Source organism: Streptomyces sp. NPDC028331, assembly GCF_055565775.1.
In genome coordinates this window covers 1-53,964 of the sequence record NZ_JBVHTR010000002.1, presented here as the reverse complement: position 1 = coordinate 53,964, position 53,964 = coordinate 1, and the positions used below count along the sequence as shown (strand labels likewise).

Genomic DNA, 53,964 nt, shown 5'->3' with positions numbered 1-53,964 from the left:
GGCCACGGCAGGCGAACGAAAAAAAACAACCGACCACCAAACACCCCCTCCCCCCCCCCCCCCCCCCCCCCCCCCCCCCCCCCCCCCCCCCCCCCCCCCCCCCCCCCCCCCCCCCCCCCCACCGCCGTGCTCAGAGCTGGGTCGGCTGGCGCTCGGTCAGCCCGTACTTCTGCGCGATGACGTTCCACAGCCGCGCGGCCTTGGCCTTCTGGGCGCTGGCCGTGCCGCTGTCCCGGTTGCCCGCCTGGGCCTGGGGGGTGACGCGCGCCTGGCCCTTCTTGCAGCCCTTCTTGCCCGAGACCTGGTCGGCCCAGGCCGCGTAGTGGGTGTCGGCGGACGCGGACGCCTTCCAGGCGCTGGTGAGCGCGGTGGTCAGCGCGGCATGGTCGGGCAGCCTGTCGACCTGGAGTCCGGACAGCCGGGTGACCAGGTCGTTGCGCTGCCGGGCCGCGTCCCGCAGATCACCGGCCGACTGGTCGAGGTTCTGGCACGCCTTGACGTTGGCGACCGCCCTGATCACCGCGCCGCGGCTGTTTCCGCTGTCGGCCAGGAGCTTGTCCAGGGCGGCGGCCTGCGCCCGGGCCGGGTCGGCGGCACCCGACTGCGAGGCGTCCGGGGCGGGCCCGGTCGCGGCGACGGACTTGCTGTTGTCGGTCTTGCCGTCGCTGCCGCCGCCGCTCAGCATGGCGCCGGCCCCGATCCCGAGGGCGACGATGCAGACGCCGATGCCGGCGATGAGGGGGACGCGCGAGCGGGTACGGCCGCCGCCCTGGTCGGCGCCGACGCCCGCGGGTGCGCCGGGGGCGCCCGCGCCGTCGAACGGCGGCAGATGCCGGGTGGCCTCGGGGCCCCCGCCCGCGCCGTCACGGAAGAGGTTCTCGAACTCGGACGGCGGCGCCTGCCCGGGCGCCCCGGGCCGCACGGCGTACGGCTGCCCGGGCACGGGCGGAAGGTACTGCGTGGCCTGCGCGTCGGGGTCGGCGGCGGGCGGCAGCGGACCGGCTGCGGCCCGGCCGAGGACCTGGGTCGCCTGGTCCGCGGGCATCTCCGGGGGCAGCGCGCCCGGGCCCACCGGCGGGATGTACTGGGTGGCGCCCTCGTCGGGGGAGGCGGCCACCGGGGGTATGTACTGGGTCGCGGCCTCGTTCGGGGCGGCGGCGACGGGCGGCAGGTACTGCGTGGCGCCCTCGTCGGCGGAGCCGGCCGCCGGGGGCAGGGGTCCGGCACCGGCGCTCTGCTGCCCGGGCAGCGGCTGTCCCGTGCCGGACGGCGGCTGCTGACCCCAGGCCGAGCGCGGGTCCGCCCCGTCCCAGGACGGCTGCGCTCCCCACTGCTGGTGCTGGTCGTGGTGCGGGGTCTGGTGCTGGTTCTGGTTCTGGGCAGCCTGCCCCGGCCCCCACGGCTGCCCCCAGGCCTGCCCGCCGGCCGGGCCGGGCGCAGGTGCGGGAGCGGGGGATATGGAACCGTTCACTCCGCCCGACCGGCCCGGCAGCAGGGGCGCGCCGCCGTCGGAGGGCAGCACGATGCCTTCGCGCGCGGGCCGCGCCGAGGGCTCCTCGCCCTGTCCACTCTGCGTCACCGGGACTCCTACGAATGGGGGACCTTCGGAATCGTCGGCTCACGCTACCGGGTCCCCATGACGGGTGCTACGCCGGACAGGGCGGAGCACCCCGCAGGGACGCGGGGCCGTATCGACATGCGGCCCCACCACAAGGGCGCGACCAGCCACGAACCCGCACGAACGAGACATCCGTCACTCCTGCGGCACACTCCGGACCCGGCGTGGACCCCCGCCGCCGGCACCCCGACCCCGGCCACGTCCCACAACCACCGCGCACGCCAAGCCCCCAAGGGGCGCGGGGAACTGCGCGCCCAGCCACCCAACAACCCGCACCAAGCCACCGGCCACCCCAGCGGCGATCGCCCCCGGGGCCCGGGGCGAAGCCCCGCGACGGCGCCCGCAACCCCGGCTACGTCACACAACCGCCGGACAGCCCCCCAAGGGGCGCGGGGAACTGCGCGCCCAGCCACCCAACAACCCGCACCAACAAGCCACCGGCCACCCCAGCGACGATCGCCCCCGGGGCCCGGGGCGAAGCCCCGCGACGGCGCCCGCAACCCCGGGTACGTCAGACAACCGCCGCCGGGCAGGCTTCCGCAGCCGCCGGAGGCATCACGCCGCCGCCAGCTCCAACCGCGCCCCGAACTCCCGCACCACGGCCTCCTCCCGGTACGGCTCCAACCGCTGCTGCAGGTCGTCCAGATACTCCGCCCCCCGGCTGGACCGCAGCGTGCCGAGCAGTTCCACGGCCTTCAACCCGGTGTGGCACGCCTGCTCCACCTCCCGCTGCTGCACCTGCGCGGTGGCGAGCAGCACCAGGCCGATCGCCCGCCGCCGGGCCCGTGACTCGGGATGTCCCGCCAGCGACTCCTCCGCCCGCCGGGCCGCCGCCTCCGCCTGCCCCAGATCCCGGTGACAGTGCGCCAGTTCATCGGCCAGGTAGGCCTCGTCGAAGTGCGCGATCCACGCCGGGTCGTCCCCGGACGCCGCGTCGGCCGCCTCCAGCGCCGTCACCGCACGCCCGGACGCGATCTGTGTGGCCCGCACATCGCCCATCAGCGCATGCCCGCGCGCCTCCGCCGCGTAGAACATGGCCTCCGCGCGCGGGGTGACGCGCCCCCGCGCCCCCTCCTGCGCCGCCCGCGCCAACTGCGCGATCTCACGCGGGTTGCCGAGCTGCGCCGCGAGGTGGCTCATGGACGCGGCGAGCACATAGCCGCCGTACCCGCGGTCTCCGGCCGCCTGCGCGAGCCGCAGCGCCTGGATGTAGTACCGCTGCGCGAGCCCCGGCTGCCCGGTGTCGACCGCCATGTACCCCGCCAGTTCCGTCAACCGCGCGACGGACCCGAACAGTTCGCGTCCCACCGCGTCCCGGTACGACCCGGCCAGCAGCCCGGAGACGACGCTGTTGAGGTAGTGCACGACGACCGGCCGCACATGCCCGCTGCCGTACTGGTGGTCCAGGTCGACCAGGGCCTGCGTCATCGCCCGCACCGCGTCCACGTCCGACTGCCCCACCCGCGGCCCGGCCGACCGCGCGACCTGCGGGTCCGGCCCGGAGATCAGCCAGTCACGGCTCGGCTCGACGAGCGCCGAGGCGGCGACCGAGGACCCCGACAGGAAGTCCCGGCGCCCGACGTCGCTGCGCCACAGCTCGCAGACCTGCTCGATGGCGCCGAGCACCGTCGGCGAGAACTGCAGGCCCACGCCCGACGCCAGGTTCTTGCCGTTGGCCATGCCGATCTCGTCGATCGTGACCGTACGGCCCAGCTTGCGGCCGAGCGCCTCCGCGGTGATCGCCGGGGCGCGGCCCCGCGGCTGCTGTCCGCGCAGCCAGCGGGCCACGGACGTCTTGTCGTAGCGCAGATCGAGGCCGTGCTCCGCGCCGCACATGTTCACCCGGCGGGCGAGCCCCGCGTTCGAGCAGCCCGCTTCCTGAATGAGCGCCTGCAGTCGTTCGTTCGGCTGCCGTGCGACAAGAGGCCTGGCGGCCATGGCGTACCCCCTACTTCCTGGCTCGGTTCGCCGCGTGGCCGGTGCACCGAAAAGATCCGGCCCTGAAGATCGATGCCCAGCGGACATTCCCCTGATGCGAGACATGCGAGGATTGCCGGGGTAAAGGCTGATCCCGCACCCCCCACCTGGTTACCCAACCCCCGCTGCCGTTCCCCGTGCGCGCCCCCACCCGTGCATCCATGCGCCCCGCCCACGGGGACAGTGCTCCTCCCCGGCGCATGTCGGATAAAAAGGACGTGCTCAAAAAGCATTCCCGGAAGGGGGAACGGCACCCTGTCAGGGAGGCGTAACCCCGCGTGACCGCTAGAGTTGAGTTCATCGTGGAAGAGACCATCGCGGGCCCTGAAGCTGCCCACATCCCGAAGCAGCGCGGCGAATCACTCCTGGATGCCGCTGTCCGTTACGTCGAGGAGCGTCACTGGGACGTGTTCCCCGGCACCTGGCTGGAAGCCGTCGACGGGATGAACCGCTGCTCCTGCGGCCAGTCCGCGTGTCCCGTGCCCGGCGCGCACCCGGCACACGACGACTGGGCGACGCAGGCGACCGGCAGTGCGACCGTCGCGCGCGGACTGTGGTCCGAGCAGCCGACCGCGTCGATCCTGCTGCCCACCGGGCGCACGTTCGACGCGATCGACGTCCCGGAGACCGCCGGTTTCCTCGCGCTCGCGCGCATGGAACGCATGGAGCTGACGCTCGGTCCGGTGACGCTGACGCCGGGGGGGCGCATGCAGTTCTTCGTGCTGCCGGGCGCGTCCGCGAAGGTGCCGGACCTGCTGCGCAAACTGGGCTGGCAGCCGGCCTCGCTCGACCTGGCCACGCTCGGCGAGGGCGCGTACGTGGCCGCGCCGCCCACGCGGTTCGGGTCGCGGGGGGCCGTGCAGTGGGCCCGGCGGCCCACCGCCGAGAACCGGTGGCTGCCGGATGCCGAGGAGTTGGTGTCGCCGCTGGCGTATGCGTGCGGCAGGGATCGGTAACCGTCCGCCGTCCCGCCCGCCCGGCCTCCGGGGCCGCCGCCGACGACGGGTCCGTCGCGGTCGCCCGCTCGCCCGAGTTCTCGGCTTCGCTCGAACAGGGGCCCCCGCCGCGGCGGAGCCGCACACAGGCACTGTCCCGCGCCCCTCACGGGGCGCCCCGCGCCGTAGGGTTCTCGCATGAACGAGGGAACAGTGACCGCTCCCGCCGCCGTACGCGTGCATGACCTGTGGAAGCGGTTCGGGGAACACGTTGCCGTCGCCGGGGTGGATCTCGAGTTGCCCGCCGGGCGGTTCATCGGGCTGGTCGGGCCCAACGGAGCCGGGAAGACCACCACGCTGTCCATGGTCACCGGGCTGCTCAGGCCCGACCGCGGCACCGTCGAGGTCGTCGGGCACGACGTGTGGCGCGACCCCGTTCAGGTGAAGTCCCGCATCGGGGTGCTGCCCGAGGGCCTGCGGCTCTTCGAGCGGCTGTCCGGGCGCGAACTGCTCGCCTACATCGGCCGGTTGCGCGGACTGCCCGGCGCCGAGGTCGACAAGCGGGCCGCCCAGCTCCTGGACGTCCTCGACCTGGCCGGCGCCCAGCACAAGCTCGTCGTCGACTACTCCACCGGGATGCGCAAGAAGATCGGCCTCGCCGCCGCCCTCCTCCACAACCCCGAAGTCCTCTTCCTCGACGAGCCGTTCGAGGGCGTCGACCCGGTCTCCGCGCAGACCATCCGCGGCGTCCTGGAGCGGTACACCGCCTCCGGCGCCACCGTCGTCTTCTCCTCCCACGTCATGGAGCTGGTCGAGTCGCTGTGCGACTGGGTGGCGGTCATGGCCGCCGGCCGGATCCGCGCCCACGGCCCGCTGGCCGACGTGCGCGGCGACGCGCCCACCCTCCAGCAGGCGTTCCTCGAACTGGTCGGCGCCGGCGGCCGCACCGCCGGAACCGACCTCGACTGGCTCGGCGGCGGCGCCCGATGACCGGCCTGACGACCGTCCTGGTACGGCTGAAGCTGTCCCTGCTGCGGAACGGGCTGCGGCGGTCCGCCGGGCGGCGCGCCGCATACCTCGCCTCGCTCGTCCTCGCCCTGCTGTTCGCCGCCACCCAACTGCTCGGCCTGATCCTGCTGCGCGGCAACGCGCACGCCGCGTCCGTCGCCGTGCTGGGCATCGAAGTCGTCGCGCTCGGCTGGGCGGTGATGCCGCTGTTCTTCCCCAGCGGCGACGAGACGCTCGACCCGACCCGCCTGGTGATGCTGCCGCTGCGCCCGGGACCCCTCGTCCGGGCCCTGCTGGTGGCGTCCCTGGTCGGCATCGGACCGCTGCTCACCCTGTGCCTGGCCGCCGGAGGGGTGATCTCCGTGGCGCACGGGGCGGCCGCGTACGCCACCGCGGTCGTCGCCGTCGTCCTCGTCCTGCTGATCTGCGTGGCGCTCGCACGGGCCGTCGCCACCGCCAACACCCGGCTGCTGACCAGCCGCAAGGGCCGCGACCTCGCCGTACTGAGCGGGCTGGTCATCGCCGTCGGCGCCCAGGTCGTCAACTTCGGCGCGCGCGAGCTCGGTTCGGCCGGGCTGTCCCGGCTGGACCCGGCGGCCGACGTCCTGCGCTGGGTGCCGCCCGCCTCCGCCATCGGCGCGGTGGACTCCATGGGCAAGGGCTCCTACGGCGCCGGCGCCGCCCAACTGGCCCTGAGCGCCGCGGCGCTGGCGGGACTGCTGGCCGTGTGGTCGCGCAGCCTGACGAAGCTGATGACCGCGCCGGACTCCTCCACGCTCCAGGCCGCCGAACCCGGGCCCCGGGAGCGCACCTCCACGGGCCTGTCCCGGCTGCTGCCCGAGGGCCGCACCGGCACGGTGACGGAGCGCAGCCTGCGCTACGTCTGGCGCGACCCCAAGACCAAGGCGGCGTGGGTGACCTCGCTCGCCATCGGGCTGATCGTGCCCGTCTTCAACGCCCTGCAGGGCACCGGATCGGTCTACTTCGCCTGCTTCGCGGCCGGCATGCTCGGCATCCAGATGTACAACCAGTTCGGGCAGGACACCTCCGCGTTCTGGATGGTCGCGACGACGATCTCCTCCACCCGCGACGCCCACGCCGAACTGCGCGGCCGGGCACTGGCCCTGCTGCTGATCACCCTGCCGTACGCCGCCCTCGTCACCGTCGCCACGACCGCCCTGCTCGGCGCCTGGCAGAAGCTGCCCGAAGTGCTCGGACTGTCGTTCGCGCTGCTCGGCGCGATGCTGGCCACCGGCGCCTGGTCCTCGGCCCGCTTCCCGTACTCGATACCGCAGGAGGGCTACAAGAACGTCGTCCCGGGGCAGGCCGGGCTCGCCTGGATCTCCGTCGTGGGCGGCATGGTCTCGGCGGCCCTGCTGTCCGCGCCCGTGATCGCGGCGACGATCTGGCTGAACGTCACCGCGGGCGGCGACGACTGGACCTGGCTGCTGCTGCCGGCGGGCGCCGCCTACGGCGCCCTGATCACCCTCCTCGGCCTCCGCCTCGCGGCCCCCCGCACGGCCCGCCGGCTGCCGGAGATCCTGGCGGCGGTCAGCAAGGGCTAGCGGTGCGGGACGGAGGGACCGGCGCAAGGAATTCGCCCAATCTTCTGTGAAGGAGATGTGGGCTGGGTCACGGTCGAGTTGAATGTGGGCGAGAGAGCGGACGAGCGTGCCGTATGGGCGGACGCGCAGGCTGCAGGGGGGTTCGGGTGAGTGCTTCCCGGCGGAGGGGGACCACGGACGAGCTGGGGCCGGACGAGCCGGAGCGGGACGGTTCGGATCTTCTCGCCGCGCTGCTCGACGGAATGGACGCGGCCTTGTGCGCCTTCGACGCGGACGGGGTCGTGACGCACTGGAACCGGGAGGCCGAGCGGATCCTCGGCTGGTCGGCGGCCGAGGCGGTGGGACGGCACGGGTTCGCCGGGTGGGCCGTGCGCAGTGCCGACGCGGCCGAGGTCGAGGCGCGGCTGATGTCCGCGATGCAGGCCCCCGGGCGGCAGGTGCACGAGTTCGCGCTGCTGACGAAGGACGGCGGCCGGGTGCTGGTTCGGACCCAGTCCGCGGCGGTGCGCGGGCCCGACGGAAAACCCGCCGGGGTCTACTGCGCGTTCAGCGAGGTGCACACGCAGATCGACCTGGAGCGGTCGATCGCGCTCAGCGAGGCCCTGTTCGAGGACGCGAGCTGGGGCGTGGTGCTCGTGGACGCGGATCTGCGGCCCGCCGTCGTCAACGCGCACGCGGCCCGGGCACTCGGCATGGGGCGTACGGCCGTGCTGGGACGGCCCCTCGGCGAACTGCTCGCGCAGGGAGCGGAGGAGCTGGAGAGCGCACTGACCCATGTGCTCGCCGAGGGCGCACCGCCGGCGCCCGCCGAGATCTGGGTGAGCGTGCGGACCGCGGAGGGCGACAAGCGGCGCTGCTGGCGCAGCGGCTTCGTGCGGCTGGCCTCACCGCTGGCGGAGGAACCGGTTCCGCTGGGGGTCGGGTGGCTGTTCCAAGATGTCACCGAGGCCAGGCAGACCGAGCAGGAGGCCGCCCTGCTGCGCTTCCGCTCCAACCAGCTCCACCGTGCCGCACGAGCGGCCGCCGAGTGCGAGAACCCGGTCGAAGCGGCCACGATCCACCTGGACTTCGCGCTCGCCGGCTTCGCCGACCACGCCCTGATCGACCGGGTGGCGGACGGCCGGGCGGCCGACGCGCAGGGGCCGGTACGGCTGGTGCGGGCCGCCGAGACGCCCTCCGGGGCACCCGGGCCCAGCCTGCTCACCGGGAAGGCGGGACTGCCCGCGCGGTACGACGCGGGGCATCCCGCCCTGCAGTGCGTGGAGCGCGCCGGAACCGTACGGGCCGACGCGGGCGCCGCCGACCCGGCGCAGGCGCGGGCGTGGGCGCTGGCCCGGCAGTGGCCCGCGGACGCGGTGCACGCCCTGTGCGCGGTGCTGCGCAGCCGGGGGCGGACGCTGGGCGTGGTGACGTTTCTGCGGGGTGCGGGGCGCAGCCGGTTCGAGCGGGCGGACGCGGTGTACGCGGAGGACGTCGCGGTACGGATCGCCACCGCGCTGGACCTGGCCGACGTCGCCCAGGGGCGGCCCGGGGCGTGAGACGCGGGCGCGGCTAGCCGTGGTGGTAGAAGATCCGGTCGGCGTACTCCCGGAGCACCCGGGCGTTCCACTCGTGGCCGCCGTCCACGTTGCCCGACCTCAGAAGCGGCGGTTCGATGCCGCGGTCCGCGAGGTTCGCCGCGGCCGTCGCCATGACCGCCTGGAGCAGGGCCGTGGTGACGACCGTGGAGGCGGGGGCGAAGGGGGCCGGGATGCCGTCGAGGCGGAGTTCCGCGTCACCCACCGCGATCTTCGAGTCGAGCACGATGTCGCAGTGGTCCTTCAGGTACGTGCCGGACGCGTGCCGCGATGCCGTCTCCGCCGCGTACGCCACCGAGGTGACCCCGATGACCTTCACGCCCAGCGCGCGGGCGCTGATCGCCATCTCCACGGGCAGCGCGTTGCGGCCCGACAGGGAGATGATCAGGAGGAGGTCCCCGGAGCGGAGCGGGCTGGCGTCGACGACCGCGCGCGCCAGGCCGTCGACCCGCTCCAGCGCGGAGCCCAGAGTCGCCGGCATCACGTCCACGCCGACGGCCCCGGGCACCGGGAGCAGGTTCATCACGGCGAGGCCGCCGGCGCGGTAGACCAGGTCCTGCGCGGCGAGCGAGGAGTGCCCGGCGCCGAAGGCGAACAGCCGGCCGCCCGCGGCCACGGTGTCCGCGATCAGGGCGCCCGCCGCCGCGATCTCCTCCGCGTCCTCCTCCCGGACGCGCCGCAGCAACCCGATCGCCGCGTCGAAGAACCGCTCCGCCGGCGTGCCCCCGCCCTGCGGTTCCCCAGCGCTCGGCTCTGCGGTCATCGGCGACGCCCCTTCGAAGTCGGCCCGTGTCGCGGATCACGTTGCGGTCTGGACCAGTGGGATGTCAATACGGCCCGCCACGCTCCCGCAGCGCCACGGCCCGCAGCACCCACCGGGCCCGCTGGGCGCGCCCCGCTGCCGCGGCGGTGCCCGCCGCCGGATGCCCTCGCCGCGCCTCGCCAGGACGCGCCGGATGCCGTGGTGGCGCCCCGCGGCCCCCTGGTCCCCCGCCGTGGAATCCTCGCCGCACCCCGGTTGTCAGTGGGATGAGTCAGAATTGACTCCAGGGCCACGCACACGCCGGTGAGCAGTCGAGCCTCCGGCAGATCTCTTCGAGGGGCACGTATGTCCGGACTGATCGACACCACGGAGATGTATCTCCGCACCATCCTCGAGCTCGAGGAGGAAGGCGTGGTCCCCATGCGCGCCCGTATCGCCGAGCGGCTCGACCAGAGCGGCCCGACGGTCAGCCAGACGGTGGCGCGGATGGAGCGCGACGGCCTGGTCTCGGTCGCCGCCGACCGTCACCTGGAGCTCACCGACGAGGGCCGCCGCCTGGCCACCCGCGTGATGCGCAAGCACCGCCTCGCCGAGTGCCTGCTCGTCGACGTGATCGGGCTGGAGTGGGAGCAGGTGCACGCCGAGGCGTGTCGCTGGGAGCACGTGATGAGCGAGGCGGTGGAGCGCCGCGTCCTGGAGCTGCTGCGCCACCCCACCGAGTCGCCGTACGGAAACCCGATCCCGGGCCTCGAGGAGCTCGGCGAGAAGGAGATGGCGGACCCGTTCCTGGACGAGGGCATGGTGTCGCTGGCCGACCTGGATCCGGGCACGGACGGCAAGACGGTCGTCGTGCGCCGCATCGGCGAGCCCATCCAGACCGACGCGCAGCTCATGTACACGCTGCGGCGGGCGGGTGTGCAGCCCGGGTCGGTGGTCAGTGTGACGGAGTCGGCGGGCGGTGTCCTGGTCGGCAGCGGCGGCGAGGCGGCCGAGCTGCAGGTGGACATCGCGTCCCACGTCTTCGTCGCCAAGCCCTGAGGACCCGCAGCCCCTCTTCCGCCCCCTTCACCCCAGCTTGTCCCGCGCAACTCGTGTGACTCCTGGGGCTGTTGTGATGGTTCCGCGATCGTACTGCAATCAAGATTCAGTGAGCCGAATCGCAGCGCCAGGGCCGTTCGCATGCAAGGCTGTCGCATGAGGCATATGACCTGAGGGCTCTTGGCTGGACATGACAGCGATGTCAAAACGGTCGGGAAAGGGGAGGGAGGATATGCCCCCGCAGATGGCCCCGGACCCGGGGAGGGCCCCGGTGCCCATGGGCACCGGGGCCTGTCCTCCCCTGTGTCGACCCGGAGCCCCGAGCTCTCAGGGTCGTCCCCCTCGGACCGGTTTTCCCCGAGCGGTCCGCCTCCCGCAGAAGATCTCCCCGCGCAGACGGCGGCCAATCCTCGAGGGAGGTCACTCGAAGGTGGGGTGTTGCCGCCGGAAACGGCGCTTTCGAATAGCCATTCGATAGCGTGGGGCGGTGACGATCTCGCCCGGCCGGGCGCTGTACCAGCAGACGCCTTCGTCGCACAGCGAGCACCAGAGCACCAGGCACCACCGCCCGACGGCCCCACCCGGCGGCAGCGGTGACCGCCGACACCAGCAGGAGCAGCACGACAGCCGAAGTACGACCCGTACGACACAGCGCGCGGACCGACCGCCCGACGCGGAAGCGAGCGGTCCCGGCGGAGCAGGGGGGTGCCAGGACGATGCGTCGCATCGACGTGACCGGGGCGGGCGGCGTACGCCTCGCCGCATGGGAGTTCGCCGACCCGCCCAAGACCGGCGACGGCGAACACACGCCGGGCGTGCTCTTACTGCACGGACTCATGGGCCGCGCCTCGCACTGGGCGCCCGCCGCCCGCCGGCTCGCCGAACGGCACCGCGCCGTCGCCCTCGACCAGCGCGGCCACGGCCAGAGCGGCAAACCCGCCGACGGCTACACCCGCGAGGCCTACATCGAGGACGCCGAAGCCGCCCTCGAACAACTCGGCCTCGCCCCGGCCGTCCTCATCGGCCACGCCATGGGCGCCCTCACCGCCTGGCAGCTCGCCGCCAAACGCCCCGACCTGGTGCGCGCCCTGATCATCTGCGACATGCGGGCCTCCGCACTCGGCGCCGCCTCCCAGCGCGAGTGGGAGAACTGGTTCAAGACCTGGCCCCTCCCCTTCGCCACACTCGCCGACGTCCGGAAGTGGTTCGGCGAGGACGACCCCTGGGTGGAGCGCCCGAACCCGGCCCGCGGCGAGTTCTACGCCGAGGTGATGACCGAGTCCCCGGACGGCTGGCGCCCCGTCTTCGAACCGGAGCACATGCTGAGGTCCCGCGAGACCTGGGTGTACGACGCGCACTGGGAGGAACTGGCCCAGGTCCGCTGCCCCACCCTGGTCGTCCGCGGCCTGGACGGCGAACTGGGCCGCGCGGAGGCCCAGGAAATGGTCCGCGTCCTCCCCCACGGCCGCTACGCGGAGGTCCCCGACGCCGACCACTTCCTCCACTACGACCAGCCGGACGCCTGGCGAGCCGCCGTCGAACCGTTCCTGTCCGACGTGCTGTCTCCATGAGCGCCGCGGGAGTTCGACAAGAGGGCCTAGGGAACAGCGGCGGCCGTCCTGGGCCCGGCGGCCAGCCGCAGGCCGACCTCCACGAGGGCCCAGCCGAGGCGGATACGGAGGTCTCGGGGGCGCCGAGGCGGTGCGGCGAGGCGGTGCGCGTCGGCGCCCGCGCGAAGTTCGGCGGCACGGAAGCGGTGCAGGGCGAGGTGGGTCTCGGGGTGCATCGGGCTGTGACCTCTCATTCCGTGGTGAGTGGGAACGCGCGTGTCTGGATGCGTACCTGAGCGGCGCCGGCGTCGCCCTCGTCCGCGGCCCGGTCCCGGTAGGTGTCGACGAGCGCATGCATCTTCTCGACGAGTAGCCGGGTGAGCTCCGGCGTCGGCCGTAGCGTGGCAAGTGGGCGGGCACGTGGACAGGACGGATCTCGGTTCGCGCCCGAGGGCAGCACAGCCTCTCTACGCCGGCCGGGCGGATCAACGTCTCCCACTGGAACCTGCGGCTCCTGCAACGGGGCGACGGGCACGGCTACGGCACCCGCCCGGAACCCGCACTGTCAACCTCTCGAAAAACCTGTTGATTGCCTTCGAACCGCTTCTTAGGGTGTGAAGCACACGGGAAAGGAGGTGGTTCGGCAGATGTATGACAACCGGACGCGTGAGGTGACTGCGGGCTAGCGGCTCGCCGTCGTACTCAGTTCGGCGCCGGACCAGCGCGTGCAAGATGCGCGCAGCCGGCCAATCCAACGCAGTCACCCGACCCGCGGGCTCGCCGGTACGTCCGGCCGGCTCCTTCGTCTTCTGGCGGAGGACCTGAGCTCGCGGGTCGTCTGCGTTCTGGGGGTCAGGGGCTCAGGCGCTCCACCCGCCAAGTGCCGTCCGGTTCCGCGACGTAGCGGAGGCGGTCGTGGAGGCGGTTTTCGCGGCCCTGCCAGAACTCGACCGTCGAGGGTGCGATGCGGAAGCCGCCCCAGTGCGGGGGGACCGGGACCTGGGTGCCCTCGGGGTAGCGGGTGGTGAGTTCCCGGTAGGTGGCGTCGAGTTCGGTGCGGGAGTGGATGACCGAGGACTGGGTGCTGGCCCAGGCGCCGAGCTGGGAGCCGTGGGGGCGGGTGCGGAAGTAGGCGGCGGTCTCGTCGCGGCCGGTGCGGTGGGCGGTGCCGGTGACGATGACCTGGCGGGCCATGGGGTGCCAGGGGAAGAGCAGCGAGACGTGGGGGTTGGCGGCGAGGTCCTGGGCCTTGCGGGAGTCGTAGTTGGTGTAGAAGACGAAGCCCTGTTCGTCGTACTGCTTCATCAGGACGGTGCGGGAGCTGGGGCGTCCCTCGGCGTCGGCGGTGGAGACGATCATCGCGTTGGGTTCGTAGATCATTCCGGCGATGGCGGCCTGGGCGGCCTGTTTGAACCAGCGGGCGAACTGGTCCATGGGGTGGGGGGCGAGTGAGGACTCGTCGAGGCCTTCGGCGCGGTAGTGGGCTCGCATTTCCGCGGGGTTGGTGGAGAGGTCCTCGGCGGGGCCTTCGGCCGCGTGTTCGACGATGGCTTCGATAACCGGGTCCGTCGTGGATTTGGCGGCCGGGTGAACGGGGGGCTGGGCTGCGGGTTCGTCCGAGTAGCGGTCGGTCACGTCGTCATCTTGCCGTACGTTCCGTGGGCCTTCGGCGGCCTGTGGACAGTGGGCACGGTGCGGGTGGGCTTCATCACTGTGTGGCACTGAGTGCCGCTTCCTCTCCCCAAAGGTGGCACTCGGGGATATCGTGCTGGTGCCGTTCGGGTTGGGTGACCGCCGACCGATCGGGGCATCAACCGAGGTGACCGTTTCGGACCGCGAGTTTTCGAGAACGACCGCTACAGACCGCGGAGCCGGCGCGGCGCACCCCTTCCCGCCGTACACATCACGAGGAGCCGCCTGATGTCCGATTTCGTACCCGGACTCGAGGGAGTCGTCGCGTTCGAGACGGAGATCGCCGAGCCGGACAAGGAAGGCGGTGCCCTGCGGTACCGGGGCGTCGACATCGAGGAACTGGTCGGCCACGTCTCGTTCGGGAACGTGTGGGGGCTGCTCGTGGACGGCGCCTTCAACCCCGGACTGCCGCCCGCCGAGCCGTTCCCGATCCCGGTGCACTCCGGTGACATCCGGGTGGACGTGCAGTCCGCGCTGGCCATGCTGGCCCCGGTGTGGGGCCTGAAACCGCTGCTTGACATCGACGTGGAGCAGGCCCGCGACGACCTGGCCCGGGCCGCGGTCATGGCGCTGTCGTACGTCGCCCAGTCGGCGCGCGGCCAGGGGCTGCCGATGGTGCCGCAGCGGGAGATCGACAAGGCACGGTCCGTCGTGGAGCGGTTCATGATCCGCTGGCGGGGCGAGCCGGCCCCGAAGCACGTCGCGGCCGTCGACGCCTACTGGACGTCGGCAGCCGAGCACGGCATGAACGCCTCCACCTTCACCGCGCGGGTGATCGCGTCCACGGGCGCGGATGTGGCCGCGGCGCTTTCGGGTGCCGTGGGTGCGATGTCGGGGCCGCTGCACGGCGGCGCGCCCTCCCGTGTGCTCGGCATGATCGAGGAGATCGAGCGCACCGGTGACGCGGAGGCCTATGTGAAGGGGGCCCTGGACCGGGGCGAGCGGCTGATGGGCTTCGGCCACCGGGTGTACCGGGCGGAGGACCCGAGGGCGCGCGTGCTGCGGCGCACCGCCCGTGAGCTGGGCGCGCCGCGCTTCGAGATCGCGGAGGCGCTGGAGAAGGCGGCGCTGGAGGAGCTGCACAACCGCCGTCCCGACCGTGTGCTGGCCACGAACGTGGAGTTCTGGGCGGCGATCGTGCTGGACTTCGCCGAGGTCCCGGCGCACATGTTCACGTCGATGTTCACGTGCGCCCGTACGGCCGGCTGGTCGGCGCACATCCTGGAGCAGAAGCGCACGGGCCGCCTGGTGCGCCCGTCGGCCCGTTACGTCGGCCCGGGGCCGCGCAGCCCGCAGGAGATCGAGGGGTACGCGGACATCGCGCACTGATGGCGCTTTCCCACCTCGACCTGTCCGCCGCTGCGGCGGCGGACAGGGTTCCCGGCCCCCGTATCGCAGCCGCGGCGCCCACTGCCCGGCCGGTGGGTGGGACGGCAGGTCAGGTGTGAAGACCCGGCGCGGAGCGTACGAAGCTCACGACGGCACTGGTCGGCTTGTGGCCTCATCGCCTACACGGCGCGGGCGTGGACGCCGATGCCGCCGGAGACGAGCAGGTTGTCGCCCGTGATGTAGCCGGCGGCGTCGGATGCGAGGAAGGCGACGGCTTCGGCGATGTCCGCGGGGGCTCCCACGCGGCCGAGGGGAACGCCTTCGCCCCAGGAGGCGATCGTGTCCGCGGAGATGCCCATCTTGCTGTACACGGGGGTGTCGACCACGCCGGGGCTCACCGCGTTGACCCGGATGCGGCGCGGGGCGAGTTCGATGGCTGCGGACCGCACGAGGGGCAGCAGGGCTCCCTTGGCGGCGGTCATGGCGGCGCCGAGCCCCTCGGCGGCGCCGACGGTGAGCACCACGGACGCGCCTTCGTTCAGCAGGGGGAGCGCCTTTTGGAGTGTGAAGAAGTTGCCCTTGACGTTGATGTCGAACAGGGCGTCGAAGGTGGGCTCGTCGGTGGACTCGATCGAGAGGCCGGGACGGGGCAGGCCCGCGTTGAGGTGGAGCAGGTCGAGGGAGCCCAGGTGCGCGCGGGCCTGGTCCAGGGCCCGGTCGATGTCGGTCAGGGAGCCGATGTCGGCCTCCACGGCGATGACGTCTGCGGGAAGGCCGGCGTTGGCGGGATCGCCGAGACCGGTGACCATCACGCGATAGCCGCGCGAGTGGAGCAGTTCTGCGGTGGCCTTGCCGATCCCGCTGGTCCCACCGGTGATGAGTGCCTTCTTCGTTGCCACGGTTGTTCTCCTTGCTGATCGGGCGGGGACGCCGCCAGCTCTGTCGCCGCGGGCAGAGAGGAACAGAGGAAGGGAAGGCGAAGCGCCGTGCAGGCGCCCGGCGGCTCCATGACAGCGTACGCCATGTTGGCAGTGGCTGCCAGATCCTAGGCGAGTGCCAAATTGGCAGGCGTCGCTAAGCTGGTCGCATGACGCAGGGAACACAAGGCAGAGGGGCGGCTACGTCCACGCTGTGGGATCGCACGCGGCAACTGGCCGCTCAGGAGATCCTCCGGACCGCGTTGCGCCTGTTCACGCAGCAGGGCTACGAGGAGACGACCATCGCGCAGATCGCCCGCGAGGCCGGAGTCTCCCAGCGCACCCTCTTCCGCTACTTCGGCACCAAGGAAGACCTCATCGGCGGCAGCGAGGAGCAGTTCGTCACCCTCCTGACGGAAACCGTCCGCAACCAGCCCGCCGATGCCGACGCCTGGGAGGCGTTGCGTGCCGCGTTCAAGGCCGCACTCTCCCTCCACACGAGTCCCGAGGAGGCGCTGGAGCGCTTCCGCTTGGTGCACCGCACCGACTCACTGCGCGCCGCCTATCTCGGGAAACGCATGCGCTGCCAGGAGGAGCTGCTGCCACTGCTCGAAGCCAGACTGACGCGCTCGGGGACGGACAGAGGGCAGGCCCGCGCCATCGTCGCGACCGCGTTCGCATGCTTCGATGCCGCCACTGCGACGTGGCTCGAGGGCAACGGGCAGGGCGACATCCTCGACCTGTACGACCAGGGCCTGGCTGCGGTACGCGGCTAGGGCGGGTTGCGAAAGTCCCGCCTTCGCGGAGGCCCTCAACAGCCCAGCGCCTCCTCCAGCAGCGCCGCCCACTGGGCCACCACCTTCTCCCGGCGGGCGCCGTCGTCGGTGAGGAGGTTGGCCAGGCCCAGACCGCGGGCCATGTCCAGCAGGCCCTGGACCGTTTCGCGGACGCCCGGCCGCGTTTCGTCGGCGCCGAGCAGGTCGACGGCTATGCGGTGGGTCTCGCGGCCGACGCGGGCCTCCAGCTCGGTCACGCGGGGCCGCAGCGGCTCCTCGTTGGAGGCGGCGACCCACAGGTGCAGGGCCGCGCGGAACAGCGGCCCGGTGTAGAGGTCGACGAGGGCCGCGACCACCGCACGCCGGTCGGCGGCACCGTGCGGGAACAGGGCCCGCAGCGCGGTGGAGCGTTCCTCGGCGACGTACTCGACGGCCGCCGTGAACAGGTCCTCCCGGGTCGGGAAGTGGTGCTGGGCGGCGCCCCGGGAGACGCCGGCGCGTTCGGCGACCACGGAGACCGTGGAGCCGGCCCAGCCGTGGTCGGCGAGGCAGGCCACGGCGGCCTGGAGGAGCCGTTGCCGGGTGGCCCGGCTGCGGTCCTGCTTGGGCACGCGGTCCTGCTTGGGGACGCGCTCGCGTTCTGCTGTGCTCACACCACCCATGAGGGATCCCGTCGTTCCAGGAAGGCCGTCATTCCCTCGCGGGCCTGCGGGGAGGAGAACAGCCGGGCCGAGAGCGCGGTCAGGTCGGCCGCGTCCCGGTCGAAGGTCTCCAGCACCGTAGCGGTGAGGAGCCGTTTGGTCTCCGCCAGGGCCCGGGGTGCGGCCCGCCGCAGTCCGTCGAGCACGGGTTCGAGGACCTGATCGACGTCGTCGCCGGCGGCGGTGAGCAGTCCGGTGCGTACGGCTTCGCGGGCATCGAAGCGTTCGCCGGTGAGGTAGTGGCGGGCGAGGGCGCGGGGGTCGGTGCGCGGCAGCAGGGGCAGGGAGATCACGGCGGGGGCGACTCCGATGCGCACCTCGGTGAAGGCGAAGGTGGCCGTGGTGGACGCGGCGGCGATGTCGCAGGCGGCGAGCAGTCCGAGGCCGCCCGCGCGTACGTGTCCGGTCACCCGGGCGACGACGGGTTGGGGCAGCTCGACGATCTGCCGCAACAGGGCGACCAGGGCATCCGGGTCCGGTGGGTCGCGCAGGTCGGCGCCCGCGCAGAAGGTGTTCCCGGTGTGGGTGAGGACGACGGCGCGTACGTCGCCGTCCTTGCCGCAGCCGGTGAGCGCGTCCGCGAGCGCGCCGACGAGCGCGGCCGACAGGGCGTTGCGGTTGGCGGGCGAGTCGAGGGTGAGGGTGGCGATGCCGCGGTGGTGGGCGGTGCGGACGGGGCCGGTCATATCCGCTCCCTGAGCTGTCGGCGGAGGATCTTCCCGGAGGCGGCGCGGGGCACTTGGTCGATGAAGGTGACGTTGCGGACGCGTTTGTAGGGGGCGACACGTTCGGCGACGTACATCATGACCTCGCCCTCGGAGAGGTCGTCGGCGCCCGGGCGGCGGACGACGAAGGCGTGCGGGACCTCGTTGTGGTCGTCGTTGTAGACGCCGATGACGGCGGCGTCGGTGATCCTCGGGTGGGTGAGGAGGAGGGCTTCGAGTTCGGCGGGGGCCACCTGGAAGCCCTTGTACTTGATGAGTTCCTTCACCCGGTCGACGACGAACAGCCAGCCGTCGGCGTCGACGTGGCCGATGTCCCCGGTGTGCAGCCAGCCGTCGCGGTCGATCATCGCGTCGGTGGCCTCGGGCCGGCCCAGGTAGCCCTTCATCACCTGGGGGCCGCGGAAGGCGATCTCGCCGGCCTCGCCGACGCCGAGGTCCTTGTCCGGGTCGTCGAGGGACAGGATGCGCATCTCGGTGCCGGGGACCAGTTTGCCGACCGTGCCGGGGGGCGCGTCACGGGCGTCCAGGGGTACCACGTGCGTGCACGGGGACAGTTCGGTCATGCCGTACCCCTGGCCGATGGGCGGCAGTCCGAGGCGCCGGGCGCAGGCCACGGCCAGGCCTGCGTCCAGGGGTGCCGCGGCGCTGATGATGTACTTCAGGGACGACAGGTCGTACTGGGCGACGACGGGATGCTTGGCGAGGGCGAGCACGATCGGCGGGGCCACGTACAGGCCGGTGATGCGGTGGTTCTGGATGGCCGCGAGGAAGGTGTCCAGGTCGAAGCGCGGCAGTACGACGACGGTGGCGCCCTGCAGCAGGGGCGCGTTCATGAGGGCCGTCATGCCGTAGATGTGGAAGAAGGGGAGCACGGCGAGGATGCGCTCGCCGGGTCCCGTCCCGATGAGCGGCCGTATCTGCGCGAGGTTGGTGGCGATCTGGCGGTGGGTGAGCATGACGCCCTTGGGGATGCCGGTGGTCCCGGAGGAGTACGGGAGTGCGGCAATGTCCTGCGCCGGGTCGATGACGACCTGGGGTTCCGGTGCGGTGGAGGCCAGCATGTCGATCAGCGAGCGGTGGCCGGGCGCGCTGTCGCAGACGAGGATCTCCCGGACGCCGCCCGAGAGTTCGGCGGCGCGGCGGGCCGTCTGAAGGAGCGGTGAGACGGTGACGATCCAGCGGGCCGCCGAGTCCCGCAGTTGCTTGGCGAACTCCTCGGCCGTGGCCTGCGGGTGCACGGTCGTGACGGAGGCGCCCGCGCGGGTGGCCGCGTAGAAGGCGAGGGGGAAGGCGATCGTGTTGGGGCTGTGCAGTGCGAGCACGTCGCCCTTGCGCACCCCGGCCTCGGCGAGCGCGGCGGCGATCCGCCGGTGGAAACGGTCCAGTTGTTCGTAGGTGAGGGTGGTGCCGTCCGTGCCGTCGATCAGGGCGGGCAGCTCGCCGAACTCGGCGGCCCGGCCCAGCACGGCGTCGTGGATGGGGAGTTCGACGGGCGGGACGTCTGCGTACTCGCTGCGGAACACTGTTCCTCCTCGCGCCGGCGCGCCGGGTGTCAGTACGACTTGGGCAGGCCCAGGGTCTGGTGGGAGATGTAGTTGAGAATCATCTCCCGGCTCACCGGTGCGATACGAGACACGCGCACCACCGTGATGAGGGAGGCGAGCCCGAACTCGCGGGTGAGGCCGTTGCCGCCGAGGGTGTGCACGGCCTGGTCGACGGCCTTCACCGAGGCTTCGCCGGCCGCGTACTTGGCCATGTTGGCGGCTTCTCCGGCGGCCGTGTCGTCCCCGGAGTCGTAGAGGAAGGCGGCCTTCTGCATCATCAGGCGGGCCAGTTCCAGGTCGATGTGCGCCTGCGCGAGGGGGTGCGCGATCGCCTGGTGGGCGCCGATGGGCTGCTGCCAGACGGTACGGTCGCGCGCGTACTCCACGGCGCGGGTGAGCGCGTGGCGGCCGAGGCCGATGGCGAAGGCGGCGGTCATGATGCGTTCCGGGTTCAGCCCGGCGAACAGTTGGAGCAGGCCGGCGTTCTCGTCGCCGACGAGCGCGTCGGCGGGCAGCCGTACGTCGTCCAGGGTCAGCTCGAACTGCTTCTCCCGCCCGGTGAGTTCCATGTCGATCTGCCGCCGCTCGAAGCCGGGGGCGTCGCGGGGGACGATGAACAGGCAGGGCTTGAGCCTGCCGGTGCGGGCGTCCTCCGTGCGGCCGACGACGAGGGTCGCGTCCGCGATGTCGACGCCGGAGATGAACACCTTGCGGCCGTTCAGGACCCAGTCGCCGCCGTCGCGGCGGGCGGTGGTGGTGATGCGGTGGGAGTTGGAGCCGGCGTCGGGTTCGGTGATGCCGAAGGCCATGATCCGGGTGCCGTCGGCCAGGCCCGGCAGCCATTGTTCCTTCTGTGCGGCGGTGCCGAAGCGGGCGATGACCGTGCCGCAGATGGCGGGTGAGACGACGAGCATGAGGAGGGGGCAGCCGGCTGCGCCCAGTTCTTCGAGGACGATGGAGAGGTCGGCTATGCCGCCTCCTCCGCCGCCGTACTCCTGCGGCAGGTTGACGCCGAGGTAGCCGAGCTTGGCCGCCTCGGACCAGAGTTCGGTGGGGTTGTGGGTACGGCCGTGGCGGGCGCCCAGGGCGGCCACCGCTGCGCGGAGGGCTTTCTGTTCCTCGGATTCGATGACGGGGCTCATTGTCGTCTCCCGGGTGCCGGTCCGTTGTGGTTGCTCGCTCCCCCACGTTCTCGGCTTCGCTCGAACAGGGGGGACCCCCATCGCGGCGGTAGCCGCATATCGATACAGCTCCGCGCCCCTGAAGGGCGCGTCCCTACTCGGTGGTTTGCACCACTGCAAGCAGTGCGCCGACCTCCACCTGCCGGCCGGGCGTCGCATGCAGGGCCGTCAAGGTGCCCGTCACCGGGGCCGTGATCTTGTGTTCCATCTTCATCGCCTCCAGCCAGAGCAGGGGCTCCCCGGCCCTCACCGCCGCCCCCACCGTCAGCCCCTCCGCGACTCGTACGACCGTCCCGGGCATGGGGGCCAGCAGGGAGCCCGGCGCGTGGGCGGCCGTGGGTTCGTCGAAGCGGGGCAGGGCGGTGAGGGCCGTCGGGCCGACGTACACCTCGTCGCCGTAGCGGCTGACCTGGAACTTCCGCCGTACGCCGGCCACCTCGAGGATCACCAGGTGCGTGTCCGCGTGCACCACCCGCACCCCCTCCGCCGCGAGGCCCCCGCGTGTGTGCCGGTAGCGGACCTCGTGCTCCTCGCCCGCCATGAGGTACCGCTTGACCTGCGGCTGCGACGGCAGGTTCCGCCAGCCGCCGAACCGTGAGCGGCCGTGGGCGTCCGCGAGGGCGGCGGCCAGGGGGGCGTACGGGTCGGAGGCCGGCGCGGTGAGGGCGGGCAGGTGGCGGTCGTAGAAGCCCGTGTCCATCCGGGCCGTCGTGAACTCCTCGTGGCGCAGGGAGCGGACCAGCAGGTCCCGGTTCGTGACCGGGCCGTGGATCTCCGCCCGCTCCAGGGCGCCCGCCAGCTTGCGGATCGCCTCCGCGCGCGTGGGGGCGTGGGCGACGGCCTTGGCCAGCATGGGGTCGTAGTGGACGCCTATCGCGTCGCCGTCGGTGTACCCGGTGTCCAGGCGTACGTCCGGTACGGCGAGGCGGTGCAGGGTGCCGGTCTGCGGGGCCCAGTCCCGGGCCGGGTCCTCGGCGTAGAGGCGGGCCTCGATCGCGTGCCCACGCGCGCGTGGCGGCTCGTCGTCCAGTGCCGCGCCTTCCGCGACGCGGATCTGCAGGGCCACCAGGTCGATTCCGAACACCGCTTCGGTGACCGGGTGTTCCACCTGGAGGCGGGTGTTCATCTCCAGGAAGTGGGCCCTGTCCCCCGCGACCAGGAACTCGACCGTGCCCGCGCCCACGTAGTCGACGGCACGGGCGGCCCGTACGGCCATCGCGCGCAGGGATTGCTCCAGTTCGGGGGTCAGACCGGGTGCCGGGGCCTCCTCGATCACCTTCTGGTGGCGGCGCTGGAGGGAGCAGTCCCGGGTGCCGAGCGCCCACACCGTGCCGTGCGTGTCGGCGAGGACCTGCACCTCCACGTGGCGGCCGCCTTCGAGGTACGGCTCGATGAACACCTCGTCGTCGCCGAAGGCGCTGCGTGCCTCCGCGCGGGCGGCCGTCAGCTCGGCGTCCAGGTCCGCCAGCCGCCGTACGATGCGCATGCCGCGTCCGCCGCCGCCCGCCGCCGCCTTCACCAGCACCGGCAGGTCGGCCTCCGTCACGGTGGTGAGCGGCTCCAGGCCCATCAGTTTCTTCGCGCGCGTCTTGGACGCCATCGCCTCGATCGCCTCCGGCGGCGGCCCGATCCACACCAGGCCCGCGTCGCGCACCGCGCGCGCGAAGTCGGCGTTCTCGGAGAGGAAGCCGTAGCCGGGGTGCACGGCGTCGGCGCCGGACGCGAGGGCGGCCTCGACGATCAGGTCGCCCCGCAGGTACGTGTCGGCGGGTGCGGCGCCCGGGAGGCGTACGGCCGTGTCGGCCACGCGCGCGTGGAGCGCGTGCTCGTCGGCGTCCGAGTGCACGGCGACCGTGCGGATGCCCAGGTCGCGGCAGGTGCGGGCGATGCGGCAGGCGATCTCGCCGCGGTTCGCCACCAGAACGGAGGTCATCAGGGGCATGGCGGGCATCGCGGGCCTCACATCCGGAAGACGCCGAATCCGCCACGCGCGCCCTGGTAGGGCGCGGTGTGGATCGCGGACAGGCACAGGCCGAGGACGGTGCGGGTGTCGCGCGGGTCGATGACGCCGTCGTCGTACAGCCGCCCGGACAGGAACATCGGCAGGGACTCGGACTCGATCTGCTGCTCCACCATGGCGCGCAGGGCGGCGTCGGCGTCCTCGTCGTACGGCCGGCCCTTGGCCGCGGCGGACTGGCGGGCGACGATCGACAGGACGCCCGCGAGCTGCTGCGGGCCCATGACGGCGGACTTGGCGCTGGGCCAGGCGAACAGGAAGCGGGGGTCGTAGGCGCGTCCGCACATGCCGTAGTGCCCGGCGCCGTACGAGGCGCCCATGAGCACCGACAGGTGCGGCACCCTGCTGTTGCTGACGGCGTTGATCATCATCGCGCCGTGCTTGATGATGCCGCCCTGCTCGTACTCCTTGCCGACCATGTAGCCGGTGGTGTTGTGGAGGAACAGGAGCGGGATGTCGCGCTGGTTGGCGAGCTGGATGAACTGGGCCGCCTTCTGGGACTCCGCGCTGAACAGCACCCCCTGCGCGTTGGCCAGGATGCCGACCGGGTAGCCGTGCAGGGCGGCCCATCCGGTGCACAGACTGGTGCCGTACAGCGGTTTGAACTCGTCGAAGTCGGAGCCGTCGACGATGCGGGCGATGACCTCGCGCGGGTCGAAGGGCACCTTCAGGTCGCCGGGCACGATCCCGAGGAGTTCCTCCGCGTCGTACTCGGGTGGCTCCGCCGGGCCCGGGTCGGCGTACGCCTTGCGGTGGTTGAGGCGGGCGACCACGCGCCGGGCCTGCCGGATCGCGTCCTGCTCGTCGAGGGCGTAGTAGTCGGCGAGGCCCGACACGCGCGCGTGCATCTCGGCGCCGCCCAGGGACTCGTCGTCGCTCTCCTCGCCGGTGGCCATCTTCACCAGCGGCGGTCCGCCGAGGAACACCTTCGCCCGCTCCCTGACCATGATCACGTGGTCGGACATGCCGGGGATGTACGCCCCCCCGGCCGTGGAGTTGCCGAAGACGACCGCGAGGGTCGGGATTCCGGCGGCGGACAGGCGGGTCAGGTCCCGGAAGACGGCGCCCCCGGGGATGAAGATCTCCTTCTGGGACGGCAGGTCGGCGCCCCCGGACTCCACGAGGCTGATGCACGGCAGCCGGTTGGCGAGCGCGATGTCGTTGGCGCGCAGGGCCTTCTTCAGGCTCCACGGGTTGCTGGCGCCGCCCCGCACGGTGGGGTCGTTCGCGGTGATCAGGCATTCGACGCCCGCCACGACGCCGATGCCGGTGACGAGGGAGGCGCCGACCGTGTGGTCGCTGCCCCAGGCGGCCAGCGGGGACAGCTCCAGGAAGGGTGTGTCGGGGTCGAGGAGGAGTTCGACGCGTTCGCGGGCGAGGAGCTTGCCACGCGCCCGGTGGCGGGCGACGTACTTGTCGCCGCCGCCCGCGAGGGCCTTGGCGTGCTCGGCGTCCAGTTCGGCGAGTTTGGCGAGCATGGCGTCGCGGTGGGCGAGGAAGTCGGGGCCGCGGGGGTCCAGGGCCGACGACAGCACGGTCACAGGAGGGCCTCCGGTATCTCCAGGTGGCGGGCGCGCAGCCATTCGCCGAGGCCCTTGGCCTGCGGGTCGAAGCGGTGCCGCGCGGCGACGCCCTCGCCGAGGATCCCCTCGACGACGAAGTTCAGGGCGCGCAGGTTGGGCAGGACGTGGCGGACGACGGGCAGGCGGGCCGTCTCGGGGAGCAGGGCGCGGAAGCGGTCGACGGTGAGGGTGTGGGCGAGCCACCGCCAGGCTTCGTCGGTGCGGGCCCAGACGCCGACGTTGGCGCTGCCGCCCTTGTCGCCGCTGCGGGCGCCGGCGACGAGACCGAGGGGGGCGCGGCGGGTGGGGCCCGGGGGCAGCGGCTCGGGCAGGGACGGTTCGGGTACGTCGTCGAGTACACGGGTGTGGTGGGGCGATGGCACGGGGATGCGGCGGCCGTCGTTGAGGACCGCCACATGGGCTACGGCACCATGGTCGACTCGGGCCTCCTCGAAGACCCCATAGGGTTCGCCTTTCCCCGGTGGGGCGACCAGGTGGAAGCCGGGGTAGCTGGCGAGCGCGAGTTCGACGGCGGCGCCGCTGAGCGAACGGCCCACGGCGTCCTCGGCGGAGTCCCGCACCACGAGCCGCAGCAGGGCGCTCGCGGTCTCCTCGGTGGGTGCGTCGGGGTGGTCGGTGCGGGCGAGTTCCCAGCGCACACTCTCGGGACGCGACTTCGCGGCGTCGAGGGCCGCCTCCATCTGGGCCCTCACGAGCGCGGCCTTGGCCTCGATGTCGAGCCCGGTCAGCACGAAGGCGACCTCGTTGCGGAAGCCGCCGAGCCTGCTGAGGCCGACCTTCAGCGCCGGGGGCGGCGCCTCCCCGCGCACGCCGTCGACGCGCACCCGGTCGGGCCCCTCCCGGGTGAGCCGGACGGTGTCCAGGCGGGCGGTGACATCGGGGCCCGCGTACCGGGCGCCGCCCGTCTCGTACAGCAGTTGCGCCGTGACCGTGCCGATGTCCACGACGCCGCCGGTGCCGTCGTGCTTGGTGATGACGCTGCTGCCGTCCTCGTGCAGTTCGGCGAGCGGGAAGCCGGGCCGGCGCAGCAGCTCGGGCGGATGCCCGGTGAAGAAGGCGTAGTTGCCGCCGGTGGCCTGCGCCCCGCACTCCAGCACGTGCCCGGCGACCATCGCGCCCGCCAGCCGGTCGTACTCCTCGGGCCCCCAGCCGAAGTGGGCGACGGCGGGCCCGGTGACCAGCGCCGCGTCCGTCACGCGCCCGGTGACCACGACGTCGGTGCCCTCGCGAAGGCACGCGGCGATGCCGTGGCCGCCGAGGTAGGCGTGGGCGGTGAGGGCGCCGGGGTACGAGGCGGTGAGGTCGTCGCCCTCGACGTGCGCCACCCGGACGGGGATGCCGAGGCGCGCCGCCAACTCCCGTACGACGTCGGCGAGTCCGGCGGGGTTGAGGCCGCCGGCGTTGGCCACCACGCGCACGCCCCGCTCGTGGGCGATGCCCAGGCACTCCTCCAACTGGCGCAGGAACGTGCGGGCGTAGCCGCCGCCGGGGTTCTTCAGGCGGTCGCGGCCGAGGATCAGCATGGTCAGCTCGGCGAGATAGTCGCCGGTGACGACGTCGAGGGGGCCGCCGGTGAGCATCTCGCGCAGGGCGTCGAAACGGTCGCCGTAGAAGCCGGAGGCGTTGCCTATGCGCAGCGGGCGGGGGGCGGTCACCGGGCGGCCCCCTTCGGCGGGCGTCCGGTGCCGGGCGGGCCCGCGAAGGCCTGTGCGATGTCCAGCCAGCGGTCGGCGTCCGGGCCCTCGGCGCGCAGGGCGAGGTCGGCGCGGTGGGCGCGTTGAGTGACCAGAAGGCAGAAGTCGAGGGCGGGTCCGGTGACGCGCTGCGGGGCGTCTTCGGGGCCGTACGTCCACACGTCGCCCGACGGTGCGACGAGTTCGAGGCGGAACGGGTCGGCGGGTGCGGGCAGTGCGTGGACCGTGTAGGAGAAGTCGCGGGTGCGGAACCCGAGCCGGGCGATGTGCCGGAGCCGGGCGGTGGGGGCGGGTGCGGCGCCGAGCGCGTCCGCCACGTCCAGGCCGTGCGCCCACGTCTCCATGAGGCGGGCGGTGGCCATGGAGGCGGTCGACATCGGGGGGCCGTACCAGGGGAAACGGGCGCCGGGGGGTGCCTGGCGCAGGGCCCGGTCGAGCGCGGTGCGGCCCTCGCGCCACCGGGCGAGCAGTGCGGCGGGCGGGCGTTCGGCCTCCGCGCGTGCGGCCTCGTCGACCCAGGTGCCGGGGGATGCGAGGGCCTTGTCCACCTCCGGTGCGAACGCCGCCGGGTCCGTGACGGCCAGCAGGGCGGCGCGGTCGGTCCAGGCGAGGTGCGCGATCTGGTGGGCGATGGTCCAGCCCTCGGCGGGGGTGTCCAGCGCCCAGTCATCCTCTGCCAACTCGGCCACCAGGCCGTCGAGTTGCTCGCTCTCCCGGCCCAGGTCGTCGATCACGGACGATACGTCGGACACGATGCGCTCCCCTCGGGGCACGACGGTGTGCGTGGGGAGCATGGCAGCGGGCGGAGAAACAAGCAAGCATGCTTGCATGGATCGACCGCACCCAGGCGGCTCACAGGAAGAGGCCCCGGGGACAAGCAGCACTCAGGTTCTCCGGCCGAATCCCAGCAATTCCCAAGGAATTCACAGCTCCCGTTTGCCGTTCTTTGCCGTTGTGCAGCCGACGGCCGTGTAAGTTCTTCCGTGTCGGGCGGCGAGGAATTCCCGAAAGAAACAGCCGGGAATCCTCACGCGCCCGCCGAGAATTCTCGCAGCACCGCACGGAAATATCGAGAAACCCTCAAGGAGACGGAAATGAGCTTCAAGAAGCTTGCCCCGCTGCCCCCGAAGCCCAAGGCCAAGCAGCTCCCGCCCCCGCCGAAGCCGAAGCCGAAGAAGAAGCACCAGCCGAAGCCGCTGCCCAAGCCGCTGCCCGGCCACAACCACTGACCCGACTTCGATGAAGAGGGCCGACGGTGCACCGTCGGCCCTCTTTCACGTATTTCCCGGAGCCTTTCCCGACCGATTGCGACGGCACTTCACAGCCTGCCCCGAGATCACTCAAAGGGCCGGCCAATCACCGTGACAGAACCTTTGGGAATGACCGGGACTGATCAGTACGAGGACCACGAGGACGAGTACGCGGACCAGGAGGACGACGGCACCCCCGCCATCCCCGCCCGCACCGCCTTCCGGCGCTTCTGGCCCATGACCAGGGGGCTGCGGGGCCGGCTGGCCGTCGTCTGGGGGTGCACGGTGCTCGCCGCGCTCGCCGAGACCGCCGCCATCCTGCTGTTCAGCGAACTCACCGACCACGCGCTGCAGAAGGGCTCGCTGGACGCGTTCTGGGAACCGGCCGCCGAGTGGCTCGGGGTCGCCGTCGTCGGCGCCGCGATCGGGTACGCCGGCAACTCCCTGGCCACCTGGATCACCGAGCGTTTCGTGATGCGGTTGCGCGAGCATGTCTTCGACCACGTCCAGCAGTTGCCGCCGCACTTCTTCCAACGGCACCGGCAGGGGGACCTGTTGTCCCGGCTGACCGGCGACGTCGAGGCGATCGAGACGATGGTGGTGTCCGGTCTGGTGGGCGCGGCGTCCGCCGCCTTCAGCGCGGTCTTCTACGCGGCCGCCGCGTTCTGGCTGCGCTGGGACCTGGCGGCGGCGACCTTCGTGCTGGCACCGCTGTTCTGGCTGGCGGCCCGGCGCTTCTCCGGCAGCATCAAGTCCGTCTCGCGCGAGGGCCGGGTGGCCGACGGCGCGATCACCTCCGTGGTGGAGGAGTCGCTGGGCAACATCGTGCTCACCCAGGCCTACGACCGCCGGGCCGCCGAGCGGCGGCGGCTCGGGCAGGAGGCGAACGCCTGGTTCCGGGCGTCGGTGCGCTCGGCCCGCCTCAACGAACTCTACGAGCAGCTCGTGCAGGTCATCGAAACGGTGTGCGTGCTCGCGGTGATCGGGCTCGGCGCGTGGGAGATCTCCGCGGGGCGGATGACGCTCGGCCGGCTCCTCGCGTTCGCCGCCTTCCTCGGCTACCTGTACCCGCCCGTGCGGGGCCTGGCACAGCTCGGGCTGACCGTGACGGCTGCCACGGCGGGCGCCGAGCGGCTGATCGAGATCCTGGACGTGCGGCCGGCGGTGAGCGATCCGGCCCGTGCGGACCGGGCGCCGGCGGGACGGCCCGACGGGGCGGTCGAGGTGCGGGACGTGTGCTTCCGCTACCCGGGTGCGGACCGGATGGCCTTGCAGGGGCTGTCGTTCTCCGTGCGGCCCGGCGAACTGGTGATCATCACGGGGCCCAGCGGCGCGGGCAAGTCCACGGTCTCCAAGATGCTGCTGCGCTTCTACGACCCCGACTCCGGGACGGTCCTCCTCGACGGCACCCCCCTCGGCGACTTCCCGCTGGCGCGGCTGCGCGAGTACGTCACGCTGCTGCCGCAGGAGACCCTCGTCCTGCACGACACCGTGCGCGCGAACATCGCCTGCGGCCGGCCCGGCGCGAGCGACCGGGCGATCATCGAGGCGGCCCGGGCGGCGGACGCGCACGACTTCGTCATGCGACTGCCCGAGGGGTACGACACCAAGGTCGACCCCCACTCGGCCCGGCTGTCGGGCGGCCAGCTTCAGCGGCTCGCGATCGCACGCGCCATCCTGCGCGACGCGCCCGTGCTCGTACTGGACGAGCCGACGACCGGCCTGGACGCGATGGCGGCACGCCGGGTCGTCAAACCGCTGCGGCGCCTGATGACCGGCCGTACGACGATCATGATCACGCACGATCTGAACCTGGCGCCCGACGCCGACCGCATCCTCGTCGTCGACCAGGGCCGCATCGTCGAGACGGGCCGCCACGACGAGTTGCTGGCCCGGGGCGGGGCGTACTCCCGGCTGCACCGGTCCCAGAACAACGTCAACATGGACACGGCGGAGCTGCGGCTGCCGCTCTTCCCGGAACCGGCACAGGCCGGGTGGCCGCCGCCGGACCCGTATGCGGCGCCTCGGACCTCCCAGCTCCCCCAGGGGTACGCCGCCCCGTACGAGTCCTCCCGGGACGCGCCCGGCACCGTGCCCCCGTACCTCCCCGACGGCCGCCCCCTCTTCCGCGACGAGACGCCCTGGCACGGGGCTTGACCTGCGCGAACGCACGTACAGCAGTAAAACGAGTTCACACACCTGACTCGGTCCATTACTCTAGACTTCCAGGTACACCGAGCTGCACGAATTCTGCACCGAGCCAAGCCCCTGGAAGGCCCCGTGAACTCCCCGAGCGCTGCCGCATCCTCGACGTCGACTCCCGCCACCACCCCGCCCGTGGCGTCCGGCGGTCCGCGCCTGAGGGGTTCCCTCGGGCCCGTCGGCCTGGTGCTCGCCGGAGGTGTCTCCGTCCAGTTCGGCGGGGCGCTCGCGGTGAGCCTCATACCGCGGGCCGGGGCGCTCGGGGTGGTCACCCTGCGGCTGGTGGTGGCCGCGATCGTGCTGCTCCTGGTCTGCCGGCCCCGGCTGCGCGGACACTCGCGCGCCGACTGGGGCACGGTCGTGGTCTTCGGCGTCACCATGGCCGCGATGAACGGCCTCTTCTACGAGGCGGTGGCCCGCATCCCGCTGGGCCCGGCCGTCACCCTGGAGGTCCTCGGCCCGCTCACGCTCTCGGTGCTGGCCTCCCGCCGTGCGGTGAACGTGGTCTGGGCGGCCCTCGCCTTGGCCGGCGTGTTCCTGCTGGGCGGCGGAGGCTTCGGCGCCCTGGATCCCGCGGGTGTCGCGTTCGCGCTGTCGGCGGGCGCGATGTGGGCGGCGTACATCGTCTTCAGCGCCCGTACGGGACGACGCTTCCCACAGGCCGACGGGCTCGCGCTCGCGATGGCGGTCGCGGCGGTGCTGTTCGTGCCGCTGGGGATCGCCGAGTCCGGCACGAAGCTGCTCGTGCCGGTGACGATCGGGCTGGGCGCGGCGGTGGCGATGCTGTCCTCGGTCCTCCCCTACACCCTGGAACTCCTCGCCCTGCGCCGCCTTCCCGCGTCCACGTTCGCGGTCCTGATGAGCCTGGAACCGGCGATCGCGGCGACGGCGGGCTTCCTGCTCCTGGGCCAGTCCCTGACCGGAACCCAGGTGGCGGCGATCACCCTGGTCATCGCGGCGAGCATGGGCGCGGTACGGACGCAGGTGGGGCGGGGCAAGGTGAGGACGGCGCAGCCGGAGGCGTAGCCCGGGCAGCCGGACGTACGACCGCTACAGCCGTGGCGAGGGCGCGGTGGTCCGCTTCTCGAACCAGTGGTGGGCGTACGGCTCGTCGTTGAAGGCGGCGACCTCCTGGAAGCCGAAGGAGTGGTACAGGCCGATCGCGGCGGTGAGCGCCTTGTTGGTGTCCAGGCGCAAGGTGTCGTAGCCGTGCTCGGCGGCCCGCTCCTGAAGTTCGGTCAGGAACCGGCGGCCGAGGCCGAGCCGCCGGGCCTCGGGCGCCACCCACATGCGCTTGATCTCCGCCGGAGCCCCGGACGGCAGCTTCAGACCCGCACAGCCGACGGGTTCTCCGTGCAGCCGGGCCACCAGGAACAGCCCGCGGGGCGGGCGGAGTTCGCCCGCGTCGGGCAGCAGGCTGCGCGCGGGATCGAAGCCGGTCTCGAAGCGCTCCTGCAACTCGGTGAAGTAGGACAACAGGCAGTGCCGGGCGTCGGGGTGGTCGGGGTCGACGACGTCCAGCGTGACCGTCGCGGCGGTCAGCAGCCGCTCGACCTCGGCCATGGCCGCGACGAGCCGGGCCCGCTGTGCGGCGTTGAGCGGACTGAGCAGGGAACCGGCCAGCTCGTCGCTGCGGCCGTCGAGCAGGGCGCGCTCCGCGCGGCCTTCGTCGGTGAGCCGCACGGTACGCACTCGCCGGTCCCGGCGCTGCGGCTCGACCGTGACCAGGCCGTCGGCCTCCAGGGAACGCAGCAGTCGGCTGACGTACCCGGAGTCGAGCCCCAGACGCTCGCGCAGACGCCGCACGTCCTGCCCCTGCTCGCCGATCTCCCAGAGCAGCCGGGCCTCGCCGATCGGCCGGTCGCGGCCCAGGTAATGGTCGTGGAGCACTCCCACGCGTTCGGTGACGGTGCGGTTGAACCGCCGGACCTGGTCGATCTGCGTCTCATCCATTCTCTGACTTTAGTCAGAGAATGCTGCGTGCGACCAGAGGGCAGCGCCCTCCTCTGCGCGTCGGCCAAGCACCACGGCCACCACCCCAAAGAGGCGTGGCCTCGGGCTTCGAAGATCGTTAGGAGGTCTGTACAGGCACGTTGCCCCACTCGAGAGGACCTCCCTTGTCGAATCTCCGGACCCGGGCGCTCGCCCGACGCACGACAGGTGTGGCCATGGCCGCCCTCACGGCCTTCCTGACCCAGGGAACCCCGGCGTCGGCGACGGGTGCCGTGGAACCCCCGGTCGCGGGCACCTACTGCACGCCGTGGGAGGGCTACTACGGCGCGAAGAACTGGACCTACGCCGACGCCCGCGTCTGCCTGGTCATCGACGCCACGCAGAAAGCCCACATCCGGGGGGAAACCGACCGGAACACCTACTACTGGGGCAGCGCCTGGTACAACGCCAGCAGCACCTACCCGGCTCAGTGGCGGGCCACGGGAACGGTGAGCAACTCCAAGGGCACCGTGCTGTCGTACGACACGTATCTGGTCAGCCAGACGTCCCGTACCGGCTCGAAGGACGACTTGGTCAATGTCGCCACCCTGTCCGAGTGCGGCGAGTACTCCGTCAGCATGCGGTTCTTCCAGAACGGTGCGTACTGGACGGACAGTCCCTCCATCGACTCGGGGCAGCGCACCTACCAGATCGCGGTCCCCTGCTCCTGAGCGGACCGCAGGTCTCCCGCGCCGCTGCCCGGCACGCCGGGCGGCGGCCGGTCACTCGTACACCTCACCCGGCCGGGGCTTGGCCGGGGCGAGGAGACGGGTGGCCAGAGCCCCGGGTACAGCCGGTCGGTGAGAAGCCCACTGCCGTCGGGCCTCAGATCCCTGTCACGCGCTCCGGAGACCGCGGCCGGCGACGCTGGCGGGCCGTCACACCCGCCGGCCGGGTGGAGCCTCGCTCAGCCCCGCCCCTCCAGCCGTCCGAACACCTCCAGCACCTCGGCGTCCCCCGCCCGCGCGTTGAGGAAGTAGTCCGCCCACTCCGCGATGTCCTCGTACGCCGACTCGCGGGTCAGACGGGCGATGGCGGCCGGGACGTCGAAGAGTGTTCTGCGCAGGTCGACGCCGGGGCCGAGCAGGCACCAGTGGGCGCCGGGGCGGCCGTAGGGCATGCCCACGCTGCCGGGGTTCACCACCTGGCGGCCGTGCGCGAGGCGGACGTACGGCATGTGGGTGTGGCCGCAGACCACCGTGCCGACGGTGCGTGGAAGGTGCTCGAAGACCTCGGCCCAGCGGGTGGGGTGCGAGTCGACGAGGACGACCTCCTCGTCGTTTCTCGGGGTGGCGTGGCAGAACAGGACGTCTCCGAGGCCGCGTACCGGAAGTGTCACCGTCAGCGGCAAGGCAGAGAGGAAGCCGACCTGCTCGTCGCGGAGCCGCGACGCCGCATACGGGCCGATCGGGTCGGGAATCTCCGTACGCTCGCCACGGCGGTACTCGACCAGCTCCCGGTCCGCGTTCCCCGCGACCCACACCACCCGCTCGCCCTCGCGCGCCAGCCGGTCCAGGACCTCGGCCGGCTGCGGGCCCGCCGTGATGTCGCCCGTCACCACGACGCGGTCGGCGGCGGCGACGTCCGGCTCCGCGAGCACCGCCTCCAGGGCGGGCAGGACGCCGTGGATGTCGGAGAGGACCGCCACCCGGTCCAGTACCTCGCTCACTTCCTCTTCCCCTTGGTCTCCGTGGCCCCGTCGAGGCCTTCCGCCAGCACCTCCGCCAGGTGCCGTGCCCTGACGCCCGCGAGCTGGCCCAGTTGGGTGCGGCAGGAGTAGCCGTCCGCCAAGAACACCGCGTTGTCCGGGGCCGAGCGCACCGCGGGGAGCAGTTCGTCCTCCGCGCAGGCCGTCGAGACCTCGTAGTGCCCCTTCTCGAAGCCGAAGTTGCCCGCCAGGCCGCAGCAGCCGCCGGTGAGGTCGCCGGTCAGGCCCGCCGCCGCGCGCAGTCGGCGGTCGGGGGCGTCGCCGAGGACCGCGTGCTGGTGGCAGTGGGTCTGGCCGGCCGCCGGGCGGTCGAGGCGGGGCGGGGTCCAGTCGGGGGCGTGCCTCTCCAGGGCCTCCGCGAAGGTCAGCACCGCCGCCGCGAGGCGCTGTGCGCGCGGGTCGTCGTGGAGGAGTTCCGGCAGGTCCGTGCGCAGCGCGGCGGCGCAGCTCGGCTCGAGGACGACCACCGGGGCGCCGGCCGCCAGGACCGGTTCCATCAGGTCCAGGGTGCGCTCCATGACCTTGCGGGCGCGGTCCAGTTGGCCCGTGGAGACGTACGTCAGGCCGCAGCAGACCCGGCGCCCGCGCCCCGGCGGCAGGGCCGCCCTCAGGCCCGCCGCCTCCAGCACCCGTACGGCCGCCTTCCCCACGGACGGCGACAGGTGCTCCGTGAACGTGTCCGGCCAGAGGGCCATGAGGGGCCCGGTCGCCCCCGTGCGCCCGCCGGTCGTCCGCCTCCACCACCGGGTGAACGGCTCCCGCGCCAGGCGAGGGAGCGCGCGCTCGGGGGCGATTCCCCCCATGCGTTTCGCGAGCGCCGCCAACGGCTCAACCGTCGCGAGGGCGTTGGCCAGCGGGGCCGTGCGGGTGCGGGCCACCGCCTCCAGCCAGCGCGGCAGCCATCCCATCGCGTAGTGCGCGGCCGGGCGGCGCCGCCCGGCGTAGTGGTGGTGCAGGAACTCCGCCTTGTACGTGGCCATGTCGACGCCGACCGGGCAGTCCGTGCGGCAGCCCTTGCAGGACAGGCACAGGTCCAGGGCGTCCCTGACCTCCGGGGAACGCCAGCCGTCGCGCACCACCTCGCCCGCCAGCATCTCGTGCAGCAACCGGGCCCGGCCCCGCGTGGAGTGCTCCTCCGCGCCGGTCGCCCGGAACGAAGGGCACATCACCGAGGAGCCGGACGCCGTCGTCGTACGGCACTTGGCGACGCCCACGCACCGGCTCACCGCCGCCGAGAAGTCGCCGCCGTCCGCCGGATAGCCGAAGGCGACCGGGACCGGCTCGCGCGGCAGCACCGCGAACCTCAGGTTCTCGTCCAGGCTGGCCGGGCGGACCAGCACGCCCGGGTTGAGCAGGCCGTCGGGGTCCCAGAGGTCCTTGGCGCGGGCGAAGAGGGCGACCAGATCCGGTCCGTACATCTTCGGCAGCAGTTCCGCACGTGCCTGCCCGTCGCCGTGCTCCCCCGACAGCGAGCCGCCGTGGGCGACGACCAGGTCCGCGAGGTCCTCGGAGAAGCGGCGGAAGCGGGCGACGCCCTCCTGCGTGAGCAGGTCGAAGTCGATGCGGACGTGGATGCAGCCGTCCCCGAAGTGGCCGTACGGCGTGCCGCGCAGGCCGTGGTCGGTCAGCAGGCGGCGGAAGTCCCGTAGATACGCCCCCAGTCGGGCCGGTGGTACGGCGCAGTCCTCCCAGCCGGGCCATGCCTCGGTGCCGTCCGGCATCCGCGTCGCCGTTCCCGCCGCGTCCTCGCGCAGCCGCCACAGCGCGCGCTGCCCGGCAGGGTCGGTGACCACCACGGCGTCCGTGACGTCGGCCGCCCGGACGATCGTCTCCGCACGCGCGCGTGCCTCCGCCCGGTCCGCGCCGCCCGCCTCCACGAACAGCCAGGCGCCACCGCGCGGCAGGCCCGCCGACGGTGGTACGAGATCGGCGGCCATGCCCTCCACCGTCAGCGGGCCGTGCGCCAGCAGCCCGGCCGCCGCCTGGGCCGCCGCCGTCTCGTCCGCGTAGCCCAGCACGGCGAGCGCGCGGGCGCGGGGAGCCTCGACGAGGCGGACGACCGCCTCCGTCAGAACCCCCAGTGTGCCCTCGGACCCGCAGAAGGAGCGGGCCACGTCCGCGCCCTGCTCCGGCAGCAGCGCATCCAGCGCGTACCCGGAGATACGGCGGGGCAGGGACGGGAAGCCGGTGCGCAGGAGCGCCAACTCGCCCTGCACCAGGGACCGCAGGCCCTCGGGTGCGCCCTTGAAGTCCCCGCCCAGGGTCAGCGCCTCGCCCCGCGCGGTGAGCACCGACAGCTCCCGCACGCTGTCCGCCGTGGTGCCCCAGGCCACCGAGTGGGAGCCGCACGCGTTGTTGCCGATCATCCCGCCCAGCGTGCAGCGGGCGTGCGTGGAGGGGTCGGGGCCGAAGCGCAGGCCGTGCGGGGCGGCGGTCTCCTGGAGGCGGTCCAGGACCACGCCCGGCTGGACCACCGCCGTGCGCGCCTCGGAGTCCAGGGACACGATCCGGTTCATGTGCCGGGTGAAGTCGAGCACCACGCCCGTGCCCGTCGCCTGCCCGCCGATCGACGTGCCGCCACCGCGGGCGACGACCGGCACGCCGTGCTCCCGGCACACGGCCAGCGTCGCCGCCACATCGTCCGCGTCCCTGGGCGCGACCACGCCGAGCGGGACGCGCCGGTAGTTGGACGCGTCCATGGTGTACAGCGCCCGCGAGGTCGTGTCGAACTCGACCGCCCCGCGCACCGCCGCGCGCAGGTCCCCGCGCAGCGCACCGACGTCGGCGTCGACGCCCGCCGCCGCTCCCTGCCGTCGCTCCACACGATCCGTCATGCCACCAGCATGCACGCCGCCACTGACAGTGACCGTCCCGGGGCGCAGCGAAGCCGTCTCGCGGGGCGGCCGCGGGTCGGCCGCGGCGCGATCGCCGGGTCGGCCGCAGGGTGGTGGCAGGGCGGTCGCAGGTCGGTCGCAGCGCGATCGCATCACGGGTTCCGACCGAAATCGTCCTGTTCCGGTCACAGAGCGACCTGTGATTCACCTATAGTGACGCCCAATCACTTATGTAGTGACGCCAATTGAGCATCAAGGGTCGCTGCTCGTCCCGGCCCTGCGCGCCGCACACGCCCTGGACATGACCGAGGCCGACCGAGGACACCATTCATGACCGCCCCCATACCGCCCGGCGAACGACCCACCCTCCGTGCCGTCGCACCCGCACCCCTGGTCACCGCCGCGGTGGCGGGGCTCGTCGTCGCCGCCGCGGTGCTGGCGGCTCCGCAGCCGGTCCGGGTCCCCCTCGCCTGGGGCGGTGCCGCCGCCTCCCTGGTGCTGTGCGCGGCGGTCGCCCTGGCCGCCCACGGCACCCGTTCCGCCGCCCTGGCGCGCCGCCGCCTGGACGCCGCGACCCAGGACGCGAGCCGGCTGCTGCAGGAACGCGCCCGGCTCGCCGAGGAGTTCAGCCAGGAGCGGGGGCGGCTGACGGACGGGTTCATCGAGGAACGGGTCAGGCTGACCGAGGAGTTCGAGCGGGACCGGGCGCGGCTCGCCGAGGACCTCGAGCGAGAACGCACCCGCCTCACCGACACGTTCGAACAGGAACGTGCCGCGCTGACCGATGAGTTCGCCCGCGAGCGGGCGGCCCTCACCGCCGATGTCAGACGGCTCACCGAGGACAACCGCCGTCTCGCCCAGCGCCTGCGGCAGGCCTCGAACGCGCGTGACGCGGCCCTCTCCGTGACCGCCAACGTCGCCGGCCGCATGCAGGCGCTGGCCACCGGCACGCTCGCCGACCTGCGCGCGATGGAGGACAGGCACAGCGACGAGGACGTCCTCGCCGACCTCCTCCACCTGGACCACCGCACCGCGCAGGCGGGCCGCCTCGCCGACTCCGTCGCCGTCCTCGCCGGTGCCCGCTCCGGCCGCCGCTGGGCCCGCCCCATCGTCATGGAGTCCATCCTGCGCGGCGCGATGGGCCGCATCGCCGGCTACCAGCGCGTCCGGGTCCACTCCTCCAGCCGGGCCGCGGTCGCCGGGCACGCCGCCGAGGGCGTGATGCACGCGCTCGCCGAACTCCTCGACAACGCCGCGAACTTCTCCCCGCCGACCGCCGAAGTGCACGTCTACGTCGAGGAGGTGCCGGCCGGTGTCATCGTCTCCGTGGAGGACGCGGGCCTCGTCATGGGCGATGTGCAGCTCCGGCGCGCCGAACGCGCCGTCTCCGGCGACATCACCGAGCTCGGCGGGCTCACCGGCACCCGGCTCGGCCTCGCGGTCGTCGGCCGGCTCGCCCGCAAGTACGGCCTGAAGGTGTCCTTCCGGCCCTCGGCGCGCGGCGGCACCGGCGTGCTGGTGCTGATCCCGCAGGAGATCCTCGCCCAGCCGGCGCCGCCGCCGTCCGCCACGCCCGCCCCGGCCCTCGCTCCCGAGACCGCCCCGGCTCCCGAGTCCGGCCCGGTGGCGAGGGCCGCCGCGGCCGCTGCCGCTCCCGGGCACCGGCCGTCGTACGCCGCCGCCCGGGCCGCCGAGGACCTCGACCCCGACCCGGTGCCGACCCACCAGTCCCCGAGGTCGCAGGACACCGGCACCGTTGCTCTGCCCCGGCGCCGCCGCGGCCAGGCGCTCGCCGCCGCCGAACGGGGGCGCGCCCACGCCGACGCCCGCCCCGAACGCGAACCGCGCACCCCCGAGGACGTCAGGGCACGCGCCGCCCGCTTCAGCAGCTTCCGCCAGGCGGTCCGCGGCACGGCGACGGAACCACCCGCCAGCGGTCCGGCCCCGGAGGCCGTACGGGAGACGGCGGCCCCGGAAGCCGTACGGCAGCGGGCGGACGACGAACTCGTACGGGAGCGGACGGACAACGAAGCCGTACGGCAGCGGACGGACGACGCGGCAGCCGTACGCGAGTTCCCGGCCCCGGCAGCCGTACGTGAGTCCCCGGCCCCCCAAGCCGTGCCCGAAGCCCCCACACCCGAGCCCGCCCAGGCACCCGACCCCCCGCACCCGGAAGGCGACACCACGTCATGACCGGCACCACGACCGCCGACGAGAGGCTCACCTGGCTCCTCGAGGGACTGCTGGAGCGCACACCCGGGGCCCGGCACGCCCTGGTGCTCTCCCGGGACGGGCTCAAGCTGTGCCGCACCCCGGAGCTGACCGTCGACCAGGCCGACCAGCTCGCCGCGATCGCCGCCGGCATCCAGTCGCTCTCCCACGGCGCGTCCGTGGAGTTCGGCGACGGCAGCGGCGGCGTGCGCTCGGCGATGGCCGAGTTCTACGGCGGCGTCCTGTTCATCGTGGAGGCCGGCGAGGGCACGCACCTCGCCCTGGTCACCGACGAGGACGCGGACGCCGGACTCGTCGGGCACACCATGAGCGAACTCGTGGAACAGCTCGGCGAGCACCTGACCGCCGAGCCGCGCACCTCATGAGCCGCCCCGGCAGGGACGACGCGCCCGACCGGCTGTACACCCTCACCGGAGGGCGCGCCCGATCCGACTCGGCAGCCCGGTTCGACCTGGTGACGCTCGTCGTCGCCGAGTGCGATCCGGTGCCCGGCATGCAGTCGGAGCACGCCGCGATCCTGCGGATGTGCGAGCGGCCCACGGCGGTCGTGGAGATCGCCGCCGAGCTGCGGCTGCCGGTGAGCATCACCCGGATCCTGCTCTCCGACCTCCACGCGGCGGGTCGGATCAGCGCCCGCCACCCGCGCACCGCCGCCCTTCCCGATCCCGACGTCCTGGACAAGGTGCTCGTTGGACTCCGCAACCTCTGACACCCGCGCTCCGCTGGGTGCCCAGGCCGACAACGGCCTGAAGATCGTGGTCGTCGGCGGCTTCGGCGTCGGCAAGACGACCCTGGTCCGCTCGGTGAGCGAGATCCGCCCGCTCTCCACCGAGGAGACCATGACCCGGGCCGGCGAGGGCGTCGACGACCTCACCGGGGTGCACGGCAAGTCCGCGACGACCGTCGCCTTCGACTTCGGCCGCATCACGCTGGACGCCCACAACGTGCTGTACCTGTTCGGCGCGCCCGGGCAGGAGCGGTTCTGGTTCCTGTGGGACCGGCTGTTCTCCGGCACGCTGGGCGCGGTCGTCCTCGTAGACACCCGCCGCATCGACGACTCCTGGTACGCCATCGACCGCCTGGAACGGCACGGCACCCCGTTCGTCGTCGCCTGCAACGACTTCGGCGGCCCCCGGCACACGCCCGACGAGGTCCGTGGGGCCCTCGACCTGGACCCGCACGTGCCGCTGATCGACTGCGACGCGCGCTCCCGGGAGTCGGGCAAGCAGGTCCTCATCACGCTGGTCGAGCATGTGCGGCGGTACCACGCCGCACATCCCTCCGCGCATCCGTGCGCGCATCCGTCCGCGCATCCGTCCGCCCCAGAACAGTCCCAAGCGTCCCGACCGTCCGAACAGGAGCTGGTGTGACCCCCGCCCCCGTGCCCCTGAGCGGGCCGAGGTTCCGGACCGAACCCGCCGCGCTGTACCGGGAGATGCGGCGCGAGCACGGCGCCGTCGCCCCGGTGCTGCTCGACGGCGGCATCCCGGCCTGGCTGGTGCTCGGCTACCGCGAACTGCACCAGGTGACCGGCGATCCGGTGCTGTTCAGCCGGGACTCCGACCTGTGGAACCAGTGGGACAACATCCCCGACGACTGGCCGCTGCTGCCGATGATCGGCCGCAGGCAGCCGTCGATCCTCTACACCGTCGGCGAACGCCACCGTGCGCGCGCCGCGATGATCAGCGGTGCGCTGGAGGCCGTCGACCCCTTCGAACTGCGCCGCCACGCCGAGCGGTTCGCGGACGAGCTGATCGACGCGGTGTCCGAGAAGGGTGAGGCGGACCTGATCGCCCAGTACGCGATGCTCCTGCCCGTACGGGTCCTCGCCACCCTCTACGGCTTCGCGGAGGAGCAGGGCCCGGACCTGGTCACCGCCCTCAACGACATGATCGACGGACGGGAGCGGGCGATCGCGGGCCAGACCCGTCTGGCCGGTTCCATGGCGGAGCTGGTCGCCGACCGCAGGGAGCACCCGGCCGAGGACGTGGTGTCGCGGATGCTCGCGGACGAGGGCGGCTTCACCGACGAGGAGATCATCCAGGACCTGATGGTGATGATGGCCGCGGGCCACCAGCCGACCGCGGACTGGATCGGCAACTCGCTGCGGCTGATGCTGACCGACGAGCGCTTCGCCGCCTCCCTCTTCGGCGGGCGCAACAGCGTCGCCGAAGCCATGAACGAGGTGCTGTGGGAGGACGCCCCCACGCAGAACGTGGCGGGCCGCTGGGCGTCCCGCGACCTCCGCCTCGGCGGCCGGCACATCCGCGCCGGGGACCTGCTGCTGCTCGGCCTCCAGGGCGCCAACAGCGACCCCCAGGTGCGCACCGACGGCGCCGCGCTGACCGGCGGCAACAACGCGCACTTCTCCTTCGGGCACGGTGAGCACCGGTGCCCGTTCCCGGCGCAGGAGGTCGCGGAGGTGATCGCGCGGACGGGCATCGAGGTGGTGCTCGACCGGCTGCCGGACATCGATCTCGCCGTCGCCGCCGAGGAATTGACGCGCCGCCCGTCCCCGTGGCTGCGGGGACTGACGGCACTGCCGGTGAGGTTTACGCCCACCCCCGCGGTTGGAAGCGCTTCCCCATGACCTCTACCGAGACCTCCGCCGGCACAGGCCCCATAGCCCTGGACCCCTTCGTCTCCGACCTGGACGCCGAGAGCGCCCGGTTACGGGAGGCCGGACCGCTCGCCGCCGTGGTACTGCCCGGCGGCGTTCCCGTGTGGGCGGTCACCCACCACGCCGAGGCCAGGCGGCTGCTGACCGATCCGCGGCTGGTGAAGGACATCGCCGTGTGGGGCGCCTGGCAGCGCGGGGAGATCGCCCCCGACTGGCCGCTGATCGGCCTCGCCAACCCCGGCCGGTCCATGCTCACCGTGGACGGCGCCGACCACCGGCGGCTGCGCACGCTCGTCGCACAGGCGCTGACGCCGCGCCGGGTGGAGGAGATGCGGGACCGCGTCACGAAGCTCACCGAGGACCTGCTGGACCGGTTGCCCACGGACGGCTCGGTGGTCGATCTCAAGGCGGAGTTCGCGTATCCGCTGCCCATGTACGTGATCGCGGACCTGATGGGCATCCGGGAGTCCCGGCTGCCACGGCTGAAGGAGCTGTTCGAGAAGTTCTTCTCGACGCAGACGCCGCCGGAGGAGGTCGTCGCGACGCTCACCGAGCTGGCGGGGATCATGGCGGACACGGTGGCGGCGAAGCGCGCCGCGCCGGGCGACGACCTCACCTCGGCGCTGATCCGGGCCTCGGAGGACGGGGACCGTCTGACGGACGAGGAGATCGTCTCCACGCTGCAGCTCATGGTGGCGGCGGGCCACGAGACGACGATCTCGCTGATCGTCAACGCGGTGGTCAACCTGTCGACGCATCCCGAGCAGCGGGCGCTGGTGCTCTCCGGTGCGGCGGAGTGGTCCGCGGTGGTCGAGGAGACCCTGCGCTACTCCACGCCCACCTCCCATGTGCTGATCCGCTTCGCGACGGAGGACGTCCCGGTGGGGGACAAGGTCATCCCGGCGGGTGACGCGCTGATCGTGTCGTACGGGGCGATCGGGCGGGACGAGAAGGCGCACGGGCCGTCCGCGGGCGTCTTCGACATCACCCGGGAGACAAAGAACCGGCACATCTCCTTCGGGCACGGTCCGCATGTGTGCCCCGGGGCGGCGCTGTCCCGCCTGGAGGCGGGGGTGGCCCTTCCGGCGCTGTACGCCCGCTTCCCGGACCTGGACCTGGCGGTCCCGGCGGGCGAGCTGCGCAACAAGCCGGTGGTGACGCAGAACGACCTGTTCGAACTGCCGGTGCGGCTCGGAGGCTGAGCCGGGGGAACCTCGCCCACTGGTCGATGGTGAGCGTCGATTCGACCTCCTGCCGGGCCCACCAGCACGCGCCGGGGCCCGCAGGAGAGCGCGGGGCCCGCAGGAGAGCGCCGCGAGTGCCGGCAAAAGACGCACGCCCCGCAGCATCGTCCGATGCCTGCGATGTCGTTTCGGCCAAGCTCACCGCCGGGCCTCTGGACGAACTCTCCACGCAGGTCGCCAAGCGCGCCGCCCCTGAACCGTCGCCCACAAGTGGCTTTCTGCCAACGGACCGCCGCGAACCTCGACTCGCATCCCGGCCAACCGGTCACGGGCTGCATGGCCACGCCGTTGGCTACACAGCACAATCGCAGTGCAGCGCCCAGCGCCCCTGCGGACGGACCCGCCCGTCCATGCCGGCCGCTGCTGCCGGCCGGGTCGCAGGCCGGGGCCGTCGGCAAGACCACTGCACATCAACGAGAGGCGGGCAGTTGCCAACCGACGATCAGCACCCGTACGTTCTCGATCCGGCAGGTCACGACATACGCGCGGAGGGCGCCGAACTCCGCGCCCGTGGTCCCGTCACGCAAGTGATCCTTCCCGGTGGCGTCCCGGCGTGGTCGATCAGCAGCCACCCTCTCCTCGAGCAACTCCTGACCGATCCGCGGGTATCGAAGGACCCCCGTCAGCACTGGCCCCGATTCATCGCCGGGGAGATCACACCGGAGTGGCCGCTGTACGCCTGGGTGTCCGTCACCAACATGTTCACCGCCTATGGCAGCGACCACCGCAGGCTCCGCAGACTGGTCACGCCGGCTTTCACCGCCCGCAGAACCGCCCAGCTGCTCCCCCGGGTCGAGCGCATAGTGGCGAGTGTGCTGGATGATCTGCCCGGCGCCGTGATCGACGGTGTGGTGGACCTGCGACAGCACTTCGCGTACGTGATTCCGGTGCAGGTGATCACGGAGCTCATGGGCGTCCCCGAAGGCGCCCTGGCCGTCGGCATCCGCGCCTGCATCGACAACATCTTCAACACGGGACTCGGCCCAGAGGAGGCTGCCGCCAACTACCACACCACCTACCAGCTGCTCAACGAGCTGATCGACTACCGCAGGAGGAAGCCGGGGAGCGACCTGACGAGCTACCTGATCTCCTCCGGCGACAGCAACGAGTCACTGACCGAGGCCGAAGTCGTCGACACGCTCCTGCTGATCATCGCCGCCGGCCACGAGACGACTGTGAACCTGCTCGACAACGCCGTGTACGCGCTGCTGACCTCGCCCGACCAGCGCCGCCTGGTCAGCACCGGCGAAGTCACCTGGACCGATGTCATCGAAGAAAGCCTGCGCGTCGACGCCCCTGTGGCTCACCTGCCCCTGCGCTACGCCGTGGAGGACATCACCATCGCGGGCACGACCATCCCGAAAGGGGACGCCATCATGGCGTCCTATGCGGCCGCCGGCCAGGACCCCAAGCACCACGGCCCCTCAGCAGGTGTCTTCGACGCGACCCGCGAGACCAAGGACCATCTGGCCTTCGGCCACGGCGTTCACTACTGCCTGGGCGCACCGCTCGCCCGCATGGAGGCGGCCACTGCGCTCCCGGCACTGTTCGAACGCTTCCCCTCCCTTGCACTGGCCCGGTCCCCCGCCCCTGTCGAGCCGGTTCCTTCCTTCATCTCCAACGGACACCGGAGTCTCCCTGCGACCCTCGCTCCCGCCGGAGAGGGAATGTAGGACGGCTCACCGCCCTGCGGGCCTGACCGGCGGACGACCGGCAGGTCGGTCATCCCGGGCCCAACGGTGTCCGGCGGTGTCCGGCGGTCATCTGCGCAAAGGGGTGCCCATGGCGCCCGGGTGAGGCACGGCTGCGGCGCTGAGCACTGGTCAGCCCGCCGAAGGCGCCGTCGGGGTCCGGCACCTTACTCAGGCGCCGGAGCTTCCGAACGGTGGACATGGTGCGGGATCAGGCAGGACGGGTGTGCAACCGTTTCACATCACGTCAGCCCAGCGGTACCAGCTGTGCTTCGTCGTGCAGGCCCTTGGCGTCGACGCCGGTGAAGAGGCTGACGTGCCCGTCGCTCCAGCGGACGATGACGTCGTTCGCAGCCGTGTTCGCGGTGAACGCGCCCGCGGCGACCACGGCGGCGTCCTTCCACTCCGAATTCCTCGGCCGGATCTTGATCTCCCCGGGCAGGGCCTTGCCACTCAGGCCCGGGTAGAGGGTGGTCTCCCCGTCGACCCAGCGCACCAGCAGGTCATCGGTGGCACTGCCGGTGAAGGACCCGGTGGTCAGCTGACCGGCGTAAGGCCAAGGGGTGGTGTTCTTGGCGACGATCTGCCGTTGTTTCGTCAGTCCGTTGGCCGCCAGATCGCTGAAGACCGATACATGGCCGTCCTTCCAGACGGCCAGCAGGTCGTCGCGGTGGCCGCCCGGCGTGAAGCGGCCGGCGGCCAGCAGACGCGCGTCGTTCTTCCAGGCGGGAGTATTGCGCGGAGCGAGCTGCTTCTCACCGTGGAACCCCTTGGCATCGACCGTCGCGTACTGCGTCATCTCGCCGTCGTTCCACCGCACGACGAGCCCGTCCGTGCCACCGCCGGCGTTGACACTGCTGATCGAGACGGCATGAGTCCAGATGCTCTTGCGGGGTGCCAGCTGGTACTCGGCGGCGAACGGGTGGGAGGCGTCGTCGCTGTCACCGCCCTGGTAGAGGGTGACCTCCCCGTCGTCCCACAGGACGATCAGATCCATGTGCCTGGCGCCGCCCGCGGAGCCGCCGGTGTAGTAGCCGGCCGTCATGGCCACGGCGTGCTTCCAGGTCCCCGCCTTCCCCAGGGAGTAGGGCAGCGGCGGCGGTTGGTAGGCGCCGTGGTCGTTGTGGACGGCGTTCTGGGCGTCGTCGTAGAGCTGGAAGAACCGGTCGCCGTACAGGGGACTGTAGGTGATCCGGTTGTACAGCGGGTCCTTGGTGGACACGTCCGGGCCGCCCTGCATGAAGCCGCCGACATTGCCGATGATCTGGCCGGTGTCGCCCGAAGGGTCGAGAGAGGAGAACCACGGTCCACCGGACACCCCGCCCCACATGCCCGCGCAGTCGATCTGCATCTGGTAATAGGCCGGCAGCGCGGTCGTCCTGACGCCGGCACAGCGGAACGCGCGGTCCTGCGCATTGTGGTCGACCCTCGGGTAGCCGACGACGGTCACCTGGTTGGTGAACCCAGGCGAACGGGCCGGAGTGTTGGCTCCCACGACGTCCTCGACGTTCCGCCCGCCGTTGTCAGTCAGGCTCGCGAAGGCGAAGTCCAGGTCGGAGTTCCGGCTCTTGTCCGAGGCGTACTGTGCGTCCCGGAACCACTCCTTGACCGGCCACACCCCGTACGGCTGGTCTGCCGCCGACTTGGCGTGGTCGTACATGGGGACGAATGCAGCCCTGGCACCAACACAGTGACCCGCGGTCAGGACGAGGTCGTGTCCCGCACTGCGCACCACACTCGCCGTGCAGTAATGCGCTCGCATCTCCCTGTCGGTGCTGAAGAGTACGCCGACGGACTTCATTCCGTCGAAGAACTCACCGCTGACCCCGGCGGCGACCGACGACCGCTTGCGCGGCGCCGACGAGCCCTGCGGCCGGGGCGCCCGCCCCGAGGGATCGGTGGCCGAGGCCATGCGCTGGGAGGTCCAGAACCGGATCGCGTCCCGCACGGTCCAAGCACCCTTACCGGCAGGCGACGACGTGACGGAGGGCGAGGACACCGGCGAGGAGGCGGTCGCCGTTGACGCCGAAACGGATATGGACTCCTCCGTCACGGATCTGCTGGGCACAGGGGCTGACGCACCTCGTGCGGCTCCCACTGCTGCACCGTTGAACAGCAGCAGTGTTCCGCACAGTACGGCGGCGGGCCAAAAACGTATTCGTATGTTCCTCAAGTAAATCTGCTCCAATAAGACACACCGGACGGCACATGGGCCTTCGGCTCTCTCATGAGGTCAGGGCCGTCGCCAGAACCTTTTCCCGACTCCTCATCGTGCGACCTGAATAGCCACTCAGGTGCCGCCACGACGTAGCGACGGCACAGTGTGAGCTGAGCGCATCGGGTCACACTGGACCGTAGAGCATCAACAACTCACGTCTGCAGTGCCGTCACTCTCATCAAAGAGTCTTCTGTCACAGTGCCGCAGAGACGTGGCGCGATTCCGTCTGCGATGCCGTAGGCACCGCAGACGCCCATGATCAAGCGCTGGTTCGACGATTCATTGACTTCGGCGGTATCCCCACCGGACAGAAGGAGACCGCCACCTCCTGGGAAGCGGCGGTCACACTCGCGTCCTTCAGATTCCGCTGGGTCGGGGAGCCCGTACCGCAACTTCACGTGTGCGAGCACTCGGGCGACCACGAGCCGCAGTCACTGCTCCCGGGCCTGGCGGAGTCGCTCGGACAGAGGCACCTGCTGGGGCGGCCTCAAGATGAACTTGTCCTTCTGTTCGTCGAAGCAGTCCAGGTAGCACATGACGCTCTGGCCGACTTCATACCGGTCCTCGTCGTCGATGTAGAGAGCATCGATGAGGCCCACGCGTGAGAGTCCCGCATCCACGATCACCCCCCAGCGGAACACCGCCTCGACCCGGCCTTTGATCAACTGGCCGAGCAAGCTCGACTCCTGGGCACTGAGCTGCTCGTTCATTACTCACCTACGACGCTTCTGGGGTATTGGTTGAGCATGTCGAAGTCTGTGTTCGGAATGGCAACTTCGGTCCCAGGGACTCCATTGTGGGATCCCACGTACTTGGCGAAGTATCGGTCGAAGTCAGCCTTCGGGATTCGAACCTGAAGAACTTCGTTATCGTAGCCACCTCGACTGGCGTAATCAAGCGCGATGGTTTTGCCGTCCTCCTCGAGGCCGAAGTACGCCCGTCCATCCGGGTAGCCATTCCCTGAGCCAGGAAAATCACGCTCCGTGAAGCCGTCCTTGAGGAGCTTGTCCGTCATTCCCTTGCCCGGGGCCTTGTAAATCGTGACCGATTCTTCGTCCTGGGCTTCCCGGAGAGCATTTTGCAGGCCGTCGCTGAACCTGTGGACGCCGTCGCTGGCGTACTGGATGCCTTCTCCGGTCACGGCGATGCCGCCGCCGACTGCTACTACGGCTTCCAGACAGCCGCCGCCCAGGGTCTCCGGGCACAGGACGAGTCCTCCGCCTCCGCCGAGGACTCCCTCGGTGATCCCCAGATCGGCCATGAACGCGCCACCAAGGCTTTCAGCAAGGCCGGACAGGATCTGTGGGCTGTTGTCCCAGAACGCCTTGGCGTAGGGACTGACGGTGTTCACCGTGCTTTTCAGCCAGTCGGGCATCCAACTGTTGTCATCATCATCCTTGTTGTTCTTGTCCAGGTATTCCTCATACGCCTTCCAGCGATTGGCCATCTCTTGCTGCTGTTTGACGATGACGGCCTGATAGGCGTCGATTTCCGCCGCGGCCGCCGCTGCGGCGTCCTTGCCGGCAGTGGTGGCCGCGTCACGAGCCTTCCGGGCGCTGGTCCAGGCTGCAGCAGCAGAAGATACTGCCCAGTTCGCCGACCGGCGCGCAGCTGTGGCGGAGCTGAGGGCATCGGCTGCGGCGTTTTCGGCGGTCTGCTGGGCGTTGCGGGCGGTCTTGGCCGAGGCGGCGGCGTCCTTTGCGGACTGTTCGGCCTGGTTGGCGTAGCCGTTGGCTTGGGTCGCGTACTTCTTGGCGTCGTTGGAGGCTGCTTCCGCTTGCCTGCGGTAGCCCTCGGCTTCGGAGGCGGCATGGGCGGCGTTGGCTGCTGCCCTGCCCGCTTCGGCGGCGTTCTTCTGGGCGGTGGCGGCGATGCCCGCTGCCTGCGCGATCAGCTGTTGGATTTGCTGCTCGTGGGTGGCGCCCAGTTGGTCCTGGCGCTGGGCCTTGTACTGGCCGACCGTGATGAAGGCGTGTAGCAGGTCGGAGGGGCCTTCGAGGGCGATGCGGGCTGCGGCCTGCACCTGCGGGCCGTTGTTCTTGTTGTTGGTGTCGGCGAGCTGGGCGGCGCGGACGCGTTCGTCCTGGGTGCGTGCCTGGGAGTCGTCGGTGGTGATGAACTGGCGCAGGGCGTCGGTTGTGTCGGTGTTCAGTGCGGTGCGGCCGGCCTGCTGTTCGATCGGGCCGGCGTTGGCGATGGTGCGGGCGATGTACAGGCGCATGTCCTGCTTCATGGCCTCGTACTGGCCGGTGGCCAGGAACGCGGTCACCGCGGTGGCATCTCCGCCGAGCGCCTGGCCTGCTGCCTTGCGCACATCCCCTGAACCGGCAACCAGGGTCAACTGGTACACCTGGTCGCGGTCGTCTCGCTGCGCGGCCTGTTTCCAGCCGGTGCGGATGTAGGCCAGGATGTCGGGGTCGGAGCCGGCCAGGGCGACCTCGGCGGCGACAGCGCTCCAGGGCCTTCCGGTCTTCAGGAGCCCCAGGGCCACCCTGCGCACCTGCGGCACCAGGTCCGCGGCACCAGTACCGGCTGCGGCTTGGTCGCTGAGGTGCTGAGCCTGGTCGGCGAGGTTCTTGGCCTGCTGTACGGCGGCTTGCTGCGCCGCGGTGCGCTGGTCCTCCTGCGCTTTGAGGTCCCGCGCGCGGGCGATGGCCTCGTTGGTGCGGGCGGTCAACTGCTCGGCGTCGATACGCACGGCCAGGTCGTGGACCTTTTGTGCCTTGGCGACCGCCGCACTGGCCACGTCGGCGTCCTTCTTGGCCTCCTTGGCGTGCGCGGCGGACTGCTGGGCGGCGGTGGCCGCCTCACCCGCGTGCTTGGCCGCGTCGTCGGCGGCCTTGGCCGCGTTCTCGGCGTGCGTGGCCGCGTCGTTGGCGGCGTCACGGGCTTCCCCGGCGGCGGAGGCGGCCTCCTGCGCCAGCGCCTGGGCGGCGTCGGCGGCGCGGCTCGCCTCGCGGGCGTGGCGGTGTGCGGCGGCTGCGGCGTTCTGCGCTTCGGCGGAGTGGGCGCCGGCCTGGTCGGCGTAGGAGTTGGCCTGGTCGGCCGCGTCCGCGGCGTCGCTGGCGTTGCTGCCGGCGCCGCCGGCCGCCTTGGCCGCATCCGCAGCCGACGCGGCCGCGGTCCGCGCCGAGTCCGCGGCTTGTGCGGCGGCGTGCGCGCCCGCAGCGGCGTCCCGGGCATTCTGGGCCGCCTGGCGCGCGGCTCCGGCCTGACCGGCGTCGAGGGCCGCGTTCGCGGCGGCGTCACGGGCCCGGGAGGCTGCCTCTGCGGCGCCGTCCGCGGCCGCGGCGGCGGCCGAGGCCGCGTTGGCCGCGACGCGGGCGGCATCGGTGGCCGCGTTCGCGGCGCTGATCGCGGTCTGCGCGGCGGTGGCGGCCTGCTGGGCGGCGCTCGCCGCGCGGGCGGCGGATGCTGCCGCGTGCTGGGTGTCCTTCTGCGCGGCCTGGGTCTCCGCGGCGGCCTTCTGCGCGGCTTCCTTGGCCAGTTTCGCCGCGGTCACCGCACGGGCGGAGGCGTCCTTGGCGGCCTGGGTCTGCTGCCCGGCGAGCTTGCCCGCCTTCGCCGCCTGATCGGCCAGCTGCGCGATCGTGGCGTGTTCCTGGTCGTGGGCGCGGGCCACGTACTGCCCGACCTGGAGGAACTCGTGGATGTCGTCGGCGCTGCCGTTGATCGCGATCCGGCCGGCCGCCTTGACGTTCGGCCCGCCGGCATCGATGATCTGCGCCGTCTGGACGCGCTCGTCCTGTTCCTGCTCGGTGTACTGGTCGTTGGCGAGGAATTTCTTGATGTCCTCGGGGGTGCCGTTGAGCGCGGCCTGGCCGGCCTTTCTCACCAGCGGGCCGCTGACGTCGATGATCTGCGCGACCCGGATACGCTGGTCCTGCTCCAGCGGCGCCTTCCAGCCGTCCTTCAAGAACGCCTGGAGCTGGTCGGGCGAGTTGCTGTCCAGGGCGGTGCGGGCGGCCTGCTGCAGGTAGGTCCCGCCGACACTGGCGACCTGAGCGGTAGCGACACGCTCGTCCTGGAACTGGATGTCGGACGCCTGCGCCAGGAAGTTCCTGACGTCGTCGTCACCGCCGACCAGGGCGGCCTCGGCGGCGGCGCGCACGCCGGGCCCGCCGCTCTCCCAGAGCCGCACCACCTTGGCGCGGTCGGTGTCCGGAAGCGGACTACCGGCCGCGGTTGTCGGTGGGGTTGCGTCGGCTCTGGCCGGGGAGGGTGCGGGTCCCAGCAGGCCCAGTACCAGCGCGCTGGGCAGCAGGCCCAGACACAGCACGCGCACCGCGTGCTGTGTCCCTGCCGCCACACGCCGCGGGCGTCGCGGATGTCTCACTGCGGACTCGATTCGTCGCGTGGGTTATGGGGGGTTGTGTGCACCGGCTCGCACACGGACCTGACCGATCACAGGCCCGTGCGCAGCGCGGTTCTCGTGGGACGGCCCGTCGGTGTTTTTGGGGATCCGTCCCTCGAACGGTGTGTGGAGCGTCAGTTGGCCGGTACGAGTGGTGCTTCGTCGTGCAGGCCCTTGGCGTCGACGCCGGTGAAGAGGCTGACGTGCCCGTCGTTCCAGCGGACGATGACGTCGTTCGCGGCCGTGTTAGCGGTGAACGCGCCCGCGGCGACCACGGCGGCGTCCTTCCACTCCGAATTCCTCGGCCGGATCTTGATCTCCCCGGGCAGGGCCTTGCCACTCAGGCCCGGGTAGAGGGTGGTCTCCCCGTCGACCCAGCGCACCAGCAGGTCATCGGTGGCACTGCCGGTGAAGGACCCGGTGGTCAACTGACCGGCGTAAGGCCAGGTGGTGGTGTTCTTCGCGACGATCTGGCTCTGCTTGCTCAGCCCGTTGGCCGCCAGATCACTGAAGACCGATACATGGCCGTCCTTCCAGACGGCCAGCAGGTCGTCGCGGTGGCCACCCGGCGTGAAGCGGCCGGCCACCAGCAGACGCGCGTCGTTCTTCCAGGCGGGAGTGTTCCGCGGGGCGAGCTGCTTCTCACCGTGGAAACCCTTGGCATCCACCGTCGCGTACTGCGTCATCTCGCCGTCGCTCCACCGCACCACCAGCCCGTCCGCGCCGCCACCGCCGGCGTTGACACTGCTGATCGAGACGGCATGAGTCCAGATGCTCTTACGGGGTGCCAGCTGATACTCGGCGGCGAACGGGTGGGAGGCGTCGTCGCTGTCACCGCCCTGGTAGAGGGTGACCTCCCCGTCGTCCCACAGGACGATCAGATCCATGCGTCGGGTGCCGCCCAAGGACCCGCCGGTGTAGTAGCCCGCAGTCATGGCCACGGCGTCCTTCCACGGCGCGCCGGCGAAGGTGGTGCTGTAGGCGACCTGCTGGACCCAGCCCGCCAGATCGTCGACCCGGGCCGCCACCGCCCCGGTACGGGTCTCGGACGCATCGGTGCCCAGACAACCGCCCTGCCAGGACCGACTGCTGACACCGACGACGGCCGTACGACCGGCGGCGGTGCTCAGTACCGGACCGCCGGTATCGCCCTTGCAGATCGCCGCGCCGTCCGACTTCCCGGCCAGATCGACCATGGTGGCACCGACATTCTGGATGGTGAAGGCGGCGGCATGCACCTGGTCGGGCACCCACTCGTCATGCGTGCGGCCGTAGCCCCCGGCCTGTACCTCGTCACCCACACCGGGCGCTGTGGCCGCCACCGGAATCGGGGTGATACCGCTGACCGGCTTGGCCAGCTGGGCCATCACCACGTCCCGGCCCGTACGGGGCGCGAGGTTCACCACCTGCTGGGCGGTGCCGCCGATGGTCGCCGTCGTCTTCAGCTTCGGAGCGCCGGGGGCAAGGGCGCCTCCCGGGGTGTCGGTGAAACAGCTCGCGGCCGTCAGCAGCCACTGCGGAGCCACCAGCGTGGCCGAACAGCCGCGCTGCCCGCCGATGTCGAGCCGCGCGGTGGCAGTGGATACCGCGTCAGAAGCCTGCGGGCCCGATACGGCGACCGCGGGCGTGCCCGACAAGGCGGCGACAGCCAGCGACGTAGCGGCGATCAGACCGGAAGTCCGCGCCGTGCGCGGACGAAAGCCAGACATGAACGTTCCCCGTTTCATGTGAGATCGGTGAGAAGGCAAGGCAGATCGGTCGGTCAGCCCGTGACGCGCAGTTCCACCAGAACAGTGGACGCACCCCCGGCGCTCCCCTCACCGACGCTCTGATAACCGTCCTTCGCCACGCTCACCGTCTTGACCGGCGCCGACGGGTCACCCTGCGGCTTCAGATCCGCACTGATCGGATGATCCGCCGTCTCCAACGCAATGACGTGCGGGAGCTCCAACGTGAGATAACCGGTCTTGGCCCTCGCCTTGAAGCAGTAGGCGCCCTGCGGGTTCCCGCCCCGGCCCTGCACGGTGAGGACCCTGATCTGCTGAGCCGATTCATCACAGGTTGCAAGGGTGATGCGCCCGTCCCCCTTGATCAGCCTGATGCCCTTGTCCTGCTGAATCTGATCCGCATTCGGATAGGCGAAGTCCTCCACCGCGGACGGCGGCGTGTCATTTCGCGACGGCGGCTGCGGGTCCGCAGAAGCGATCAGCGGCGTGCTCGCCAGCGCCAGGACGGCGGCAAACCCCGCGAGCGGGAGCATCCTGCGTATGCGAGGAGTCACCCGGATTCCTTTCCAGGCACGGGTGACGGCATGACGGAATAACATCTGCAGCCCCCCGGTGCACACAGACGTAAAGCAAAAATAAATGGTCGACCGTGATCTTAAAACAGCGTCAGAAGCAAGCCAACGTAACAAGACTCACGCACAACTCACGGAACCTGCACGGCAGATTCACGGTCAGGGCACGGGGCGTAGCGCCACCTACATGACGCCTCACCCGCCAAAGGTCCCAGCCGGCCGACACCCAGAACTTGGCGCCATGGTTGCCCATTAAATTTCTTTTGAAGCCGCCATAGCGGCCGGTCGGCTGCCGCTTCGCGTGCAACGGCGGCCATCCGAACTTCTGCCCTATGCCGCCTGAGCCTCTACCGGGTCCTCGACGCCCTTCAGGACCTGCTGAGGTGCCGGGCCGGGACCTGCACCACCTGCGGCCCAACCCTGCCCACCAGCAGAACCAGAACCTGACGAAGCACTACTGATTTTTTCGTTAGTTCTGTGGGTGTGATGGGCTTGTTGGCGGGATCCTGGTGTCGTGTCTTTCAAGCCTTCGCCTGTTGCCTCCGAGCCTGTCGTTCCTCCTTTGACGCGGCCGCAGTTGGCCGAGGCTCGGCGTGTGCGGGCGGCTGAGTTGTTCGAGCAAGGACGCTCGAGTGCTGAGATCGCACGGATGCTGGGGGTCAGCGACGAAAGCGTACGGCGGTGGAAACGGGTGTGGGAGGAAGGCGGCGCTGATGCCTTGCGGCGGCGCCCGGCCACCGGTCGTCCGCCGAAACTGGACGATGCCCAGGTCGAACAGGTGCGGACCGCGCTGGAACAGGGCGCCCAGGCGCATGGCTTCGAGGCTGATCTGTGGACACTGGAGCGGGTTGGTCTGGTGGTCGAGCGGGTGGCAGGGGTGTCATTGTCGCGGGCGTCGGTCTGGCGTCTGCTGACCAGTCGGTTGGGCTGGAGCCTGCAGCGGCCGGAGCGTCGGGCGGTGGAGCGGGACGAGTCCGAGATCGCCCGCTGGATCGCTCATGAGTGGCCACGCATCAAAAAGGGGCGATGAACAAACGTGCCTGGATCGTCTTCCTCGACGAATCGGGCGTCTCGCTGCTGCCCCAGGTCCGCCGCACCTATGCACCGCGCGGCCGCACCCCGCTCCTGCG

43 protein-coding genes and 1 pseudogene are annotated in these 53,964 nt (G+C 71.8%); 22 read left to right on the top strand and 22 right to left on the bottom strand.

All coding sequences use genetic code 11. The annotated features are described in order from the left end of the window. Positions 1-130: 130 nt before the first annotated feature. Both ACZ4SW_RS02385 and ACZ4SW_RS02380 read right to left on the bottom strand, forming a co-directional pair. Positions 131-1,579, bottom strand: a complete 1,449-nt coding sequence (locus ACZ4SW_RS02385) for a hypothetical protein (protein WP_468236818.1) — start codon at positions 1,577-1,579, stop codon at positions 131-133. A gap of 594 nt (positions 1,580-2,173) precedes the next feature. Then, positions 2,174-3,556, bottom strand: coding sequence for a transcriptional regulator (locus ACZ4SW_RS02380; RefSeq protein WP_468236816.1), 1,383 nt, complete (start codon positions 3,554-3,556; stop codon positions 2,174-2,176). Positions 3,557-3,897: 341 nt separating this feature from the next. Between ACZ4SW_RS02380 and ACZ4SW_RS02375 the strand changes: the two genes are divergently transcribed. The 4 genes from ACZ4SW_RS02375 to ACZ4SW_RS02360 all read left to right on the top strand — a co-directional run bounded on the left by ACZ4SW_RS02375 (position 3,898) and on the right by ACZ4SW_RS02360 (position 8,641). After that, the gene (locus ACZ4SW_RS02375; RefSeq protein WP_468237579.1) at positions 3,898-4,551 is read left to right on the top strand and encodes a bifunctional DNA primase/polymerase; all 654 of its coding nucleotides are present in this window, start codon (positions 3,898-3,900) and stop codon (positions 4,549-4,551) included. Between the two features lie 177 nt (positions 4,552-4,728). After that, positions 4,729-5,520, top strand: a complete 792-nt coding sequence (locus ACZ4SW_RS02370) for an ABC transporter ATP-binding protein (protein WP_468236813.1) — start codon at positions 4,729-4,731, stop codon at positions 5,518-5,520. Next, positions 5,517-7,103: a transporter gene (locus tag ACZ4SW_RS02365; RefSeq protein ID WP_468236810.1), complete on the top strand. Its 1,587-nt coding sequence runs from the start codon at positions 5,517-5,519 to the stop codon at positions 7,101-7,103. The genes ACZ4SW_RS02370 and ACZ4SW_RS02365 overlap by 4 nt, the downstream gene beginning before the upstream one ends. Before the next feature lie 146 nt (positions 7,104-7,249). Then, positions 7,250-8,641: a PAS domain-containing protein gene (locus tag ACZ4SW_RS02360; RefSeq protein WP_468236807.1), complete on the top strand. Its 1,392-nt coding sequence runs from the start codon at positions 7,250-7,252 to the stop codon at positions 8,639-8,641. A 13-nt stretch (positions 8,642-8,654) separates the two neighbouring features. On the opposite strand, the gene ACZ4SW_RS02355 is transcribed toward ACZ4SW_RS02360, so the two are convergent. Further along, complete coding sequence (locus tag ACZ4SW_RS02355; protein WP_468236804.1) at positions 8,655-9,443, bottom strand: SIS domain-containing protein; 789 nt, start codon at positions 9,441-9,443, stop codon at positions 8,655-8,657. Positions 9,444-9,788: 345 nt separating this feature from the next. On the opposite strand from ACZ4SW_RS02355, the gene ACZ4SW_RS02350 reads away from it, so the two are divergent. Continuing rightward, complete coding sequence (locus tag ACZ4SW_RS02350) at positions 9,789-10,481, top strand: metal-dependent transcriptional regulator (RefSeq protein ID WP_468236800.1); 693 nt, start codon at positions 9,789-9,791, stop codon at positions 10,479-10,481. Between the two features lie 716 nt (positions 10,482-11,197). After that, positions 11,198-12,052, top strand: coding sequence for an alpha/beta fold hydrolase (locus tag ACZ4SW_RS02345; RefSeq protein WP_468236798.1), 855 nt, complete (start codon positions 11,198-11,200; stop codon positions 12,050-12,052). A gap of 26 nt (positions 12,053-12,078) precedes the next feature. Here ACZ4SW_RS02345 and ACZ4SW_RS02340 read toward each other — a convergent pair whose 3' ends face one another. Then, a complete protein-coding gene (locus ACZ4SW_RS02340; RefSeq protein WP_468236795.1) occupies positions 12,079-12,267 on the bottom strand; it encodes a hypothetical protein in 189 nt (62 codons plus the stop codon). A gap of 616 nt (positions 12,268-12,883) precedes the next feature. Next, on the bottom strand, positions 12,884-13,522 hold the full coding sequence (gene pdxH, locus ACZ4SW_RS02335; protein WP_468237576.1) for a pyridoxamine 5'-phosphate oxidase: 639 nt from the start codon (positions 13,520-13,522) through the stop codon (positions 12,884-12,886). A 429-nt stretch (positions 13,523-13,951) separates the two neighbouring features. On the opposite strand from pdxH, the gene ACZ4SW_RS02330 reads away from it, so the two are divergent. Then, on the top strand, positions 13,952-15,052 hold the full coding sequence (locus tag ACZ4SW_RS02330; RefSeq protein WP_468236792.1) for a citrate synthase 2: 1,101 nt from the start codon (positions 13,952-13,954) through the stop codon (positions 15,050-15,052). A 179-nt stretch (positions 15,053-15,231) separates the two neighbouring features. Here ACZ4SW_RS02330 and ACZ4SW_RS02325 read toward each other — a convergent pair whose 3' ends face one another. Further along, positions 15,232-15,951, bottom strand: a complete 720-nt coding sequence (locus ACZ4SW_RS02325) for an SDR family NAD(P)-dependent oxidoreductase (protein ID WP_468236790.1) — start codon at positions 15,949-15,951, stop codon at positions 15,232-15,234. Between the two features lie 188 nt (positions 15,952-16,139). On the opposite strand from ACZ4SW_RS02325, the gene ACZ4SW_RS02320 reads away from it, so the two are divergent. Further along, on the top strand, positions 16,140-16,745 hold the full coding sequence (locus ACZ4SW_RS02320) for a TetR/AcrR family transcriptional regulator (protein ID WP_468236787.1): 606 nt from the start codon (positions 16,140-16,142) through the stop codon (positions 16,743-16,745). Positions 16,746-16,780: 35 nt separating this feature from the next. Here ACZ4SW_RS02320 and ACZ4SW_RS02315 read toward each other — a convergent pair whose 3' ends face one another. The 8 genes from ACZ4SW_RS02315 to ACZ4SW_RS02280 all read right to left on the bottom strand — a co-directional run bounded on the left by ACZ4SW_RS02315 (position 16,781) and on the right by ACZ4SW_RS02280 (position 26,942). Continuing rightward, positions 16,781-17,407, bottom strand: coding sequence for a TetR/AcrR family transcriptional regulator (locus ACZ4SW_RS02315; RefSeq protein ID WP_468236785.1), 627 nt, complete (start codon positions 17,405-17,407; stop codon positions 16,781-16,783). After that, entirely contained in the window at positions 17,395-18,132 is a 738-nt protein-coding gene (locus ACZ4SW_RS02310; protein WP_468236782.1) for an enoyl-CoA hydratase family protein, read from the bottom strand. Before ACZ4SW_RS02310 ends, ACZ4SW_RS02315 begins: the two co-directional genes overlap by 13 nt. Further along, complete coding sequence (locus ACZ4SW_RS02305; protein ID WP_468236777.1) at positions 18,129-19,694, bottom strand: 4-coumarate--CoA ligase family protein; 1,566 nt, start codon at positions 19,692-19,694, stop codon at positions 18,129-18,131. The genes ACZ4SW_RS02310 and ACZ4SW_RS02305 overlap by 4 nt, the downstream gene beginning before the upstream one ends. 29 nt (positions 19,695-19,723) lie before the next feature. Further along, positions 19,724-20,857, bottom strand: coding sequence for an acyl-CoA dehydrogenase family protein (locus ACZ4SW_RS02300; protein ID WP_468236774.1), 1,134 nt, complete (start codon positions 20,855-20,857; stop codon positions 19,724-19,726). 133 nt (positions 20,858-20,990) lie between these two features. Beyond that, positions 20,991-22,832 (bottom strand): acetyl/propionyl/methylcrotonyl-CoA carboxylase subunit alpha, encoded by a 1,842-nt coding sequence (locus tag ACZ4SW_RS02295; protein WP_468237573.1) that lies wholly within the window; start codon positions 22,830-22,832, stop codon positions 20,991-20,993. Between the two features lie 23 nt (positions 22,833-22,855). Then, a complete protein-coding gene (locus ACZ4SW_RS02290) occupies positions 22,856-24,454 on the bottom strand; it encodes an acyl-CoA carboxylase subunit beta (RefSeq protein ID WP_468236772.1) in 1,599 nt (532 codons plus the stop codon). Further along, the gene (locus tag ACZ4SW_RS02285) at positions 24,451-26,151 is read right to left on the bottom strand and encodes an acyclic terpene utilization AtuA family protein (protein ID WP_468236769.1); all 1,701 of its coding nucleotides are present in this window, start codon (positions 26,149-26,151) and stop codon (positions 24,451-24,453) included. Before ACZ4SW_RS02285 ends, ACZ4SW_RS02290 begins: the two co-directional genes overlap by 4 nt. Beyond that, positions 26,148-26,942, bottom strand: coding sequence for a TIGR03084 family metal-binding protein (locus ACZ4SW_RS02280; protein ID WP_468236766.1), 795 nt, complete (start codon positions 26,940-26,942; stop codon positions 26,148-26,150). The genes ACZ4SW_RS02285 and ACZ4SW_RS02280 overlap by 4 nt, the downstream gene beginning before the upstream one ends. A gap of 342 nt (positions 26,943-27,284) precedes the next feature. Here ACZ4SW_RS02280 and ACZ4SW_RS02275 point away from each other — a divergent pair, with 342 nt between their 5' ends. The 3 genes from ACZ4SW_RS02275 to ACZ4SW_RS02265 all read left to right on the top strand — a co-directional run bounded on the left by ACZ4SW_RS02275 (position 27,285) and on the right by ACZ4SW_RS02265 (position 30,668). After that, entirely contained in the window at positions 27,285-27,419 is a 135-nt protein-coding gene (locus tag ACZ4SW_RS02275; RefSeq protein ID WP_468236763.1) for a hypothetical protein, read from the top strand. A 258-nt stretch (positions 27,420-27,677) separates the two neighbouring features. Continuing rightward, positions 27,678-29,597 carry an ABC transporter ATP-binding protein gene (locus tag ACZ4SW_RS02270; RefSeq protein ID WP_468237571.1) on the top strand — a complete coding sequence of 640 codons (1,920 nt, stop codon included), beginning with the start codon at positions 27,678-27,680 and terminating at the stop codon, positions 29,595-29,597. Between the two features lie 123 nt (positions 29,598-29,720). Continuing rightward, positions 29,721-30,668 carry an EamA family transporter gene (locus ACZ4SW_RS02265; RefSeq protein ID WP_468236760.1) on the top strand — a complete coding sequence of 316 codons (948 nt, stop codon included), beginning with the start codon at positions 29,721-29,723 and terminating at the stop codon, positions 30,666-30,668. A gap of 24 nt (positions 30,669-30,692) precedes the next feature. Here the strand turns inward: ACZ4SW_RS02265 and ACZ4SW_RS02260 are convergent, their stop codons facing one another. Next, positions 30,693-31,595 carry a bifunctional helix-turn-helix transcriptional regulator/GNAT family N-acetyltransferase gene (locus ACZ4SW_RS02260; protein WP_468236757.1) on the bottom strand — a complete coding sequence of 301 codons (903 nt, stop codon included), beginning with the start codon at positions 31,593-31,595 and terminating at the stop codon, positions 30,693-30,695. Between the two features lie 215 nt (positions 31,596-31,810). On the opposite strand from ACZ4SW_RS02260, the gene ACZ4SW_RS02255 reads away from it, so the two are divergent. After that, positions 31,811-32,305, top strand: coding sequence for a hypothetical protein (locus ACZ4SW_RS02255; protein WP_468236755.1), 495 nt, complete (start codon positions 31,811-31,813; stop codon positions 32,303-32,305). Between the two features lie 236 nt (positions 32,306-32,541). On the opposite strand, the gene ACZ4SW_RS02250 is transcribed toward ACZ4SW_RS02255, so the two are convergent. Beyond that, complete coding sequence (locus ACZ4SW_RS02250) at positions 32,542-33,303, bottom strand: metallophosphoesterase family protein (protein WP_468236752.1); 762 nt, start codon at positions 33,301-33,303, stop codon at positions 32,542-32,544. Beyond that, a complete protein-coding gene (locus tag ACZ4SW_RS02245) occupies positions 33,300-36,176 on the bottom strand; it encodes an FAD-binding and (Fe-S)-binding domain-containing protein (RefSeq protein ID WP_468236749.1) in 2,877 nt (958 codons plus the stop codon). The genes ACZ4SW_RS02250 and ACZ4SW_RS02245 overlap by 4 nt, the downstream gene beginning before the upstream one ends. Before the next feature lie 330 nt (positions 36,177-36,506). Between ACZ4SW_RS02245 and ACZ4SW_RS02240 the strand changes: the two genes are divergently transcribed. The 8 genes and pseudogenes from ACZ4SW_RS02240 to ACZ4SW_RS02205 all read left to right on the top strand — a co-directional run bounded on the left by ACZ4SW_RS02240 (position 36,507) and on the right by ACZ4SW_RS02205 (position 43,945). Next, positions 36,507-38,369: a sensor histidine kinase gene (locus tag ACZ4SW_RS02240; RefSeq protein WP_468236745.1), complete on the top strand. Its 1,863-nt coding sequence runs from the start codon at positions 36,507-36,509 to the stop codon at positions 38,367-38,369. Further along, a complete protein-coding gene (locus tag ACZ4SW_RS02235; protein ID WP_468236743.1) occupies positions 38,366-38,773 on the top strand; it encodes a roadblock/LC7 domain-containing protein in 408 nt (135 codons plus the stop codon). The genes ACZ4SW_RS02240 and ACZ4SW_RS02235 overlap by 4 nt, the downstream gene beginning before the upstream one ends. Continuing rightward, positions 38,770-39,117, top strand: coding sequence for a DUF742 domain-containing protein (locus tag ACZ4SW_RS02230; RefSeq protein WP_468236740.1), 348 nt, complete (start codon positions 38,770-38,772; stop codon positions 39,115-39,117). The genes ACZ4SW_RS02235 and ACZ4SW_RS02230 overlap by 4 nt, the downstream gene beginning before the upstream one ends. Next, on the top strand, positions 39,098-39,778 hold the full coding sequence (locus ACZ4SW_RS02225; protein WP_468236737.1) for a GTP-binding protein: 681 nt from the start codon (positions 39,098-39,100) through the stop codon (positions 39,776-39,778). The genes ACZ4SW_RS02230 and ACZ4SW_RS02225 overlap by 20 nt, the downstream gene beginning before the upstream one ends. After that, positions 39,775-40,998 carry a cytochrome P450 gene (locus ACZ4SW_RS02220; protein WP_468236734.1) on the top strand — a complete coding sequence of 408 codons (1,224 nt, stop codon included), beginning with the start codon at positions 39,775-39,777 and terminating at the stop codon, positions 40,996-40,998. Before ACZ4SW_RS02225 ends, ACZ4SW_RS02220 begins: the two co-directional genes overlap by 4 nt. Further along, entirely contained in the window at positions 40,995-42,230 is a 1,236-nt protein-coding gene (locus ACZ4SW_RS02215; RefSeq protein ID WP_468236732.1) for a cytochrome P450 family protein, read from the top strand. Before ACZ4SW_RS02220 ends, ACZ4SW_RS02215 begins: the two co-directional genes overlap by 4 nt. A 20-nt stretch (positions 42,231-42,250) precedes the next feature. Then, a pseudogene (locus tag ACZ4SW_RS02210) lies at positions 42,251-42,370 on the top strand (IS5 family transposase); the annotation flags it as partial. Positions 42,371-42,799: 429 nt separating this feature from the next. After that, the gene (locus ACZ4SW_RS02205; RefSeq protein ID WP_468237568.1) at positions 42,800-43,945 is read left to right on the top strand and encodes a cytochrome P450 family protein; all 1,146 of its coding nucleotides are present in this window, start codon (positions 42,800-42,802) and stop codon (positions 43,943-43,945) included. A gap of 265 nt (positions 43,946-44,210) precedes the next feature. Here ACZ4SW_RS02205 and ACZ4SW_RS02200 read toward each other — a convergent pair whose 3' ends face one another. Continuing rightward, entirely contained in the window at positions 44,211-45,725 is a 1,515-nt protein-coding gene (locus ACZ4SW_RS02200; RefSeq protein WP_468237566.1) for a trypsin-like serine peptidase, read from the bottom strand. A gap of 10 nt (positions 45,726-45,735) precedes the next feature. Between ACZ4SW_RS02200 and ACZ4SW_RS02195 the strand changes: the two genes are divergently transcribed. Further along, positions 45,736-46,140, top strand: a complete 405-nt coding sequence (locus ACZ4SW_RS02195; RefSeq protein ID WP_468237610.1) for a hypothetical protein — start codon at positions 45,736-45,738, stop codon at positions 46,138-46,140. 472 nt (positions 46,141-46,612) lie between these two features. On the opposite strand, the gene ACZ4SW_RS02190 is transcribed toward ACZ4SW_RS02195, so the two are convergent. The 4 genes from ACZ4SW_RS02190 to ACZ4SW_RS02175 form a co-directional block, all read right to left on the bottom strand. Further along, a complete protein-coding gene (locus tag ACZ4SW_RS02190; protein ID WP_468236729.1) occupies positions 46,613-46,891 on the bottom strand; it encodes a hypothetical protein in 279 nt (92 codons plus the stop codon). Continuing rightward, complete coding sequence (locus tag ACZ4SW_RS02185) at positions 46,891-50,466, bottom strand: ALF repeat-containing protein (RefSeq protein ID WP_468236726.1); 3,576 nt, start codon at positions 50,464-50,466, stop codon at positions 46,891-46,893. The genes ACZ4SW_RS02190 and ACZ4SW_RS02185 overlap by 1 nt, the downstream gene beginning before the upstream one ends. 203 nt (positions 50,467-50,669) lie before the next feature. Continuing rightward, positions 50,670-52,244, bottom strand: coding sequence for a S1 family peptidase (locus ACZ4SW_RS02180; protein WP_468236724.1), 1,575 nt, complete (start codon positions 52,242-52,244; stop codon positions 50,670-50,672). A 53-nt stretch (positions 52,245-52,297) separates the two neighbouring features. Further along, complete coding sequence (locus tag ACZ4SW_RS02175; RefSeq protein WP_468236721.1) at positions 52,298-52,795, bottom strand: hypothetical protein; 498 nt, start codon at positions 52,793-52,795, stop codon at positions 52,298-52,300. 553 nt (positions 52,796-53,348) lie between these two features. Here ACZ4SW_RS02175 and ACZ4SW_RS02170 point away from each other — a divergent pair. Continuing rightward, the gene (locus ACZ4SW_RS02170) at positions 53,349-53,864 is read left to right on the top strand and encodes an IS630 family transposase (protein ID WP_468236719.1); all 516 of its coding nucleotides are present in this window, start codon (positions 53,349-53,351) and stop codon (positions 53,862-53,864) included. The last annotated feature ends 100 nt before the right edge of the window (positions 53,865-53,964 follow it).

What these genes read in the sequence shown, in the direction of transcription:
- ACZ4SW_RS02355 (WP_468236804.1), bottom strand. Translation starts at nt 9,443, where the DNA reads ATGACCGCAGAGCCGAGCGCTGGGGAACCGCAGGGCGGGGGCACGCCG.
- ACZ4SW_RS02320 (WP_468236787.1), top strand. Translation starts at nt 16,140, where the DNA reads ATGACGCAGGGAACACAAGGCAGAGGGGCGGCTACGTCCACGCTGTGG.
- pdxH (WP_468237576.1), bottom strand. Translation starts at nt 13,522, where the DNA reads ATGCGAGCCCACTACCGCGCCGAAGGCCTCGACGAGTCCTCACTCGCC.
- ACZ4SW_RS02270 (WP_468237571.1), top strand. Translation starts at nt 27,678, where the DNA reads ATGACCAGGGGGCTGCGGGGCCGGCTGGCCGTCGTCTGGGGGTGCACG.
- ACZ4SW_RS02330 (WP_468236792.1), top strand. Translation starts at nt 13,952, where the DNA reads ATGTCCGATTTCGTACCCGGACTCGAGGGAGTCGTCGCGTTCGAGACG.
- ACZ4SW_RS02340 (WP_468236795.1), bottom strand. Translation starts at nt 12,267, where the DNA reads ATGCACCCCGAGACCCACCTCGCCCTGCACCGCTTCCGTGCCGCCGAA.
- ACZ4SW_RS02190 (WP_468236729.1), bottom strand. Translation starts at nt 46,891, where the DNA reads ATGAACGAGCAGCTCAGTGCCCAGGAGTCGAGCTTGCTCGGCCAGTTG.
- ACZ4SW_RS02275 (WP_468236763.1), top strand. Translation starts at nt 27,285, where the DNA reads ATGAGCTTCAAGAAGCTTGCCCCGCTGCCCCCGAAGCCCAAGGCCAAG.
- ACZ4SW_RS02255 (WP_468236755.1), top strand. Translation starts at nt 31,811, where the DNA reads ATGGCCGCCCTCACGGCCTTCCTGACCCAGGGAACCCCGGCGTCGGCG.
- ACZ4SW_RS02365 (WP_468236810.1), top strand. Translation starts at nt 5,517, where the DNA reads ATGACCGGCCTGACGACCGTCCTGGTACGGCTGAAGCTGTCCCTGCTG.
- ACZ4SW_RS02240 (WP_468236745.1), top strand. Translation starts at nt 36,507, where the DNA reads ATGACCGCCCCCATACCGCCCGGCGAACGACCCACCCTCCGTGCCGTC.
- ACZ4SW_RS02230 (WP_468236740.1), top strand. Translation starts at nt 38,770, where the DNA reads ATGAGCCGCCCCGGCAGGGACGACGCGCCCGACCGGCTGTACACCCTC.
- ACZ4SW_RS02370 (WP_468236813.1), top strand. Translation starts at nt 4,729, where the DNA reads ATGAACGAGGGAACAGTGACCGCTCCCGCCGCCGTACGCGTGCATGAC.
- ACZ4SW_RS02310 (WP_468236782.1), bottom strand. Translation starts at nt 18,132, where the DNA reads ATGACCGGCCCCGTCCGCACCGCCCACCACCGCGGCATCGCCACCCTC.
- ACZ4SW_RS02180 (WP_468236724.1), bottom strand. Translation starts at nt 52,244, where the DNA reads ATGTCTGGCTTTCGTCCGCGCACGGCGCGGACTTCCGGTCTGATCGCC.
- ACZ4SW_RS02245 (WP_468236749.1), bottom strand. Translation starts at nt 36,176, where the DNA reads ATGACGGATCGTGTGGAGCGACGGCAGGGAGCGGCGGCGGGCGTCGAC.
- ACZ4SW_RS02300 (WP_468236774.1), bottom strand. Translation starts at nt 20,857, where the DNA reads ATGAGCCCCGTCATCGAATCCGAGGAACAGAAAGCCCTCCGCGCAGCG.
- ACZ4SW_RS02200 (WP_468237566.1), bottom strand. Translation starts at nt 45,725, where the DNA reads ATGCGAGCGCATTACTGCACGGCGAGTGTGGTGCGCAGTGCGGGACAC.
- ACZ4SW_RS02315 (WP_468236785.1), bottom strand. Translation starts at nt 17,407, where the DNA reads ATGGGTGGTGTGAGCACAGCAGAACGCGAGCGCGTCCCCAAGCAGGAC.
- ACZ4SW_RS02215 (WP_468236732.1), top strand. Translation starts at nt 40,995, where the DNA reads ATGACCTCTACCGAGACCTCCGCCGGCACAGGCCCCATAGCCCTGGAC.
- ACZ4SW_RS02235 (WP_468236743.1), top strand. Translation starts at nt 38,366, where the DNA reads ATGACCGGCACCACGACCGCCGACGAGAGGCTCACCTGGCTCCTCGAG.
- ACZ4SW_RS02260 (WP_468236757.1), bottom strand. Translation starts at nt 31,595, where the DNA reads ATGGATGAGACGCAGATCGACCAGGTCCGGCGGTTCAACCGCACCGTC.
- ACZ4SW_RS02380 (WP_468236816.1), bottom strand. Translation starts at nt 3,556, where the DNA reads ATGGCCGCCAGGCCTCTTGTCGCACGGCAGCCGAACGAACGACTGCAG.
- ACZ4SW_RS02345 (WP_468236798.1), top strand. Translation starts at nt 11,198, where the DNA reads ATGCGTCGCATCGACGTGACCGGGGCGGGCGGCGTACGCCTCGCCGCA.
- ACZ4SW_RS02350 (WP_468236800.1), top strand. Translation starts at nt 9,789, where the DNA reads ATGTCCGGACTGATCGACACCACGGAGATGTATCTCCGCACCATCCTC.
- ACZ4SW_RS02175 (WP_468236721.1), bottom strand. Translation starts at nt 52,795, where the DNA reads ATGCTCCCGCTCGCGGGGTTTGCCGCCGTCCTGGCGCTGGCGAGCACG.